Raw genomic sequence first — 57,671 nt, forward strand, 5'->3', positions numbered from 1 at the left:
GTTTTTCAAGAGGGCGTAATCCTGCGAATGAGCGAGCATACGTGAGAAAATTCCTTAATACCGAGGGAAGTAATGGGGCAGATAACGCAACAAAGTCTTCCTGCATTCGTTTAAGTATTTAGAACGGTTTGGGGGACGAAGAGACATGAATGTAAAACGGATGATAGTAGGAATTGCAATCCTAATTATACTTTTAAGTTCTTTCGCACTAACACCTTTTGGTAAAAACCTAAGAATCGATACTGCTGAAATGTTAATTCCAACCCGACTTCAAGATGAGACCTGGATTCTTGTGGGAAAAGATAAAAGAGATGAACTGATAAAAGAGTTTGAAGAGAAGTACGGTATGCCTTAAACACCCTCGGAGTACGATAGTGGAGGCCCCTATGCGGCCTGGTCCGACATAGGCATTTCGCATTAAGCTATTGGGACACGCTAGTGCAATAAGGCTATATATGATCGGCGGCCTTGTTGTGAAACCATTCGGCCTTGCGCAGAGCAGGTTGATGGCCTTCATCGATCCCAGGACGAAGGATTTGGGTGAAGCCAAGCAGGTACTGAAGAAATTGGTCGGCCGATAAAAGCTACGGGGGATGCGGATGCGAATGGGTGGCGTCGGCTTTGTTGCTAGACGGGCAGTAAAGTTCAATTTTTTACAGCAGCGTTCGTCAGCATTACTGGGAACCAAACGAACACCTATACTGACGATTTCACCTTTTGGCAGGGCAAGATCGTCCGTGTAGTGAGTGACCTGCAAGCGGCACTGGCCTGCCACCAGTCCATCCTTTTCAGCTCCATCCGGTCGTCACCTTTGGCATAGCCGCCATTGTTAGCGCGATTTTGGTGGGGGTTCGAGTGGATAAAAGGTCACTGCACGTTTTAGATGACTATACGACTGGACAAAGATCCTCTTATACTTTAGATGAAATCAGTCGAAGACGAAAAAACCTAATGAGGAGTACTCTAGATGAAGTATTATATACTCAGCAGATGGTTGCTTGTCTTCATAGTAATCGGAAGAATTATTGATGCTAACTTGAATTTTAAGTTTGAAACTATATATTTTGTATTAGTAATTTTGCAATTAATATTGCTTATTACTTACAAGGTATTAATGGATACAGTAACATTTAGAACTTCATTTAAATACCCCTATCCGCAGACTTTAACGGAAAGGGGTATTTTAGAAAGATGAAATTCGTTTGAAGCTTTTACGGGAGTTCCGGTAATGAAACAGTGGTCAAACAAACCAAACTTCCGGCCGGAGCATTGACCGAAACCGTACCTGTGTTACCGGAGTTTACATTTCCTGCGTTCGACAATTGGCCGCTGCCGTCGGCATTCCAAATGATCACATTAAAATTCGTGTTGGCCGGCAAATCTCCGATGCTGAACGACGCGGCGGCTTGATCGGTACTGAGCGCGAACAGGGTTAATTCGCTATTCGGGCCTTTATACGGAGTGATCAGTTTGGCCCCTGAAGTGCCGTTGTATCCGAGTACCTGCCAACCTACACTTGTTGCATTTCCAAAGAGCCATTCCATGTAATAAGCAGGGCGAAGGGGCCAACGATCCTGACCGGGTTCTGGGTTGAATACATATCCAATCAGCGAGTAATCCTGATAGCCCATATCGTACTGGGCTCTGTACATATCCCATTTCGAGAATCCACCAAAACCTAAGTTGGCGCCCAGCATATTGAACCACGCCTGTTCAAACGCGCTGATATTGGTTTCGCTAATTGGCGTATAGCTTCCATCGCTGTTTTTGTAATAACCGGCGAGTGTTTGCTTAAGAGCGCCACTCTGATAAGGATTTGGATCATTAATTTTACTGCCGTCGCCATATGTTTTGTAACCCCGAACGCCATACTCCGTAACAAACAGCGGTTTGCGCTTTTCTGGCGCAATGGTATTGTATATGGCTTTAATACCGGTCAACCGCGACTGCAATTTTGCAGTATCCCAGTAATCCCAGTAGATGTGCACAGACCATCCGTCTAGAAGGTCGCCCATATGATCGGCCATGTAGTTGAACCATGCTGCCTGGTTATCGGCAATCAAATCCCCGCCAACAAATTGGATTTGATCGCGAATACCCGCATCCGTCAAGAGTTGGTCGAGCGTGCGGTAATATCGCTCATTGACCGGAATATTCTGGGATATCCATGTGCCTGGGGTATTCGGCTCATTTTGAATCGTAATTTGCTTGATGACGGTTATGCCCTTATTTTTGATCAAATCAACCAAAGTGTTTGCAAAATTCTGCATACGGCTTTGAATATCCGCATCAAGCTGGGCCGGCGTATCCGGTATTGGCTTAGGTGCTGACTGCCATGTAATGTTAACATTAGCCCCGATTTTCTGAGCGAGTTGTACCGTATTATAAAAAGACTCCAATTGGCTGGAGTTACCTGGCAAGAAGTCCTCTTTTGTGATGAAAATTCGGCTCAAGCCAGGTCTTAGGGAAGCAACTTTACTTTCTAAATTATTGGCAACGTCCTCAGGCGGTACATTATTTGTGCCTTGCGTGTTGATCGCCGTATACAGATGCGCATTCATTTGCGAGCCATAGCCCTGGAAGTCGGACACTACTGTCTGATGAGCGTTTATAGCAAACTCAGTAACAGCAGTTTCGGCAGTCAGAACTTCAGTATTACCCGTTTGAGCGGTTTGGACAAGCACCTGAACAGAGATTTGCGTTTGCAGCGGTACGTCACCAAGATCAATGACAGCGCTGCCATTTGGTGAAGAAACGTCTTTACTGTTTTTCGTACTCTGCAGTTGCTCGTTAGTTCCGATCACTTTAACCTGAACTTGTTTAAGCTGATCAGGTGCGGCAATTTGCGCGACGGGGGGCAAAACCGTAAGATACAGTTTGGCGCTCGAATCCTGAGGCCCACGAAGAGCGTAAGCATCGAGTTCAAAAGATTGTCCATTTGACGCAGCGGGATGCTGCCCGCTCGTTTCTGCTCCAGCGAATCCCATCAGTGAGAAGGTCATTACCAGAGAAAGTATGATGGCCATTAACGATTTCTGTTTACCCAATAACTTCATTCATCGATCCTCCTATTTTTTACTAGTGCCAACCAAACATAACTTCCCATATTGGGCTATGCGGTGCTTTAACGCTCCACCTCCATTCATATCTAGAAATCGCTTTCAACATAAATGTATGGCCCAGCTGGCGAAAATAAAATGGCGAAAAGTAGCTATAATATGGCATTTATTATACTAAAATAATTGTTGAGGTAGTTTAAGACACATTTTTAGTAGGTCTTGATTTGAACGCTTATGGATAAAACAACATTTCCATAGCAATAATAGTGGGAAACGTGGATTTTTCTTGGTGTTAATATTCTATAATTCGATTATAATAGAACTATCGAAATGAGTATGGAACGAATTCGAATGATCGCCATACAAAAGCTCGTGATTCAAAGCATGATTCAACAATCTAGCGTGTTCAAGAAAGAAGGGATCGGCGTGGAGAAAGACAGATTATGGAGTCGGGATTTTGTAACGATAAGTTTAAGTCATTTTTTTATTTTTATGACCTTTTATATTTTAGTTGTGACCTTGCCGCAATTTGTACTCGATGAGCTGCATGGGAGTAAGCAAAGCATTGGACTTGTTATCACGCTTTTTGTCATTACTGCGGTCATTTCCAGACCTTTGACCGGAAAGTGGTTAGAAGAGACAAACAGACGAAACCTTTTAAATATTTCATTAATTATTTCTACATTATGTAGCTTGTCCTATACAATCATTGACAACTATTCGGTCCTACTCGTATTGCGGTTTATTCATGGTTTTGCTTTTGGGGTTGTGACTACATCCACTTCAGCCATTGTTCTGGACACGATCCCCGAACATCGGAAAGGAGAGGGAGTTGGGTATTTTAGTTTGTTTATGAGTCTTGCGATGGTCATAGGGCCTTTTGTAGGCTTATGGATAACGACACACATTAGCTATGGATTCATGTTTTCTGCGGTTGTTGTATTTTCGCTACTGTCCTTATTGTTCGGGATGCTTACAAGGTTCCCGAACTACGTGAACCGTTTAACATCAAAGGTAGTTGTCAAAGGGTTTCGACGTTACATGGAGACGGCGGCGATACCCATTTCGATAGCTGGTTTTTTTCTTGCGTTCTCTTATGGTGCCTTATCTACATTTATCTCCGTATACGCCAACACGCTTGGGCTGGAGCAGAGTGCAAGCTACTTTTTTGTCATTCTCGCCCTGATGATCCTCATAACTCGACCTTTTACCGGGCGATTGTTCGATCGAAAAGGAGAGCATGTCCTTGCTTATCCAGGAATGATCTTATTTATGTTCGGGATGATCTGGTTAAGCCAAGCCTATTCGGCTCCTGTCTTTCTTATTACGGCAGGAATAATTGGACTCGGATATGGGGCTATCTTTCCTAGCTTTATGACCATTGCGGTTAAAGCTTCCCCCAGTGATCGCAGAGGAGTCGCTATCAGTACATTTTTAGCGCTTTTTGACTCAGGGTATGGGATAGGCTCCTATTTACTCGGTATTTTTGCAGCAATGACAAGCTATCACATGATGTTCCTGGTCGGTGGACTTATCATGATAGTCACTCTTGTAATTTATTACTTCTTCCATCATCGGAGGCAGCCAATATAATATATCTCACTCATTTCCCCGCATGTTCTTGAAAAATATTACGCGTCATGCGAGATGCTGGTTATGGATTTTGTGCTAAAATTGATTACAAATACGCAACTTTGGAGGTTGAAGTTATGGCAAGTGAGTCGAATAAGAAGAGAGTTGACTCTGCTTCGAGAATCATCAAGGCATCAACGCAAACGATCTATAAGGCATTCGTGGACCCGCGGGCTTTGGTTTTGTGGCTGCCGCCGAAGGGGATGAAAGGCCATATTTTCGAGTTCGACGCTCGGGCCGGTGGAGCCTATCGCATATCCCTATCTTATATCGGAACGGACCATCCAGTAGAAGGCAAGACCTCGGAAGATACTGACGTCTCCAAAGGGAGATTCTTAGAGCTCACCCCGGGAGAGCGAATTGTATGGTCGGTAGAATTCGAGTCTGAGGATCCCGTTTACGCCGGAGAGATGATTATGACATGGACCTTAACAGCTGTTCCGGAAGGCACCAATGTTACGGTCGTTTGTGAGAACGTACCCGAAGGAATTCGGAAGGAAGATCATGATGTTGGATTGAGGTCGACTCTGGAGAATCTTGCCGAATACACCGAATAATAGGTCAATCGATTCGGCGCCCAAGCTTATGAAACGATAAATCGGCTTAACAGCTGGTTGAACTTGTCGCGTTCTTCGTAGAAGGCGCCATGGCCGCTGTACAGAAACGGCACAAGCTGCGAATTACTTATTTTCCGATGCAGCTCCTCGGCTTGCGCGAAAGGAATGACCTTGTCGTGTGTGCCGTGAACGATCAACGTCGGAACGCTTACTTGTTGCACGTCCGCATCCAGATTTTCGTCTCTCAGCATCACGATGACCGCCGCGGTGGACCAGCCCGCCGCCTCCATGCCCAGTTGGAAAAACCAGTCCGAGAACGGCTTCGTGATATATTGGAAGAAAAAGGTGTTCGTAATGCCCCTCATCATATTGGGCCGGTCGTTCAACGTCTCGGCAAGCAGCCGGTCGGCGGTCTCCTTCGTGAAGCCCCGGGGCGCCGCTGCGTCGATAAGGACGAGACGGGATAATCTGCTGTCCCTATAACGGGCCGCATATTTAATCGCGATCCCCCCGCCGGTGGAGTGCCCCGCCAGCGTGAAATGCTGCAAGCGAAGCGTATCGACGACGATGCGGATGTCCTCGGCCAACCGGTCGAACGTATAGCCATGAAACGGTTTATCCGAATTGCCGAAGCCTCTCCAGTCGATGCCTATGCAGCGGTAACCCATCGCGGGCAGCACGTTGAATTGATATTCGAATTGCTTATGACTGAGCGGCCATCCGTGCAAAAAAACGACGGTCTTGCCGCCACCCGGGTTTACGTCTTCCACGTATAACCTTACTCCAGGCTCAACAAGCACATAATATCCCATGGCGATTCCTCCAGTAATAGATGGGTATCGATTAAAAATCTTCTACCCCAAGATACTCGCCTAGAGGAATAATGGTGACTGCCTATTTATCGCCTTGACGGGGAACGGCGCTTTCTAATAAACAGGAACAACACCCAAATCAATGTAGTTGCATAACATGCGTACATAAGCCCATACTGATGGAGGTATGTATGTCATGTTTAAACCACATCCCGCTAATACTGCGATTGTAATAACAGACCCACAAAATGATTTTTTGAGTCCCGTGGGAAAAGGCTTTCATCTAACATTTTGGCTGGAGATTTACTGGAAATGAACAAAAAATGTTATTGGGATTAAGAATGTATCAAGTGGCAAATGCTTACACTCCACCGTCTGTAGGAGCTGATTTTGTTCAATCGTTCAAGCCTTACATTTTTGATAACAGAACAATTGTTTCAACTCCACATAAGGTTGCTAGTCCAGAAACTAATGATTTGGTATACCAGTTACGTCAACATAGAAAAGAAAAGACGATTCTTGCAGGGGTCCTTTCCAACATTTGTGTAGAGTCCCATATGCGGCATTTAATCGAAAATGGGTTTGAAACAGCCGTTGTTTACGATGCCACAGCAGCGACAAGTGAAAGGGATTTTCAAGCAGCCGTCACCAATTACCAAGCATTTGCCAGTGCTACTTGGACAACACAGGAAGCAATTTCACACTTATAAGATTTTCGGGTTTGTGCAGCAACGGAGGATCCCCTCCCTCCTATACGCCAGGGGAGAGGGGAAAGAAAATTGTGAGGAGGGGAGCTAGATGCTAAAATTTCGCGTTGTCAAAAATGTGCTCATCAAGTATGAATATATGGTTCTAATAAAAAAGGTCGATCAATTTGGAGTGAAATATTATTTACATGAAGAGGCCATACTTCCCTCGTTCAATGATCTCTCTTTAATTAGGGTATTCAATATTCTAGGAGACCAGGGTTGGGAACTGGCGGTTAAGGAAAATGATGATACCTACATACTTAAACGTCAGAGAAAAGAGGTTAAGTACGACTATTAACATTAGAGAATAAAGAGGATGGGGAAGAGAACAGGAACAGGCGCTGCGGCGACCTGTTCCTGTTCGTTGATTACCCTGGATTAGCTGTTACCCAGGCGGCCGGTTTCACGCTCGGCCTATTATGAGTTTCGCCCCACTCACACATGACTTCCAAAACCGGGATCAACGTCTTTCCATATTCGCTGAGCGCATATTCCACTTTAGGAGGGACCGATGGATAAATCGTTCGTGTCACCAATCTATCGTTCTCCAGCTCCCTAAGATGCTGCGCCAGCATCTTCTGGGTTACCTCGGGAATCAGCTTTTCCAATTCGCTGAACCTCTTCGAGGAGTCCAACAAATGCCATAGGATTAAAGGCTTCCATTTCCCGCCTACAACTTGAATCACCGTCTCGATAGGGCATTGCCTTTCCTCACCAGCCTCCGCGCGGACAAACATGATAGCCCTCCCTGTTCATGCTTACTTTTAAGTAAGTACCCTACATGAAAGTGGGTTCTTAACAAGATTTTAGAGCGATGCTAAGCTTGAGTCAATCCAAAGATAAAAACTTCGAGAGTCATTTTGTAGGAGGGAACGGACGATGAACATTATTGTTTTCGGAGCAACGGGAAATACGGGAAAAAGGGTGCTGGCGCAAGGGGTTAAGATGGGACACCAAATGACCGCATTTGTGCGAAATCCTGAAAAGCTTTATGAACAGCAAGACGAGCATACCGCACAGCAAGTGAACGTCATCGTGAGCGATATCTTGGACCCGGTAAGCGTCAGCGAAGCGCTCTCCCATCAAGACGCCGCGATTGTTGCAGCCGGTCATGCGGGTCAGGGAGAAGAGTTCGTTCGTATCGTCGATAACATTGTAAGCCAATGTGAAAACCACCCCAGTTTCTCTGGGCGGGTATGGTTAATGGGAGGCGCCGGCCTGCTGGATATTCCATATACCGATCTCATCGGCAACAATTTGCCCGGCTTCCCGCCCATGTATAAAAATCACAATCGGAATCTCGAGAGGCTGCAGCAGACTCAGCTCGATTGGTCCATTATGTGTCCAGGAACGATGATTGATTCGATAGAGCATCCGGCGCCGGTTCGTCTGCATGTGACAACGGAAACCTTGCCCGTGCCCATTCCGGAGACGATAAAGGAACTTTCCGAGGCCGAGATAGCCGGTCATTTGTTCAGTCGGTTACAAGAGCTGGATGTCGCTTATGAGGATGTGGCGAGTTGTATGTTGAACCATATCGAACTCTCAGGGCCGTTTAAATGGAAAAGGGTCGGTCTCGCCTACCGTAGCAATATTCCGGTGAGCTGAGGAGGAGAATAAGGATGAGTTTGTTTGGATTGCTGCTCGTTTTGCATATATTGGCGTCGATTGCCGTAATCGGTCCCGCTTTCGTGGTGCCCGTCATCCGTAGATCCGCCAGAACCGCCGGCCAGCTTCGCTTTGCTTTCGATATAACGACCAAGCTCGCCATACTGCCCAAAATTGGCGGAGCCGTACTTATTATTACCGGGGTTTGGCTCATGATCATAACCACGATGGGATTGTCCCAGATGTGGCTGAATTTAGCCATCCTGCTATCGCTGCTCATGATCGTTATAATAGGCGGATTGATCGAGCCGCGTATGAAAAAGATCATGCAGAACCTATCCGAAAGTCAAGACCAAGGAGATGAAGTTCCTGACGAGTTCGCACGAGCCATGAAAAAGATCGCGCCGCTCGAGTCGATGTCACAGCTGCTGATGATTGCAATAACCGTGCTTATGGTCGTTAAACCATTTTAAAGAAGTCCTCAGGCAGCCGCATTATGGGCTGCTTGTTCTACTAACCGGGATAGTGGCAACAGGATTTTTATTAAATGTCTAGAATACCTTTTTTAGGTGTTTTTGTGTAAAGTCCACTGGGAGGGGATCCAAAGAAAATGGCGGTCAAACTTACGGATAACCGAAAAGTTCTTAAATCGGTCTACCAACTTAAGCCGAACATCATTGTAATACATGAAATTCCTGACTTGAATTTCTTAGTGATTGAGAATGAAGGCAGAAGAGAAGACTTGGTTAAGGAAGAGCCCTCCCTTATTTGGATGTTTTCCCGGGTTCAGAATCAGTTAAGAAGTATGACTTCGAAACGGATGGAATATAATTTCCGGCATATGCCATTTGAAATGATTTGGCATGTTCAACAACCCGATGGGTTTTGGAAACGCACCGTTATGGTTCAGGTTCCGGAGCAAATTGACCAGCAACTCGTGAACGAAGCGGTTCACAGCGTGAGAACCAAGAATAAAGACAGGGATTTTTGTACGCCTGCATTCAAACGGATCACCCAAGGATTATGTGCGCACACTTTGCATCTTGGACATTATGACGAGATAACAAGTACAGAAAGCAACATCATAGACACTGTCGGTTCCCAAGGTTTTCGTTCCCGTGGTCGGACTCGCGAAATATATATGAATCCGCCGAACTGGAATCCTGTTGAAAATTGGCAAACGATCGTTCGGGTTCCTATTGAACGGATTTAAGCTCTCACAGGATACGAATAATTGGCATAATCAGAATAAAAAAAAAGGATGGCGAAATTGCCATCCTTTTATTGCTCAAACCAGCTCCATTTTCAATCGCTTAAGCCAGTTGCTGCTGTTCCCTGGCCTGCGGGTCAACCAATTCCCCTCTATTACACAGTCGCACAAAGGCGGAGACGCATTCGGGATCAAAGTGGGTGCCGCTGCCCTCGACAATCAGCTGCAACGCGCGATCTTGCGACCAGGGTTCGCGATATGATCTTCGCGAAGTCAACGCATCGTATACGTCGGCGATGGCAAGGATTCTAGCGAGCAGTGAAATCTCTTTGCCTTTCAGCTTGTCCGGATACCCGGTCCCGTCCCATTTTTCGTGATGGTGCCGGATGACGGACAGTTCTTCGGTCATGAAGCCAATATATTTGCACATTTCGTAGCCTATCTCAGGATGCTGCTCGATCACGATTCTCTCGTCCGCAGTTAACTTACCCGGTTTATTCAGGATCTCACTAGGAACTTGGATTTTCCCAACATCGTGAATGAGACCGCCCCGAGCTAGGGCTTGCAATAGTTCGGAATCCAGATTCATGGCCTGGGCCAGCTGCAGTCCGTACATGGCTACCCGGTAATTGTGACCTGCTGTATAAGCATCCTTGGTTTCCGTGGCGACAATCAGATTTTGCATGCTTCTGGAGATGCTAATGCGAGGTTGACCCCAAGATGGATGCCTATTGACCTGATGAAAGGTTTGAAATACGGATATATTCGACTGATACTGGGCTATGATCCCGTACAACAGCATCAGGGCCGACACCGCGAGGATGACATGATACAGCCACCAGGCCAATGTCCACATCATAGTTGTGATCATGACACACTCTGTGATGGATAGGAGAATGGAACCGAATACGATAGCCGCATGCAAGGGAAATTTGACTAACTTAAATTGATGAAAATATTTCTTGGCCCCCCAAAGATACAGGAAGACGGTGAGAAAAGCCATCACATAGTTTAGCGGTATTAAATCGATAGGTATCAATTCGGAAATGCTGGGATCCATAAGAGCCGCGATATTCATCAGAATGATAAAGGTTAGCCAACCGACGACAACACTCCTGCGATGCTTCGACACATAGCGGATAAAGGAGTGGTCCGATGGAAGGGTCGATAGGAAAATCCAGACGGCGCACGTTGTCATCGCGACTTGTGAGGCCACACCTGCCAAATGGTATTGATCGGCAATAATGAACCCAGGGGTCGAAAGCGCGTGAATCAGAAAAAATCCGGTGAGAGATAAGATCGCTAACGCTAGCATAAGCACATTCATATCCCGGAGTCGAATCCCCGTCCAGCCAACGGCAATGGCACTGATGGCCAGCGCCAAGAGGGTTGGAGTAATAACGTAAAAGTGGAAACGAGGGAGACCCCACATGGTAAGGTTTCCAGGGAACGTTAGTAAATACGCATACGCAAGAAGAAGAATGACAGTGATGATAGAAATGGTTATGACTAAAGAGCGCGTTGTACGTGGCATCATCATTCCAACTTTCGATGCAAGCTAATATTTTACTAATAGGCTTATGCTCAAATTATACACGAACGTTGTTAAATCCTGCTAGTAACTCGTTCGGTAACTTGAACTAAAAATCGCCCTCCCACCAGTGTATGAAGCCGAAGGGGAGGGCGATTTTTGCTAGTAATCGTTATTTCAACGCCTTAACCCAGGTGATCAACGCGTCGGCGTATTCCTCCACCAGATGCTTGCCTTTCTGAGCGAGCACTTCGTTCTGGAAGGCATCCAACTGCCCGTGTGTCAGCTTGGTTATAAGTGAATTCTGAACGCCTTCCGCACCCGGCCCTGTGACCCATTGACGAATCAGGTTAATCAGGCTCATCTGGGTAGCACTCACCGTATACTCGGCCGTCACGGTGGATACGTGCCCGGCTGCGTCTTCCGCCTGCGCCGTTACCGTATGCGTGCCCGGAGTCAGCTTATAAGCAGGGGTATCAACGAGAGGGGACGCGCATGAACTGTAGGTGACGCCCGACACAGTATCGGAAGCCGTACACGTAATCATTACGTTCTGATCCACCGTATACGTACTCGCCCCGGCGATCTGGATAACCGGCAGCGTCTTATCGACATTGAGGGTGAGTGATTGGACGGCTTCCTCGTTCCCGGCCTTATCGACACTCATGTATTCCATAACGTTGGCTCCTTCTTGCGATACCGCAACCGGCTGCGAGTACGGGGTCCAAGCACTCCCATTAAGTCGGTATTGGGTTGAGGCGGCGCCCGACAAGTTGTCTTCCACCGATAGGGTCACCATGCCATCCGAGACGTACCAGCCGTTCTTGCCTGTCGCCGGACTCACTGCCGCTTGTGTGACCGGCGGCGTCCGATCGACTACAAGGGTCAACTTCTGGGAGACGGCAGAAATTCCGTTAGCCAGTACCGCCGTGGCCCAAACTTCAGCGGAGCCTTCGCCGACCGCGTTAACTAGACCTTTCGCATCGACTGTGGCCACAGCAGGATTGCTAGTGAAATATTGAATGGCGGCGCCGGTCAGATTTCGAGTGGTCCGGCCTTTCTCCAACTGCGCGGCCAAGGTCAGCTTGATCGAACCGCCCGGTTTTAAAGCGGGATTAGAAGCCGTGCTCAGCAGTAATTGATTGGTAAATCCCGCCTGCAGAGACGGGTCCGAATATTGGATCAGATGAGTTCCGCGGATGAAGTAGAAGTTGCCGAAGTCGTCCTGCGCCAAGCCTGTCCGTGCGTCATTGTCCAGAATCGACATTTGCTTGGTGACGGCATCCAGTTTGAAAAAGGCGCTGTCCGTATTGTACAGTCCATAGACATTGCCGTCCGTTCCGATCGTCATCACGACGTTCCGCCACTCGGCTTGCCCTTTGTAGAGAAACTTAGGATCCGAATATACGACTTGCCGTGTTTCCGTATCAAAGATGAACAGCGTGCCGTTGGCAAAGCCCCATAAATTGCCGTCCGGTCCGGTGATCAGGGAGGTGATAGCGGTTGCCCCCGGTACCGGCACAACTTCAAACGACTTCTGTCCGGATTTCATCTCGAAGCCGAACAATTTAGCCTCTTTGGCGACGGGAACGCTTCCAAGTCCTCCGAAAATCGTAGTACCGCCGTATAACGTTCCGTTTTTATAGGCAAGGGAAACGACCGATTGATTCGGCACGATACTTTTATAAACCGCCGTCTGCTTGGTACTAACGTCATACAGCGCCATAGCGCCTTCCACGCTTCCGTAAGACGCGATCGTACCCATGGCGACTTTGTTTTCCTTCTGAAGTCCGAGTACGGCATAGGGCCGGTTTTGTCCACTCGATTCCAATTCGTTAACTGAGCTTCCTGCGATTGTGACTGGATCGTATTCGAACAATTCCGCTCTCGGGTAGACGCCGGCGTACACCTTGTCGTTCAGCACCCCAAACCCTTCCACTTGTCCGAGTCCCGGAGTTTTGACGACTGCCCCGTTCACGGGGTTGTAGGACGTAATGCCGCCGCCGGACAAAAAGCCCCCCATTTGGATCCGGCCGTCGGGCGCGTTCACGATCGCATTGATGTTCCGGTCTGTAAACGGCAACCCCATGTCATAAGTGATCGCCGCTTTGTTAAGCGGAATGCTGTATTTGAACATGCGGCCCGATGTTCCAGCCAAACCGACCAGCGTCCATCCGGGCCAGGCCGGATCGTTCAATTCGACGAACTCCATGGAGACCGGGGTCAGCGTGACTCTCGAGCTTCCAAGGTCCAGCAATTTCTTTTCCACATTCGTACCGAGGTCGTATTCATAGATTGTATTCAAGTAGGCGTAGTAGATTTTGTTTCCCGCCGGTGATTTCAGCGAGATGCCTCTCGAGAGCCAAGGCAGCTCCCTAATGACCTGGTTAGTCGCCGTATCGTAAACGACCATCGTTTGTTTTTTACCGATAAACAGTTTTCCATCGATATACCGCAGTTCCGTGATGAACGGATCTATCAATTCGTCCGGGGACATCAGTTCCTTCTTTGCCATCGTGGCAAGGTCGATTTCCACCAAATGCGCGTGGGATCCGATTCCTGCGTACAACTTATTTTGGTCCGGGTTATACGCTAGCGCGCGAACATAATTTTCTCCGGGAACGACGACCCCGAGATCTTTCGTTTCATTGGTCGCCGGATCGTATTCGAATACTTTTCCGTTCTGATAAGTGCCCCCGTATATTTTGCCGTCCTTTCCCTCCACCAGGCTGTAGCCGTACGTTTCGCCCGGAATTTTTCCGATATTGGTCAACGTCTCGGTCGAGGGATCGAATTTGTAGGAGTACCCATAGGCATAGGTCCCAATGTAAACGTTTCCGTTTTTGTCCGTTACTAAACTCCAAGAGCCTGCGGCTTCGTCCAGCGGAAGCTGGCGAATGACCTTGCCGGAGTCAATGTTATAAGTGGCGAAAATAGCCGGTGCACCGGCAACGACGGTGTATAAGACATTGGAGCCTTTTTCCTTGCCAAACGATGAAGTCATAACCAAGATGCTGCCCGGGAACATTGTACCGAGGTCCTTGACGTTCGCGTTGCCAGCATCCGCCGATGCATGACGGTTCAACCCTAGTAAGCTTGCAAACAAACTCAGTGTCAGAACCAGTGAAACTAGGCGTACTCTCATCATTTGCACTCCTTTTAATTGAATTTAATTACCAATTAATTGGTAACCCGTTTAAGTATAAGAAAATGTATTCGTTTCGGATGGCCAGATTCTTAAAAAATATAGACAATATTTCCAAAACCATCTCAAGGTGGTCGAGAAGCTGCAGATGCTTTTGGGGCTATTATCGGCCGTGTACCTAAAACAACTTCGAATTATTTCATACAAATAAAGGGAAATCTATTCCGTAAGCGTATATTATTAAGTGATCGTGGGTGATGTTGTCGGCTTCTATATAGGCAAAAAAGGAGATGCAGGCTTTGAGCAAAAAGATAGATTATAAAAAAGATTTTAAGCAACTCTATGTGCCAAAAACGGTGCCGGAAATTGTGGTAGTTCCGAGGATGCCATTTTTTATGGTCAGTGGATCTGGGGACCCGAATGGCGAGGAATTCGCCAAAGCAACAGAAGCTTTGTACAGCTTGAGTTATGCGGTGCGAATGTCCTACAAAAGTGAAGATGTACCCGTTGAATATTATGAATATACGGTTTTTCCACTTGAGGGCGAATGGGACTTGCTTGATCGGTCAAAACCCGCGACAGACAAAAACAATTTTAAGTATACGATCATGATCCGCCAGCCTGATTTTTTGACGCAAGAAATGTTCGAGCGATTTTTGGAACAGACGAAAAGGAAAAAACAAAACCCGTACCTGGAGAAAGTTCGATTCGAGCATGTGGAAGATGGATGGAGCTGTCAAATGATGCATATTGGTAGCTTTGACGAGGAGCCGGAAAGTTTCGCCCGAATGGAAGCCTTTTGTACGGAACATGGATTCAATCGTTCAAGCAAAATTCACCGGGAAATCTATTTGTCCGATCCCCGTAAGACTGAACCCTCAAAGATGAAAACGGTGTTAAGGTTCCCTGTAAACAAACCCTGATATTCGGATATTAGAATTCGAATATAGGATCGGAGGGATGATCCATGAAAATAGGAACGGCTCGAGCGGCAGCAACGGAGTGGGTCATGCAGTTTATTAGTCAGGAAGCCTGGTTCATGGGGGCGTATTTCAGCGGCTCGACGGTTGGTCAGCCGGATGACATGATGATGGCAGTGGGCTCCGACATTGATGTTGTTGTTGTTACCACTGAAGCAAACCCACCTCTAAAACTGGGGAAGTTCATCTACCGAGATGCGCTGATCGAAATATCCTTCTTGTCGTGGAACCAGATCGCCTCTGCCGAGGAGGTTCTGACATCGTATCACCTAGCCGGCAGCTTCCGCGTGGACACCATCATTGCAGATCCTACCGGACAGCTGCGCGGCGTGCAGCAGAAGGTGTCGCGTCATTTTGCCGAGAGGGAATGGGTGCGGCGCCGCTGTAACAACGCTAGGCAGAAGATAGAGCTTGGGTTACGGAACATCGATTGGACAGCACCATGGCATGACCAGATTATGGCATGGTTGTTCATGACCGGAGTCACCACACATGTCCTTCTCGTCGCCACTCTTCGCAACCCTACCGTGCGGCTTCGCTACCTGGCTGTGTACAACGTACTTCAGGAGTTCGGGCGAACCGACATCTATCCGGAATTGTTGAGGCTGCTAGGCTGCGAGCATTGGACCCCGCAGCGCACCAGCCATCATCTGAGCGCGCTTGCCCGTACTTTCGACGTCGCTGCGGCGCACGCCAAGACCCCATTCTTCTTCAGCAGTGACATCACCGCCGCTTCACGACCGATTGCGATTGACGGTAGCCGTAACCTTATCCGCGACGGATATCACCGCGAAGCCGTGTTCTGGATCGGGGCGACCTTCGCCCGGTGCCACAAAATACTCTCCACAGACGCCCCAAAACTGCAAGTTGAGCTAGCTCCGGCGTTTGAGGAATTTCTAATCGACCTCGGCATCACCTCGCCTGACACCCTTGTCCGACGTGCCGAGGAGGTTCTGCAGTTTCTACCGCGGCTCTGGGACGAGGCGGAATCGATGATGCTGGCCAATTGCGAGATTTTGTAAGGAGTGGAACCGGTTGAAGAAGTTTATTTTGGGTTTGGCCTTCGGTATTGCTTTAAGTGCTACGACAGCAGTTTACGCAACAGACGCCATTCAAGCTGTTAGGCAAGTTTTTATTAATGGCAATAGGCTTAATACAAATGTTCAAATTACTGAAGATGGAACTACAATGATTTCGGCGAGGACGCTAGCTGAAACACTTGGGGCGAAAGTGAATTGGAACGGGCAAACAAATACGGTCGAAATCACTAATCCATATCCTTATTTTGTAGCCTCACTTCTTCACGGAAAGTACAGCTTTTCATATGAAATTATTGGCGAAACCAAAACCACGAACCCAAAAGCGACTGTGATCTATTCTGAGGGGTATAAAGATATTCCAGAGAACACGGATTTTCAAAAGCTTTTCTTATTACTGCTTGTTGACCAACTAGATCAAAACATGAATTCCAACCGGATTGAATTTTGGTCCAATAAGGAGAACGCTATTACTTATGTATCGGGGAATTATGAAAATGATGGAATAGAAGGTTGGTCAGGTATGAACTCACGTTTTGGTTTGTTAGTCAGGGATGGTGAACAAGTCTCTCTCTCACATATTCTAAGTATACATGAACGCGACATAATCTCTTTTGGCAAATATAAAGGTCAATAGACCAAGTGAAAGATTCGCCTCAACTCCCTCGGCACGATTGCAAATCGTTACACGACGGCAGCCGGACAGATGATCGGCTGCCTTGCTTCCAATTATTACACTCTAAAGCGAGGAACTGACTATGACGAAGCGTTCGGAAGTTGAGCATTGGAACGAGGTATTTTTCGAACAGAAGCTCGGCAAGCCACAAGGGGATTTTTGGCTGGAAAAATATGAGCCGAGGCTGGTATCGGCTCAAGATGGACCGGTTATTGATCTTGGCTGCGGTTCTGGCTGCGACTCTTTGTTTTTAACGGAAAGAGGTTATCGGGTCATCGCCTGCGACTTCTCCTCAAATGCGTTGGCGATTATACACAAAAATATTCCGGGCGCAGAAACAATGCAGTTCGATATGACGGGCGGATTGCCGTTTCCGGATAGCAGCGCGAGGGCGATTGTCGCGGACTTGTCACTGCATTATTTTCACTGGGACAATACTGTTTCTATCGTTGGCGAAATCGCGAGAGTTGTTGGCACTGGTGGTTTGCTGCTAGCCCGATTGAATTCCACACGTGATGTTCATTACGGTGCCGGGCAGGGAATCGAATTGGAACACCATTATTATGAGCGGGAGGGGCAACGGAAACGATTTTTTGACAAAGCAGACTTGGAGCGGTTATTTGACGGATGGGCGATCGACGTGTTGACGGAAACAGACATGCACCGCTATGGGAAGCCGAAAATTTGCTGGGAGCTGGCGGCAAGTGTTCGCTGGTAGCACACATTAGTGATACCAGAGAAGCATTATAGAGATATTTTCGATATCCCTGAAGACGAATTGGTGTTTGAGGGATGTTCCAATATTTTAGATCGTTCCGCACAAAGAAACCCGGACCTCTTTGAAAAAAGAAGTCCGGGTTTTTCGCGTTGACATTGCCGCTTTTACTGCAAATACAGTCTGCCTTCGGAAGGCGTCATTCCTTTGAGTTCCTTGTAAACCCGTGAGAATGTCCGGAAGTTGTCAAATCCGACCTCCAGCGCGATTTCGGATATGCTGAGATTCGTCGTCTGGAGATAGCAGGAAGCCCTCCCGATTCGAAGCTCATGCAAATATTCGATAAACGATTTGCCGACGATACTTTTGAACACGTGGCTTAAATACGAAGAGTTCCAGTCGAGCTGCTCGGACACCGACGATAGCGTCAGCGGCTCGTTGTAATGGAGATGCATGTGCTTAAGCACTTCAAAAATATCCCGTTTCCGGTCTTGCAAAAGCAGGATGTCCGGTTCCCGGCTTTTCTGGCAGGTGCGGATATAAAAGACTAGCGCTTCCAACAGCTTGGAACGAATCATCGTATTTTTGCCGTCATTAGAAGAGTGGTATTCCATAAACAAGTCTTCCATTATTCTCGTCAGATGCCGAGATTGTTGTTCCGTCAGCTGCCCGAAAGAAGGGAGCTCTTTCCCTGCCGTCAGCAGCCTCGTACCGAGCCATTTGTCCGGAGGCGAGGAAAATAGAATGCTCAGGTCAAACATGCAGCAATACTTCGTGACCGTATGACCGGGCTCGATCAAGATTTCGTGCATATGATGGGGCATCAGCAAGGAAACCGTTCCCCGGTGCAGAGGGTGGGGCCTGCCGTTCAGGATTTCTTGCGCCGTACCGTCGATTACAAAGGAAAGCTCCGCAAAGTTGTGATGATGGAGCGGATACTTCCGCGACAGCTTGTTCAGCAAAATATAAAAGGGCAGATCGTCCTTGCCGAACATATTGTACGTCAGAATGTCCTGATACTGAGGAAAAACAGACATCGCGCATCACCCGTTTCATTCAGAAATAATAGCCTATTCCTTAAAAAAACGAACATGCAACAAATAATTTGGAACACAAGCGGAGCCGCATTCTTTTATTGTAAAAGAAGGCTGACCGCACCATAGAAGGCACAGACCAAACAGCTACAACAATTATAAGGTAAAGAGAGAATTTTTTTCAATGAAAAGAAAACGCTTTAATATCACTGCCGGCATTATCGGCCGCAATGGCAAATGTTGTGATTATGAGATGATATCAGGAAAAGAGGGGTGGATTTGTTATGCAGTCACGAGTTGCGGCGCTGAATAATCCTCCTTCCCTGCTCTACTCGCTGAAAAGCAGAGTGATTGTTATTCTCCTCCTAAACACAATTATTCCCGTTCTTCTGATCGGCTGTCTTTCCTATTATTCGTTAATCTCTATCTTTGACAACAAAATTCATAACAGCATCCAAAAAAGCTTGCAGCAAGTGAGTTTTGCGCTTGAAAACGAATTAAACGTGTTAAATCAAGCAGCCATGCAGCTCTCGTTCGAACAAGGCATCGGGAAACAGTTCGACCGCTATTTATCATCAACCGATATGTATGAGAAATCGCAAATCGAGCGGGACATACAAAATTACATCGATTTAATGATATATACGAATCCGAATGTCGGGCTTACCTATTATTACTTTTCCGATACGGGAAAAACCGCATTTAAAGAAGTGGGCATCAGAGCGGAGTTTAATCCGGAACAGCTGCGCCAATTAACATCTTTCAGCAGAATTAACTACCATGTCCCTCACCGAACAATGAACCCTTCTTCCGATGCGCTTGTACTGTCGGTTGATAAAAAAATATTACTGCCCGGATATGACAATCTGCATGTTTACGTTGAAACAAATCTTTCCATGCTGAACAATATCATCAGCAGCAATAATACCGGCATGAATGAAAATCATCTGATGATCGACGACGAGGACCGCATTGTATACAGCGAGAACGAGCGTGCATTCCCGATCGGCTCAACCTTTTTGCAAACGCATTCAGGCAAAATGGCCAACAATAATCACTATGTTTTTGTACAAAATACGAAACAGGATTGGAAAGCGGCAATCGTCATTCTTGAAGCCTCCTATGAAATGGAGAAGAATGCATGGGTCATGCGATATGCCGTAATGATCGTTCTTTCGGTAGGGGCTGCTCTTTTCTTGGCATGGCTGCTGTGGAAATCGCTTTACCGGCCGCTTTCGGGCATCAACAAAGAAATTCGTTCTTTGCAAAACAGCGATTTTCATTCGCCGCTTCATTACCCTCATATTGCCGAGTTCGATTTTTTGCTGGACAGGTTTCAGCAAATGAGAGAGCGAATATGGGAGTTGATTGTAGAGGCGGAAGAGAATGAGAAGAAAAAGGCGAAGCTGGAGGTTGAAAAGCTGCTGTTTCAGATTAACCCGCATTTTATCCATAATACGCTCGATACCATTCGCTGGGAGGCGAGACTGCACGGTCACAAAGAATTGGACCGCATGATCTCGATGCTCAATAAAGTGCTCTATTACAACATGGGCAAGGGGGGCACTGCAACCATCCGGCAGGAAATAGAGATTCTGAAGGACTATGTGACGCTGCAGCAAATCCGTTACGATTTTGAATTTGATGTCAGGATCGAGGCGGATGACAAGCTGCTGGAAGTGGCCATTCCCCGCTTTCTCCTGCAGCCGCTCGTTGAGAACGCGTTGTATCACGGGCTCAACGACAACGGAAGGATACAAGTAAAAGCGGCTTACGATGACAGCAGGCGGTTCATCCGCATCGAAGTCAGCGACAATGGAGCGGGAATGGAAGAGGAGGATCTCCGACGGCTTGTGACCGGTGAATCCGCAGAGAGACGCAAAAGCGGTATGGGCATCGGTATCCGGTATGTCAGCCGGATGATCGACATGCAGTACGGCGGGAGGGCGAAGCTGGAGGTGCACAGTACGGTCGGCAAGGGAACGAGTATGGTGCTGTATGTTCCGATCGAGGAGGACATTTGAGATGTTGAAAGTGCTTATCGTAGACGATGACAAATTAGTGCGCAAAGGACTTATCGCCACAATGCCGTGGTCGGATTTCGGCATGTGCGTTATCGGGGAAGCGAGCAACGGCCAGAGAGCCTATGAGTTTATCGAGCAGCATGAAGTCGATCTGCTCATTACCGACCTGGCGATGCCGGTTATGTCGGGCATCGATCTGATGCGCAAGCTGGCTCACTCGTACCCCCATATTTGGATGGTCGTCTTAACGTTTCATCAGGAATTCGAGACGGTGCAAGAAGCGTTAAGGATCGGGGCTATCGATTACGTTGCCAAAGTCCAACTGGAGCAAGAAGAGGCGGAGGAGGTTCTGGGCAGAATCTCCCGCCGCATTATCCAGGAGCGGGAGCGCGATCAGCAAAAGAGGTTCAACGATCCATTCAATGAAAAAACCGGTAATCCCTCGGCCGGCGGCTTGTCGAACGGCACCCATTCTCCGGTGTCGGATCCTGACTTGTCGGCCGTTCGGGCCAGCTGGTCTTCCCTCCTGTGGATTGTCAATGAACCGGTTTTTCACGATTATGTGGCGGAGCTGCGGCGGATGAGGCTTCCCGCGCCGATGCTGGCAAGTTTGTTTCAGGAGGCGGTATGGGAGTGGTCACGCATCGTCCCCGAGCATTTGGTTGAACCGAACGCGCCTTTATATACATTGGAATCGTGGGCGGACTGGGAGCAATGGTTGAGGACGGCTCGCAAACAGCTGCGAGGAGCGTTGTTGAAATCCTACTCCGGAGAAGTGACACAGTGCATTCTGAAGGCCGTTTCGTTTATCAACAGAAATCTATGCGATGAGCTGAGGGTTGCCGATGCGGCGAGAGAGGCCGCAATGAGCAGGAGTTATTTCAGCCTTTGCTTCAAAGACATTATCGGCAAATCGTTTCACGACTACGTGCGGGATGCAAGAATTGCCAACGCCCGGATGATGCTGAAACAAACGGCGAATCCGATCTATTGGGTAGCGCAGAAATGCGGCTATCCGAATGAAAAGTATTTCACCCGGGTCTTTCGCGAACAGATCGGCATGCTGCCCAGCGAATACCGAATGGTGGAAGATTGAGTGCAAAATTATCCGAAAAAGAACAAAATTGTCTTCCAATTCTGTCCCGACCGCCAACAAGTCAGGATAAATTTGGGCTTCTTGAAGACCATAGTGACCTCTCAATGAGGTTCTTTTTTATTACAATGGATTCCGTAAGGGATAAGCGGGTCACTTTTGTATGCGGATTCAAAAAAGAAAACCAGGAGGTCGAAAAGGAATGAGGAAAGGGCAACAATGGGGGCGGCTTGCATTAGCGGCTCCGCTGCTGGTTGCTGTTGCGGCATCAGGATGCTCGAAGGGCGGCGGAAGCGGGTCGGGGGTCTCGACGTCTACCGCAACGGCAACGGCAACCGCAACAGCTGCGGCTGAAAAAAAGGAAAATAAAATCGACGTATCGTTTTATTACTCCGATGCTGGGCTTGGGCATCCGAACGGCGTCGATCCGAGCGACAACTTCTTAGTCAATATTATCGAAAAGAAGGCCAATGTGGATTTGAAGGTGGAAGTGCCGCAGTACGCCGATTTTGCTACGAAATACAACTTAATGCTGTCTTCCGGCAAACTGCCAGATCTCGTCTATACCACGGTGTTCGACACAACCATGCAGGCGGCAAGGGACGGGGCGTTTATCGATTTGAAAAAATATTACGACAAGTCGCCAGCCGTACAAAAAGTGATATCGCCGGAGATGATGGAAGCGGCCAAAGATCCGAAGACCGGGAAATATTTCCGCATCCCGCTGCCGATGGATAAAACGCCGCAAGGCGCGGGGGTTATCGCTCGATACGATTTGCTGCAGAAGTACAATGGCGGCAAGTGGCCGGAATCCGTGGACGAATGGCTCGACGTCATGCGGAAGCAGAAAAAGGAAAATCCGAACGCAATTCCGATGGCCAACCGGGCTTCTGGAGATAACGTATTCGGCTTCGGCGGATTGGTTGTTTTTAACTGGTACGGAGCGAATCCGTACGGCTTCCGGGTCACGGGCGGCAAAATCGTGCCGAATGTCGTGCTCCCAGAGTATCGCGCCGCCGTCGATGTCATGCGTACCATGTACAAGGAAGGCCTGCTCGATCCGGAATTCGCCACGTCCGATGGAGCAAAGTTTAGTCAAAGAGTTAACAACAACGAGGTTCTTGTTTACTACAACGCGGCAGACCAGATTGCTCCCTCCAAGGCGAATAAGGACATTGGAAGAGAGGTGCTGTTTGCGCCTGAGCTGAAAAAGTACCCACAGGAGCTGGCAGATCCGAAATACACGTATACCGGGTTGGCTGCCCCTGCCCATCCTACTTTCGGCATGTACATTTCATCGCAGGCGAAAGATCCCGACCGGGTGTGGAGGGTGATTGAAGCGTTCGCTTCACCGGAGCTGCGGGAAGCCATTTTCTGGGGGCAAGAAGGCGACACGTATACCGTAAAGGATGGAAAGCGGATTCCCAATGCCGAGAAGCTTGCCGACCCGAACAGAAGATGGGTGAAAAATTTGGCGCTTCTGTTCGGCTACACGGACGGTCAAGAGGTGACGCGGGCGACCCAGGACCTGCAGATCGCGGATCCCGCTTACATTCAACGATTTTACGACAGTCAGAAGCCGTTGGCCCAGCGGGCGGAGAAAGCAGGGTACACGACGTTCACCGGTTATGTGGAGCCGGACGATGCCTTGAAAAAAACGTCGGAAATCAAGCAGGAAATCAATCGCTTCACGACAGCGGCGATCATCGGAAAAATCTCGATGGAGGAATTCGATCGTGAAGTCAAAGAATGGGAGCGCAAATACCGCAGTCTCAAATACGATCCGCTGCAAAAATACATGGACGCCAACAAAGAAAGCTTGAGAAAAGAAGGCTTCAAGATGGTGGATTGGTAAAAGAGGTGAACGAACTTGACGACCCAAACGGCGGCCCCGGAATCCATGATTCCGGCGGCCGCGCTCAAGAAAAGCAAGCGAAAAGCGAAGCTGATCAAAAATGTGTATTTGTACATTTTGCTTGCGCCGACGCTGCTTACTTATTTGATTTTCAAATACATCCCGATGTACGGCATTTCGATCGCTTTTCAGGATTACTCGATTTTTAAAGGGCCGTTTCGCAGCGATTGGGTCGGCTTCAAGCACTTCGCCTATTTTTTGCAGGACGAGAAGTTTTGGCAGGTAATGAGGAATACGCTCCTGCTTAATTTTTACGAAATCGTTTTCGCATTCACTGCACCGATCGTGTTCGCACTGCTGGCCAATGAACTATACAGCCGAGTATTCAAACGCGTGATGCAAACGATTTCCTATTTGCCCCATTTTTTATCGTGGGTGGTCGTTTCCGGTATTTTCTATCAGGTGTTGTCCCCGGAGAACGGACTCGTCAATGTGTTTTTAGGCTGGTTCGGGATCGATCCGATCTATTTTATGACCGAGGAAAGCATATTTCGGGGTATTTTGGTTGGTGCCGAAATATGGAAAGGAGTCGGGTGGTCGGCGATTTTATATTTCGCCACCATCGCCAGCATTGACTCGCACCTGTATGAGGCCGCTTGGATCGATGGGGCCGGCCGATTCCGGCAAGCTTTCGTGATCACGATACCTCATATGATGCCGCTCATCACGCTGCTGTTCCTGCTGAGGCTGGCGAGCATCTTCGGCATCGATTTCGACCGGATTTTCTTGCTGCAAAACCCGCTCGTTTACGAAGTGTCCGATGTGATCAGCACGTACGTGTACCGGGTCGGTCTGCAGCAGGCCCAATACAGCCTGACGGCCGCGATCGGATTTGTGCAAAGCGTCATCGGCTTCGTCCTGCTTCTCACATCGAACTATATTTCCAAAAAAATAGCCGGTTACGGTTTATACTGAGGGAGGCCGAGATGCAACGTTACAATACGCCGTCGCGAACAGCATTCAACATTTTTAACTATACGTTGTTCGTCCTTTTCGGCCTCTCGATTCTCGCGCCTTTCCTCAACGCCATCGCCATCTCGCTTAGCAGCGCAGATGCGGTAATCGGGGGCCAGGTGCGGTTATGGCCGGTCGGATTTCAGCTTGATGCCTACCACAAATTGGTTAACAATACGACATTTATGCGCTCGGCAGTCAATACGGTTTTTTTGACTGTCGTGAATACGATTCTCGATATCGTCGTTTCGCTTGCGGCAGCTTATGCACTCTCGCATAAAGATTTGATCGGCAAGCGGACCGTGTTCGTCTTCCTCCTTATTACGATGTACTTCGGCGGCGGCTTGATTCCTACTTATTTGCTCGTTACCGGAATGGGGCTGCAAAACTCGTACTGGGCGCTCATCCTGCCGGGCATCGCAAACACGTTTTATATTATCGTATATAAAAATACGATCGATCAGCTGCCCCGGGAGCTGTTGGACGCCGCAGAGGTCGATGGGGCGAATGAATTTGCCATGCTGTTCCGAATCATCGTGCCGATGGTCCTCCCGATGTCGATGGCATTCACGATATTCAGCGCCGTCGCCCACTGGAATATGTGGTTCGGGGTGGCATTGTACATCCGGGATAAAGATCTGTGGACACTTCAATACCAGCTGCGTGAAATTTTGATTAACGCACAGTTGGTCAACAATGAAACGGGTATGGAAATGGCACGCGGCGAAATACCGATTACGCCGGAAAATTTGAAGATGGCGGCGGTAATGATTACCGTCCTTCCGATCATCGTCATTTATCCGTTTGTGCAAAAGTACTTTATCAAAGGGCAGTTCGTCGGTGCTGTAAAGGGGTAATGCTGATGGGTCCGGAAGAACAATTTGTGATGCCCGATACGACCGTTTACCGTTTCGGAAACGTTTCGACCGGTCGGGACGTAACACTCATCGGCGACCCGGAAGCGGCGCCCGCGGTGACGACAGAGACATACGGAGTGAGGATTCATTCAACACTGACGGACGCTTCTCGTACGTTCGAGTTCGAAGTGCCGATAGCGGGATGGTTCGCGATCAAGCTGGGAGGCATGACGGCCGCCGATGGCGGTACCGCCGACATCCGGATAGACGGAACCCATTACGGCCAGTACAGCTTCTACAGCATCAACGGCCAATATCCGAGATCGGACCTGTTTATCCGGCAGCTTGAATTGGCAGCGGGCAACCATACCATTGTGTTGACAGTTAGAGCGAAAGGAAACGCGTACGGTACCGGAGAGGGCACGGCAATGTATCCAGTACGGCTGGTACTAATCGATCTCGAGGCCGTTACAAGCAGCAAGACGCGCAGAACATACATAACGGATGCCAAGATGGCAGCGGCCCGGCAAAACGTGCAGCAATACGATTGGGCGGCGGCACTCTGCAATGAGGTGCTGATGATAGCGGATCAATACGTGGCGCTCGGTTATGAGAGGCTCTGGCATTTTATTCCGTCACAATACGTTCCGCGCAGTTATAATGTCAACCAATTGAAGGGCAATTTAAGCCCGGTCTCCGGCGATCTGAAGCAGTATGGCAACTATCCGTGGAAGGCGGATCCGCTGAACGAGCCGTGGAAGATCGTTGATCCGGCCCAGCGGCTATAAATTCCCTACGAACGATTTCGGCGCGTATTACCGGAGCGGACTGAATGAACACGGCAACTTCTACCCGGCATTGGCTGACCGTGGTCTGCTTGTCAATACACTCTATCCGGAGAAAGGTCCGACATGGGGCGTAGATGACGGGTACGGCTGGTTCGATCCGGAAACGGATACGATCTATACGTTTATCGCCTACTACGCCCATTGGTTCTCTTGGAGCGGCAGTAGCGCCTCGCTCTCACACGTTCAAGGGGCTCTTAGTTACTTGCAGAACGCTTACATCTATACCGGTGACGATAAGTATGCGAATGCCGGCGCGATCATTCTGGATCGTGTCGCCGACGTATATCCTGCCATGGATACGGCGGAGTTCGACAAGGCCACCTACGTTAACTCCCACGGAGGCTCCGGCGACGGGAAAGCGCTCGGTTCCATATGGGAAACGGGACTGGTGAAAGTGTTAATCAGCGCTTACGATGCGTTCTTTACAGCGTTCGACGATCCGGAAGTGGTCGGCTTTCTGCAATTGAAGGGGCGGCAATTCGACCTTCCACTTAAAAATAATGGCACAGAGATCCGCCGCAACATAGAAGACGGCATTTTACGCCAGGTTCAGCCGGGGGTTTTGTGGCACCAAATCGCCGGCAATAACGGTTTTCACCAAAGCGCTCTGGCGATGGCGGCCGTCGTGCATGACACGATGCCGGAAACGATGCAATGGCTTGATTTCACCTTTAAATACGGTGAGAATATCAGTCGCATTCCGCGGCAAATAACGGGCGGGAATGTTTCGTTCACTATGGTCAACGATGTGGACCGGGACGGTCATGGCAACGAAGCTGCTCCGGCGTATAACCGGCTATGGCTGAGCACCTACTTGATTTTGGCGGAAATGTTAAGAGGATACGACAAATACCCGGCAGCGGATCTTTATGAGAACGTGAAGTTCCGTAAAATGTTCCAAGCGATGTACCCGCTGATTATGCTTGGCAAATATACGCCTTCCATCGGGGACAGTGGAGCAACGGGAATGCCGGCAATTATGGCCGGCAAGCACCAGTCGATCCTGGCGTTCGAACGTTTTGGCGATCCCTTTTATGCTCAATTGGCTTACATGCTGAACGGAGACACGACAGAGGGCATCCATTCTGACGTTTTTACACTCGATCCGAACAAAGTGGCCCGTGATATTGAGGCGGTCATGCAACAGTATGGTCTGCTTGATCTGAAAAGCGTCAATTTGACCGGTTACGGCTTCGCCGGTCTGCGCGACGGCGAGATTGACGAAGCATCCGACAAGAGACGGGCATTGTGGCTCTATTATGGCTACAACGACCGCCATGGGCATCGCGATAAGTTGAACCTTGGCCTTTACGGCTTCGGTCTCGATCTTGCTCCGGACTTGGGATATCCGGAATCTGCGAACGCGTTCGACGCAAACCGGTACGAATGGCAGCTGAATACGATCAGTCATAATACGGTGATGGTCGATAGGACTATGCAATCGGTGCAGTGGGACGGCACGCCGAAGCATTACGACGACTGCTCCTTAGTCAAGCTGATCGATGTTGAAGCGCCGGAGGTTTACCCGCAAACGAGGCTATACAAACGCACTTCCGCTATGGTACGCGTTGACGCTGCAAATTCGTACGTGATCGATTTTTTCCGTGTCAAAGGAGGGAACGAGCACCACTTCAGCTTCCATGCGGCCGAAGGACCCGTTATCACAGAAGGGTTGAATTTGACCGCTCAGCCGACGGGCACATATGCGGGACCGGAAGTCGAGTTCGGGAAACGCCCGGCAAACGATAGCGTACACGCCAGCGGTTATACCGGCCCCGGCTTTCACTGGCTCAAAAACGTCGAACGTGACAATGCTCCTTCCGCAATATTTAGCGTAGATTATGCGGTTGTGGACACATGGGACGTCCACCCTGTTGACCCGGACGTTCATTTGCGTCTCACGATGATCGGCGCTGTGGACGATGTAGCGCTGGCGGATGGGGTACCGCCGCAAAACATTGCGCGGAATCCGAAAAGCCTAAAATATGTCATCGTTCATCGTTGCGGGGAAAACTTGAATAGCATCTTTACGTCTATCATCGAGCCTTATAAGAACCGGCCTTTCATCCGAAGTATCGAAGCGGCGGAGGTAACCGCGGCTAATCGGATGGCTGAGCCGGGCTTGAACGATGTGCGTGCGGTTAAAGTCCGGCTTCATAACGGTCGAACCGATTACATTTTCTCCTCTCTGTACCCGGACGCGGCTTATATCATCGACGGTAAAATCCGATTCGAAGGGGCATTCGGCCTCTATTCTGAAAAAGATGGCAAGCCCTTATTTACCTATATCAACGATGGCGCTTATATCGGCAATATCGGCTCATCGAGTGCTAGCGCTGGCGTCAGCCGCCTACAAGGCACCGTCGTGGATTTCACGAAAGAGCTGTCGCTGCATAATTCGCTTACCGTGGAGCTTGACTTGCAGGGACTGAATTCGGACAGCTTGATCGGCGCATCCATTTACGTTCAGAACGACGGTAAGCGCAACGCCGCTTACATGATCAAGGGCGCTGCCGCTATCGGGGAGAAAGTATATGAACTTGATCTTGGCGACATAACACTGATTCGAGCCTATGCCGATTCGAACGATTCGCGTAAAGGATACATTTATGATGTGGCCGCAGGCAGCGCCTTCACAATTCCTCTGGCCAGAGAGCAGCAATGGCAATCCTAGGTAAAGGAGGTGAGCTTAAAGAAAAGAGAGTCCGCTTTCACGGAATTGTAGAACGTGCTGTAAACGCTTTCGGCAAGGCCCTCAAGCCTCGGGGGCCACCCTGAAAGGATGGAGCGAGAACCGAAATAGAGGCAATTTTATTAATCAGAGGAGGTGGATGTCAATCATGTTCATCAGCAGAATGATCAAGATAGGGCTGATTGTCTCGGCATGCTCCGCAATCGCCATCTTTATGCTGGTAGCCGCTGCGACTCCTGCTATGGCTTCGAACAATCCGTGGTACGATAAGTTCATTTCCTGGGAGTCGGTAAACGCGACCAAGATCGACGACATCAAGACGAATCCGTACTCCGAGAACCTGGGCTGGTGGGAAGGCTACGTGCTCAAGAGCTATATGAATATGTATGATTTGACGCACGATACGAGCTGGCTCGATAAGATCGTCGACCATACGGATTCGGTTATCTCCACCGCGACCGACATCGACGGCGACGGGTACCTCGGCTGGGGCACCGGCGCTTATGCAGGCGTGCAGCTGGTCACGAACGGCGGCTTCGAGACGGCGGCTTCCGGCGACCAGCTGCTGCCGGCCGGCTGGACAAGATTTCAGTCCACTAGTGCGACTGCTTATCGGGGAAGCGGAAGCGCCGCTTACTCAGGCACGTACGGGATCGCCTTGAAGACAAACCCGTCCGCCGGCTGGCAGAAAATGACTCAGACGCTGCCGACTTATGTGCCGAATGCTCCGTATACGTTCATTTTCGCCGGAAGGACGAACGGATCGGCGGCCAAAGGCAAAGCGATCGTGTACAACGCGACGACCGGTACCGTTCTGGCAAGCGCCGTCGTGGACAACACGACGTTCCAAGTGTTCACGCTCCGGTTCAAGGCCCCGTCCGTCGCCGGGCAGACGCTGCAGGTGCATTTTCAGCATAATGATTATACGGTTGCCGACGGTTGGGCGTACTTCGATGCAGCAAGTGTCGCCCCTTATTACCCGTATATGGTTCACGAGAGCAATCTGATGGTGCCCGTCGCCCAGTTCATCCGCACCGTCAAGCAGACGCCGTCTCTGCAAGCGGCTTACCTAAGCAAAGCGAATACGTACCAGAGCTTCATCGAGAACGAGATCGTGCCGAAGTGGGAGAGCAGCAGCTTTATCGGCAATACGTGGGTGAACGTCGGCACGACGGAAGGCTATTACAAGGAGCCGCCGAACTTCGATTCGCTGCCGGGCAACGTCAACCCGCTCCCGTACAACATGATGCTCTCGATGAGCGACCTGCTGCTGACGATGTACGATGTGAACGCGAACGCCTCTTATCTGGACAAGTCGAAGCGGATGAACACGTACTGGAAGAACAACCTCTTCCTGCAAAACAGCAATTCCGCTTACAATTGGTACTATGCCGAATGGCCGTCGCCAGGTATTGAGGATACGTCCCACGGTGACTTGGACGTCGTCTCCGCGCTCGGCATGTTCAATCACGGACTTGTCTTTGGCGGAACCGATATGGACAAGTTTACGAGCACGTTCGTCGACGTTATGTGGAACGGCTCCACGTCGTCGTCGCTCGTCGACGACAAGGTGGACGGTTTGTCGGGGAACTACGGCGATACGAAAATGATCTTCGGCTTTGTCAATCTTGCCCAATTCAACAACAACGCCTGGGTGGCCGCCGCTCGGCAATATAACGGCTATAATATGGGATCGTCGTCCGTTCACGCCGTAGAGGCGTTGACGTTGACGGAAATTATGAAGTGGGACCCGGTCAAGCTCGTCAACCAGGGATTCGAGCTCGATTCCAGTGCGGACAGCACTCTTCCGTCACGGTGGACGCGCGTCGGATCGACATCCGCGACGGCGTATCAGGACTCGGCGAACAAGTCGACCGGCGCATACGGTATGACACTCGTATCGAACGGGTCGACTCCCCAAACGGTGTATCAGCGGTGGGAAGAGGAAGTCGCTTCCGCGACGTACGTCGTCACATTCGACGGCAAGACGGACGGCTCGGGCGCCGGCGGCAAAGTATGGGTGTACGACGAGACGACCGGCACGACGCTAGGCAGCGTGACGTTCACCAGTACCTCGTGGCAGCCGTACACGTTCACCTTCACCGCTCCGAGTGTAACGAACCACGTCCTCAAGGTATACCTGGGACATAATAACATTGCTGTCAACGGCAAAACGTACTTCGACAACGTCGTCGTCAAACGTCAGGGAGACGCGTGGTAAAACCGATGCCAATACGCTGGACGGGAGTCGAAATTAGATCCCGTCCAACTTTTAGTTCCTTCACAGTTCCGATCATCGAACCTTTCACGAAAAGTTTCTTCAGAAATTGGTAGACGCACAGGGTCGACAATGTCGCAAACAAGATACTCCAAATGAAAGGCCATCATCTACATTAACAAAGATCTGTATCCACTTCATGTCGTGCTGCGGAACCTGCTCATAACCGGCAATGTGCAGAGTGAGGTCGGTATGGCCGGAGGTGCAATCGACATCTCTATTCCCGCTATTCCGGAGCAGTTAAAAGTGGGGGTCATTATGGTGGCGACCTTGCCGAACCTATGCGTCTACCTGTTTCTTCAATAATATTTTGTGAAAGGCTCCAAGATCGGATCGTTAAAAAGAATAAGCACTTTCAAAACACTGACGGACTAAGGAAAGGGGGTGAGGGGAATTTAAAACGTTGCGTGATTTCAACTAATCTCTAAGATCTAAGACGGGAGGATGAGAAGTATGAGTCTATTTTTTAAACGCCCGCTTTCGACGACATTATGCTTGCTGCTGATTTTTTCCTTATTTTCGACAGCTGCTTTGGAAACTGCTAGTGCGGATCCGGAAGAACCGTTCGTTATGCCGGATACTACGGTGTATCGTTTCGGAGCCACTTCAGGCCATTCCGTTTCTCTTATCGGCGATCCGATCTCGGCACCGGTTGTAACGGCTGAACCCACGGGGGTTAAAATCCAGTCCACCTTAATTGCCGCATCCAGAACGTTCGAATTTGCCGTGGACAATGCCGGCACTTACCGAATTCTGCTCGGCGGGATGACAGCAAAGCATGGCGGTACCGCTGATGTTTCCATTGATGGATCTGTCTACGGCCAGTATAGCTTTTACAGCATGAACGGGCAGTACCCGAGGCCAGACCTTTTTATCCACCAGTTGCCGCTTGCGGCGGGGCGTCATACAGTAACGCTTACCGTCAAAGCGAAAGGAAACGCGAACGGTAATGGGACGGGAACCGTGATGTATCCGTCGCGTCTTGTTCTTACCGATCTTGGCTCCATCACGAACAGCAAGACACGCAGAACGTACTATACGGAGCAGAAGGTCCAGGCAGCACGCCAGAACGTTGAGCTGTACGACTGGGCAGCCGCTCAGCGAGACGCGGCAATGGAGAAAGCGAATGCATATGCAGCGCGCAGCTTTGAGGAACTGTGGAATTCCGTGCCGACCCAATACGTTCCGCGTTCCTACAACGTAAATCAGCTGAAGGGAAACTTCAGTCCGGTATCCGGCGATTTGAAGACCTATGGGAATTACCCGTGGAGGGCTGACCCGCTCAATGAACCTTGGAAAATTATAGATCCCGCAAGCGGCTATAAGTTTCCGACGAACGATTTCGCGGCGTATTATAAAAGCGGGTTGGACGAGCACGGCAATTTTATTCCGGCACTGGCCGACCGGAGCCTCCTTGTCAATACGCTTTACCCCGAAAAGGGCCCGACTTGGGGTGTGGACGACGGGTACGGCTGGGTCGATCCGGCAACAAACACCCGTTACACGTTTGTAGCTTACTTTGCGCATTGGTTTGCTTGGACCAACGGGTCAGGCGGAATAGCAAACGTTCAAGGTGCCCTGGACCAGCTGCAAAAAGCTTACGTGTTTACCGGGGATGAGAAGTACGCGAAGGCCGGGGCGGTTATTTTGGACCGCGTAGCCGACGTTTATCCCGCCTTGGACACCGCCGAATTTAGCAGTAGTGTTTATGTGAACTCACATGGCGGAACCGGAGACGGAAAAGCCGTGGGCTCCATCTGGGAAACCGGTTTGGTGAAAACATTCATTAGCGCTTACGATGCTTTTTTTACGGCGTTTGACGATCCGGAGGTCATCGAATTCCTTAAAGCCAAGGGGCAGCAGTATAGCTTACCGCTGAAAAACAGCAGTGCGGAAATCCGCCGCAATATCGAGGATGGTATTTTGCGCCAAGTTCAGCCGGGGATGTACTGGGATCAGATTCGCGGCAATAACGGATTCCATCAAAGCGCGCTCGCGATGGCGGCCGTTGTTCACGATACGATGCCGGAAACAAAGCAATGGCTGGATTATACTTTCCAATCCGGTGGATTTATCGGCACCATCCCACGACGGGTGACGGGCGGAAATGTCCTCTTCAGCATGGTCAACGATGTGGACCGGGATGGACACGGAAACGAATCGGCGCCAGGCTATAACCGTCAATGGCTGGGTACGTTTCTGCAGGTGGCCGACACCCTCCAGGGCTACGATAAATATCCGGTGGCCGACCTTTATCAGAATGTGAAATTCCGTAAAATGTTTCAGGCGATGTATCCGCTGATTATGATCGGAAAATATACGCCTTCCATCGGAGACAGCGGTGCGACGGGGAATAGAGGCATCTTCGCCGATAAAGCGCAGTCGATTAAAGCGTTCGAGCAGTTCGGCGATCCAATCTACGCCCAGCTCGCTTATATGCTGAACGGAAACAAGACGGACGACATCCATTCTGACGTTTATACGTCCGATCCCCATAAAATTGCACGCGATATCCAAGCGGTCATTCAGCAATACGGTCCGCTCGAGCTGGGCAGTACTCATTTAACCGGATACGGCTTTGCAGGCCTGCGCGACGGCAAGGTTGCGGAAGAAGCGGACAATCGACGGGGGATGTGGCTTTATTATGGCCGGAACGGCGGACACGGGCATAAAGATAAGCTGAACCTCGGTCTCTATGGCTTCGGTCTGGATCTTGCACCCGATCTGGGGTATCCCGAAAGCGCAAACGCCGTCGATCCGCACCGGCAAGAATGGATGCTGAATACGATCAGCCACAATACGGTGATGGTCGATAAGCAAAAACAAAAGGTCCAATGGGACGGAACGCCGACGCATTACGATGATAGTTCCCTGGTGAAGCTGATCGACGTAGAGGCGCCAGGCGTATACCCGCAAACGCAACTTTATAAACGAACGTCAGCCATGATTCATGTGGATGAAGCGAATTCGTATGTCGTGGATTTCTTTAGGGTAAAAGGCGGAAGCGATCACCACTTCAGCTTCCATGCGGCAGAAGGCCCGGTTACGACGGAGGGTCTCAGTCTGACGCCTCAGCCGACTGGCACTTATGCAGGTGCCGACGTGGAATTCGGACAGCGCCCGGCAAACGACAGTGTGGCCGGCTCCGGCTATACCGGGCCTGGCTTCCATTGGCTGAAAAATGTGGAACGCGATTCGGCGCCTTCCGCAACGTTCAGCGTCGACTACGATATTGTCGATACATGGGACGTTCATCCGGTAGATCCCGACGTTCACGTTCGTTTGACGATGCTGGGCGATGTTGAGGACGTAGCGCTCGCCGACGGGGTGCCGCCGCGAAACAATCCGGGCAATCCGGATCTGATCAAGTATGTCGTGGCTCACCGGAGCGGGGAGAACCTGAACAGCAGCTTTACGTCCGTAATCGAGCCGTACAAAGACAACCGCTTTATAACGGGCATCGAAGAAGCAGCGGTCGCAGCAGCCGAGGGAACCGTAACTTCGAGCGTTTACGATGTGAAAGCGGTCAAGGTTTCGCTTGCCGACGGGCGCATCGACTATGTTATCAGCTCCTTGAATTCGGATTCTGCCTATATTGTGGACGGCAAAATCCGGTTCCAAGGCTCGTTCGGGGTTTATTCCGAGAAAGACGGGCAGCCGGTATTCACTTACATCAACGACGGGGCGTATATCGGAAAAATCGGCTCGCCTCACGAAAGTGCGGGTCTCGCGAGACTACAGGGCACAATCGTCGATTTTACAAAAGAATTATCGCTTCAAAACAAGCTCACGGTACAGATGAACATGCACGGCACGGACCCAGGCAGCTTGATCGGCACGTCGATTTATGTGCAGAACGACGGTCAACGCAATGCCACGTATCTCATTAAGGCTGTTAAGGCACTGGGGAATGACCGGTACGAGCTGGATCTGGGCGACATTACGCTCATCCGATCGTACGCGGACCCTAATGATTTGTTCAAAGGCTTTGTGTATGATGTCGCGGAAGGCAGCTCGTTCGTGATCCCGCTCGACAGGCAGCAATTGTGGCTTTCCGAGGTGACAATTGCCGTTCCGAAGACGGAGCTGGATAAGAACGAAACGGTGCAGCTTGATGTTCAAGGCTATTACGCGGATGGAACCCGGGTTGACTTGGCGGGGTATAACTTCAAGTACGACATCGACGCCGAAAGCGTTGCGAACGTAAACGGCAAAAACTTGCTAAAAGCGCACAATGCCGGCTCGACCGTAGTATCCACAAACGTGGAAGTGAATGGGGTTCATCGTTCGGGAAGCGTACAAATTACCGTGAAATAAGACAGCCGGAAAACCGCGAGGCGCAGACCTTCTGCATCTCGCGGTTTTTTTTGGTAAGGTCTAGCTAAGACCTTTAATATGAACGGGGAGGCGTAAACGACAGACTTTTCTAGCAGAAAGCCTATAAATGTCTCCGCGTTTGTACTGTTGACTAGACATATCCGCACCCCACCTTTCGCAATCTTTGTTCGAGGAGAGTCGGGCCGGTTAAGGCGCCCCACGCCTACTGACCCAATTGAGAGAGCTGCATACTGGTTCTATCTCCTCCGGCAGCGGATTATTCCGACAAACGGTGCGCCGAGTGGATTCCGGTACGGTAAGGTGAAGAACAGCGCAGTCGATTACCAGAACGCAGTGGCCCGGCTTGAAACCTTTGAACGAAGGATGTCGAGCGTGCTGCTGGAAAAGAGAAGCACTATTTTGGTGGGAAATGTCTTGTTAATAGAGGTGGAATGCCCGGGGATACGGGGCGTAATGTCCGGGGGAACGGAATGAGGTCCGTTTAAAAGGACTTATTGGGCTTGTACCGACTATTTTACTTCACAAGAGGATATTTGCAATATAAAAAGAATAGAAGATATACAACATTGGGAACAGGGTCTAGATTACATTACGATGTTAGTGGAACGTTATCTTAGAGAAGGAGAGTATGCAAACATCCTCAAAGTGGTTCTGCAATCGAAATTGGATTTGTAGATGGGGCTATTGATATTCTGTTTCGTACTTAAATATCTGGAATTAGTCTTTAAGCATTACTCATGTGAGGAGGTTCGTTATGGAGAAAGAAAACAGAGCTAAATTGTTGGGGATCGATGGTGTCTATATCCCTGTAACAAACAGAAAGAAGTCCGAAGAATGGTATGTTGAGCACCTTGGAATGGAACGTGGTGGAGATTATTTACTTGCCGGCAGGCAGGAAATATTTCTTCGTGAGCGGTTAGATGAGCAGGTATTATCATTTCAAACAAACCAGTGGTTTGAAAATGGTGACAGCTATGTGATGCCTTTTGTTTGTTTTCGTACATCCGATATTGATGCGTTGTACGAGCATTTACGTACGTTAGGAGTTAGTATTGGCGATTTGATTGTACATAGTTGGTTTAAAGAATTTGATTTCTGTGATCCAGACGGAAATAAAATCAAGATATGGCAAGGGTCAAAAGATTAACGTAACAACAATGGCAGGAAAGGTTGCTGGCACATTAGATGATGTGTTCATCGACCATGTTACGTTTACGTCACAAGGGAAAAGCTTCACATCCGAATCTGTGAAATGGTTTAGTATTTTTTTGCTTCGAAAGTAGGTACTTGAAAAATAGGCAAATGATTAAACTCTCATCCAATCGATTCTATGAACTCTACCATATAGTATTTAACTGACAGACCATGCTTTGTTACAACTCTCTCAAAAACTAGATGAAAATGGAATATTATCGGATACTTAAGTACGAAGTCCCGCTTTCATCTCAGCCAACATTATAGATTCACTCTGTAGAGTTTCGAGGAATATTTTCTTCAAGTATTGAAACAGCAAGTTGAACAGACAGGCGTGATATCTTAACGACACCCTCCTTGGCAAGCTCGCTCATCACGCCACTGACCGCTTCGCGGCTAGCACCGATCATATTGGCAATCTCTTGATGGGAAAGCGACAGATCAATCAACGCATATCCGTCTTGAATGACGCCGAATTTGGCGCTCAGTGTGGAAAGGAGATGGAGCACGCGTTTTCTAAGACCATGAAGCGCAAGCTGTTCCAATTGATCCTCCCGCTCCTTTAACCGGTCACTGAGTGCTTTAAGAAATTTGAGCGCAAGCTGAGGCCGATTGATCATCAGCCGTTCGAACTGAGGCTCGGACATCGTGCAAAGAAGCGACGATTCCATCGTTTCAATATAAACCTTCCTGGTTCCGAACGAGAATGAATTTAACTCACCGAATATATTTCCTCTTGTGAGAATGCCAAGCGTGAATTGTTTTCCGCTGTCGTTCAGTTTATAGAGTCTAAGCTTGCCCTCCTTGACAAAATAGAGTCCCTCGCGCGCGGACTCCGGGGTTTGGACCAATGTGTTTTTTGTGATCCAATTGAAATGATGGATGGTATCTAGCTGATCAATCTCTCTCATTTCTTCTCGTGTCATTTCTTCAAAAATACTTATTTGCGATAAATACCAAAGCTTGTTCATCGGATATATCGGTCCTCCTAAATAATTTTGGCAAGTCATTGGGCGTTCGTTGCAATAACATTATTGCAACGAACGGACCTTTTTTAAGGCTTCGGACGGTTCCATCCGCGTTCTATGGTTTAAATCTGAAGCACCGGCTATGACGGTTCCTTTTTTATCGATAATATATGTGGCTGTGACAGGAAGCTCAAATGTATGGTCACCGTTATATTGATGTAGCTCAATTCCAGATTTTTTCTGAATGGCTTGCATAAAGTCAGGCAGCTTGTATTTAAGATTGTAGTTTTCCGCAGTTTTGTTGTTCGCATCGCTAAGGACGAAGTAGCTCAGTTCATGTTTTTCTTTCATGGAAAGTGTATGATCAGGTGTTTGCGGGCTAATGGCAATCAATTGAGCACCGACAGCTTTAATCTCATTCATGATGCGCTCATAGGCCTTCAATTGCAAATTGCAGTACGGACACCATTCACCCCGATAGAAAACGATAATGACGGGGCCCTTGGCAAGTTCTTCAGATAATGTGACGGATTTGCCCGTAGCATCTTCCAGGGTAAAATCGGGAGCCTTATCTCCGATATTCAGTCCTTTGCCTGCACCTTGATCTCGAAGGTCCTGAAGCAATCTGGTAAATGTCGCCGCGGCATCTGGCGACATATTACGGTTTTGAGCCTGGAGTGCATCAAATTCTTTTTTTAAGCTTCTTTCCCATTTAGAAACACTGTCCTGGACCATAAGCGAAATCGATTTTTGAATTGGCGGAAATTGAAATCCTAAAGCTGCTGCTCTGGCATTCAATATCTTCCAAGTATAAGGAAACATGGCGTAGGGGGATAAAGTTTGTTCTTCATGACGGCCTACATGAAACAGCGGGGTCGTATTCAAGCAGTTCCCTATCTCATAACAGAGTTCTTGGATGCTTAAGTAACCGCTATTCGCCGCATTGATTGGTCCGACAAAATCGGATTTGGCTCCGATAAAATTAAGAAATTCGGCCGCATCCCACGCTGTCACATAAGTAATAGGGTGCTCGACTTCCAACACGCCGATAGATTTATGTTCAGCAACATGCTTCACATAGTAATCAAAACGGCCTGTATAATCGTCGGTTCCCGATACGACCATGGCTACGCGAACCGCAACGACGGGAAATGTCGCATTCCGGAAGAAATAGGCTTCAGCCTGACGTTTTCCTTCGGCATAAGCATATTTCTCAACTTCTGAATCATAGACGTGTTGTTCCGGCGTGAAATCGTCTTCGGTGATTTCGGTATCTTTACTATTATAAACCGCCATACTTGAGGTTAATACATACCGCTTAACGCGGTTTCCAAGCGCTTCCAGGGCAATTTTGGCATCTTGAGGATTAAAGCAGATTTGATCGTAAACGACATCATAATAACAATTGCCGAATGCTTCCATCATGGCATCCTGATTCGTCCGGTCCACCTTTATTCGGGTCACGGCGTCGCGAAAATCATCCGGTGTCTGACCTCTTGTTGCAATGGTCACATCGTGACCATCCCCGAGTAATAAATGGACTAACCGGCGACCGAAAAACGCTGTTCCTCCTAAAACGAGTATCTTCATCCATATTCTCCTTTCACGTTTGTATTCTTACTTTATTAATTGAGCGAATTTACTCCTGCCATCCAGGACAAAATAAAATGGACTGATAACTCTATGGTACCTGGCGGTTTAGTTTACAGAGTAACATGCCGGTCGAATCGTTGTCTGTAATCTACTTTACATTGTTCTTCCGCATTTCGTATTTCAAGATATGATGGAGAACTGTAATCTACATTACAGAACTCCAATTTTTCTAGAATTATAATCAAGCCATCATTCGATATTGGAGGTTTCAGAACGATGAGCAACCAAAATGTAACCGAACACGATACGTGAAGCCTACAACAAAACGGCTTGAAGAGGTCAATGCGTGGGCGGAGCGAGCGTCTGAAGCGGATTAATGAGGCAGACAAAGGCGACTGTTCTACATGTGGCGACTATGCATCTTTATTAAATATAAGTTAAGAAGGAGAGAATATATCGTGACAATGACCAAGGAAGAAATTTTGGAAGCTCATCGTTTTCGGCATGCAACCAAAGAATTCGATCCTAGTAAAACCATCCCCGAGGACGACTTTGAATTTATTTTGGAAACGGGCCGGCTCTCGCCCAGTTCGTTTAGCTCTGAGCCGTGGAGATTTGTTGTTGTTCAAAACGAACAGCTTCGGAACAAAATAAAAAACATTTCGTATGGAGCGGCCAGCAAACTGCCGGAGGCCAGCCATTTCGTCATTATTCTGGTCCGGACCCCGCTGGATATGAGATATGACTCCGCCTACCTGAAGGAGCAGCAGTCCAAAGCCGTTCCGAAGGAACACCTGACAAGGCATCTTGAAATCTTTGAAGAGTTCCAGAGACATGATTTCAAGCTCCTGGATCATGAACGCTTTCTTACTGATTGGGCCATCAAGCAGACGTATATACCGCTTGCGAACATGATGACGTCTGCGGCGCAAATCGGCATAGATTCATGTCCGATCGAAGGCTTTGACATTGAGAAAATGAATCAGCTGTTGGACGAGGAAGGGCTGCTGGAGGACGGACACTTTACCATCTCGGTCATGATTGCCTTCGGTTATCGCAAAAAAGAGCCGAAACCGAAAATACGCCTTCCGTTTGATGATGTTGTGAAGTGGGTCAAATAAATTTTTGTACCATCTGTCGTCGTAAGACGCCGAGCTTTGGCGGGACTAATAGTCTGCGGACCGACGTGCTGTGCAGGCGAAGACTATACATGGAGGTGTCCAAATGAAAGCGATTGTGGTGACAGATAAGGCCGCAGGAACGGCCGGGATGACGCTGGCGGAGCGGCCGGAACCGAAGGCGGCGGCGAACGATGTCGTCGTTCAGGTTCATGCGTCGGGATTCACCCCAGGCGAGCTGACGTGGCCTGGAACCTGGACCGATCGCCTCGGCCGCGACCGCACACCGTCGATCCCCGGCCACGAGGTGGCTGGAGTGGTCAGCGCCCTCGGCTATGGCACGAGGGGGCTGTCGGTAGGACAGCGGGTGTTCGGGCTCGCGGACTGGACGCGCGACGGCACCCTCGCGGAGTACGTGGCCGTCGAGGCACGCAACCTCGCGCCGCTGCCGGGCGATATCGACTTCACGGTGGGAGCGAGCCTACCGATCTCGGGTCTGACCGCGTGGCAGGGACTATTCGTGCACGGCCGCTTCCAGGCGGGGCAGAGCGTCCTCGTGCACGGCTCGGCCGGTGGAGTCGGCTCGATGGTGACGCAGCTCGCCCGCGAGGCGGGAGCCTACGTCATCGGCACCGGACGTGCCGCCGATCGTCAGACGGCGCTCGGCTTCGGCGCCCAGGAGTTCGTCGACCTCGACAACGACTTGCTGGAAGACGTCGGCGGCGTTGATCTGGTTTTCGACGTGATCGGTGGCGACATCGGGCAGAGGTCCGTGGGTCTGGTTCGCGCCGGTGGAATGCTGGTCACCATCGCCGGCCCGCCCGAGGCACAGCCGGCCGAGGGCTTGGCGGTTGATTTCGTCGTCGAGGCCGATCGCGCGCAACTGGGTGAGATCGTCCAGCGGATCCGGGATGGTCGGCTGCGGACGAACATCGGCAACTTGGCGGCCCTCGACGATGCTGTCGCGGCCTTCAACCCTAATGAGCGGATCAAGGGAAAGACGATCATCTGCGTTCGTCCGTAAGGGCGCCGGGACAGTGACCGGGCCTCGTGGATCATCGTCAGCCGCGAGGCCCGGTCATTTCCGGCTTCGGACATGGGAACTAAATGGCAATTTACGACATATGTCCTTAAAGTACATGCAAAGACCACCGGAAATCCGGTGGTCTTTGCATGTCAATGTGTAGAGTTTCGAGGAATATTTTCTTCAAGTATTGTAAGAGCAAGTTGAACAGACATGCGTGATGTCTTAACGACGCCCTCCTTGGCAAGCTTGCTCATCACGCCACTGACCGCTTCCTGGCTAGCACCGAGCATACTGGCAATCTCTTGATGCGAAAGAGGCAGAACGATCAGCGCATATCCGTCATGAAAAATATTCAAGAGATGCTGCAGCACAGGAGGATCCATCCCCGCGATGCGGGACAGATCGATGAAGATCGTTTCGATATTGGCCGCCCGACATGGGTAAAGACGACAATCTTGCCGCCGTTGATGTAAAAATGAGGAAACACATTTGTATGATAGATATCCAACAATAGTAATACTAAATAGACTCCCGGATGCTCTTAGGAAGGCTTTTAACAACCAAATCGTAAGAGTGGTCAATCATTGCAAAGATATCCGATTCTGGCAAAGAACTCTCGAGAATAATCGTATTCCAGTGCTGTTTGTTCATATGATACCCCGGTCGAACGTCCTCATGCTGCTCTCTCAAGTTTTCCGCAATCACCGGGTCGCATTTTAGGTTCAAGTACCCTTTTTCCTCATAAAAAAGAGCGAATATTTTACCTGCAATTTTTATCGCGAACGGATCTTGATCGGGTCCCAAGGGATAATCCTTAATCGCTCCTTTTTTGTTTAGACAGTATTCGATGAAATAATTTTTCAAACCGGCTCATCTCCTTCATAAATGAAATCGTATAGTCTACGCTGAATATTTCTCGAAACTCTCTACGATTCGGGTTCAACTAGGGAAAAGGGAAAATTTAAACACATATGGACGAATTGACGTTCATGATTTACATAAAATGGGATATCCATGTTGTTAAACAAAGAGACTGTCATTGAGACAGCCTCAAGGTTAAGTTTATTTAAAAACTTTTATACGTTCTTGTACCGGAGTAAATTTCTTTTCACCTGCTGCGGCAGACGGTTTACCGAACGGCATTTGGGCAATCAGTTTCCAGCTTTCCGGCAACTTCCATTCTGCTTTTACCCGTTCATCAATCAATGGATTATAATGCTGTAGGTTTACACCAAGCCCTTCAGCCTCCAGCGCCATCCAGATCACCAATTGGTGCATTCCATTTGTTTGCTGTGACCAAATGGGGAAGTGTTCTTGGTAAGATGGATATTGTTTCATAAAACTATCAATAATGGACTGATCTTCAAAGAAAAGCACTGTACCGTATCCGTTCCGAAATCCGTTCATTTTTTCCTGAGTAGAAGAAAATCGTTCGGCAGGAACGTCTGCTTTGAGAACTTCGGTCGTAATATCCCATAACTTGTTATGTTGTTCACCCAAGAGCAAAACAATGCGGGTAGTTTGATTGTTAAACGCCGATGGTGTATGTTTAACGGTTTCCTCGATTATTTCTTGGATACTTTGATCCGAAATTGGTGATTCTTTGCTAATTCCATAAATGGAGCGCCGTTCGCGTAGTGCAGTGAATAAATCTTTCTCCAAGGTTTCCATGATACCTCTCCTTACCATATTTTTTAATTTCCAATGTTCCAAGTTCCTACGTCCACGGGATTTATTATAACCATTACAAACAAAAAGTTATGTGAAGTAAATTACATACTTGAATCGATTTTAGTGTGTAAGGGAATTTTAGTTCTAATTTAATTTGGGAACAGGTGCGATTTAAGACAATACGTCACATTTTTTTCGCCGTCAAGGGCTGCACAACAGCGCCGGATCATCGAGCTATTGGCAACTCACGCTACGAAAATTTGCGGACATTTTCAGACTTGCGGTGTCGCAGCATCTCAAGGTGCTGCTCGAGGCGAACCGAAGTTTAAAAAGTTGGACATTTTGCTCCAGACCGCAAAAAAGAAACCTACCAGCCGGTAGGCTTTTTACGTTATATTTCAATTCCTTGTAATGCTATCTACTTCGCTGAAACTACCTCTATAGAGATCTTAACCCATTGTCTATGGCAGGCTGCCTGATTTATTGCAGATTAACATGCCGGTCGAATCGTTGTCTGTAATTTCCTTTATATTGTTCTTCCGTATTTCGGATTTCAAAATATGATGGAGCACTGTAATCTACATTACAGAATTCCTATTTATTTTAGAATTATAATCAAGCTATCATTCGATATTGGAGGTTTCAGAACGATGAGCAACCAAAACTTAACCGAACAGCTGGAAGCGGCCACACAGCAGTTTAAGGCCAATTCTCCGATTGAAGCACAGATCAAGCTCAGTCAAATGATCGAGGATCTTCAGAAATCGGGGATCGCTTCCGGGAAGCAACCAGGCGAGAAGGCGGCGGACTTTAAATTAACAAACGCACTAGGCCGGGATATCATTTTATTTGAAGAGCTCGCGAAAGGGCCGGTTGTGCTGGTCTTCTATCGCGGCGGATGGTGTCCTTTTTGCAATATGCAATTAAAGGCTTACCAGCAGATATTGCCGGAAATCCAGGCGATAGGAGCGCAGCTTATAGCGATTAGCCCGCAAAAACCAGATCATTCGTTATCCCTTCAGGAAAAGGAAGGATTGGGATTTCAAGTCCTTAGCGATCGAAACGGTTTGGTAACGGCCAAGTACAATCTGCTCTTCGATGTTCCGCCAGGAGTAAGGAAAGTCATGGAAGGTATCGGACTCGATCTTGCGGAGTACAACAATACCTCCAAATGGATTTTGCCGGTTCCGGCTGCATTCATGATTGACGAGAGCGCCATTATTCGCTCCTCCTATGTCAATCCGAATTTCATGCAGCGTCAAAGCCCGGAGGAAATTTTGCGAGAGCTAAGAAAGCTGTAACGATTTTTGCATCATACATTTGTGAGCATATCCATATATGCTGGTGATACGGGAGAAGGTTATATGGCTGGGTTCAGCGACGGAGCTGGCGCACGAGCAGGGCTGTATTCCCTGCTCGTGCGTTTTCATAGCCCACAAAGGCCGCAGACGTCCGGCGTCTCCGGATATCGTGCAACCGGACATTCTCATGGTTCACCGCAGCCGGTTGGCTATCGTGTCTACTGCAGCATGTGTTTTTTTCGAATGGAACCAATAATCCACAATAGTAAAGGAATGCCGACGAGATTTATAGGAAATATCACATCAAGCCAAAACTTTGCGTAATTCATGACTTCGTTCGTGTTTCGCGGCAGCAGTGAAATGACAAAAACAATAGGCGCTATGAACCATACGGTGTGTTTCCATTTTTTGATGTGAAAAAATTGCGCAGTACCATAACTGGTAATAAAGAAATAAAGGGATGCTTTAATAAAAATGCCGATGATCCAAACCAAGACATTCAGCACATCAACGTTTTGGATAAATTCCATTACAGAAATATACGTTACAACAGAGTACATAGGATAAATAAATTTAGCCGGCAAATTCGGCCCTAAGACCATAATGATCATCAATGTCATGGCCAAAACGGCGAATGAAGCGGCTGCAACCCCGGCTAAGGAAGAGACTAGAGCTCGCTCGGGTTTGGTCATAAAAGCGATTAACATGACCACCATAAAGGATTCGGCTAGGAAGGAGGCAGGAGATAAACCTCCTTTAACAATGGGCAACAATCCCGAGTTGGAGTAAACCGGCAGTATTCTAAGCCAGTTCCAATCCTTCACGCTTAATATAAAGACGAGAATAGCGCTTAAAACGCTAATAGGACCGATGATTTCGCTGCAACGGCTGATACTTCTAAGACCTCCGGAATAGGTGACATATACGATAGCGCCTAACATAATGAGAATAACAATCCATAACGGCGTCGAACTGAATAAAGCAGCGAAAACAAAATCCGCATATTCCCTTAAAATGATTCCGGTCACGGAGACCCACATCAAAAAGTAAGGAACCAGTATGATTTTTCCCAGCCATTTTCCGAGAATCGACTGACTGTATTGAATAAAGGTTTGCTCCGGGTAAAGGAGGCTTAATCTGACTGCGACAAATGTAGTGAATAAGCAGATCAGGGTTGCGACGATGATTGAAATCCATGCATCTTGTTTGGCAACAAAAGCGTCGGACGAGAGGCTATAAATGGCGGTCATCCCAAATTCCATCGTGAAAATCAGCCAAAACAGCTGATATCCGGAAATTTTCATTTTTTAATATCACCTTCCTTAAATTGGAGCGGCGGCCCGACCAAGCCGACACTTTTTAAATCTACTTTTACATGGACCGTGACTTTTATGTCCTTAAATATCGTATCCCACTGTCCTTTTATTTTGTTCCATTCTCTTGGATGCTGACGATTCAGCGTTTCATTGAAACCAAGTACATCGGCACCATATTGTTTTTGAACTTTAGTGACCATTTCAAGAACATGCTCGCTCGTTTTCTTATTGATCGTGTTCTGTACAAGTTTCAAATTTTTCTGCTGTCTTAGATCCAAATTCGTATTGTTTTCTGAAACATGTCCCACTCCGCTTAGTTCGATCTCCATCTTCACCTTATTTTCCGAGGATATACTGCTTTTTAACTTTCTCCCAAAATTTGTAACGATGACGCCGACGCTCCCGCCTGCATCGGGAATATTTTCCTCTACGTCCAAGTAAGATATTTCTTTGAGAATCCACTGTCGATAAGCGCCTTCTACAAAATTTAAATAACCGGCTAATTGATAATCGTTGTTAAAAATAGCGTGACCATAAAATCGGAACGTTCTTTGCGAAGAGTCTCCCTGTACGATATCTACTACAGGCAAAGTCGGGCAACTTCCTTCGGTACTGGAGGCCATCATAAAATCGAGATAGGATGTGCCTGAAGTACCTCCAACCGCTTTATGTATTTTGATTGATGCGACGGCAGGAATTTTCTCCAGAGGGTAGGGCACTTGCAAAGCTTCCAAGCCTGTATTTCCCTTGACCACCCACATGTCCATTCGAATTCGATTGCCCGGGTCCCGGGAAAACGCATCCAGCACATCTTTGATTCCGTGTTTAGCCAGATCTTCTCCAATGTAAATATTGCGCCGGTGACTGCGGGTTATGATTCGGGAAAGCTGTTGTCGCGCTTTTTGAATGGATTCGAGAAGACTTTTACCGCTGCCCGTTCCAATAAAATAAGGCTTTTCACCGCCGGTTCCTCCTTTCGAGCTTTGTTCAACTCGGGAGGGAATAAAGAATTGAGCGCCAGTTAAATACGTCCCATCCTTATTAAGATCAGCCGATGCGGCAAGATCGAAGACTCTGTCCGAAAGTTCTTTACGATCCCAACAACCTGTCGTTAAAGCGATACAGAGTATCAGAAATAGGAAAGCTGTCGGGCGGTGTTTCATTATGCTTCGTCTCCTTGGATGTCGCCTGGTTTTTGTCCTTTGGGGAATCGCAAATGATTTTGGGTAGAACCGGATAACGGGATGGTATGCATCTTCCATCTTGGAGCGCGAATCAATACATCCTTTAATTCCGTTCTTGATAAGGGAGCTATCGGACTTAAATAAGGGACTCCGAATGACTCCAGATTCGTCAGGTGAATGAGAAGGAATAAAGAAGCCATCGTTATTCCGTATAACCCGAACATCCCTGAAAAAAGGAGCATCGGAAAACGGAGCATTCGAAATCCCACTCCCATGCTGTATCTGGGGGTGATGAGAGATGCAATTCCTGTCAGGGAAACGACAATGACCATCGGAGCCGATACGATCCCTGCCTGAACGGCTGCTTGGCCGATAACGAGAGCCCCGACGATACTGACTGCCGAACCGGTTGGCCTCGGCAGTCGTATGCCGGCCTCGCGTAAACCCTCGAATAAAAATTCCATCATAAATGCTTCAATGACCGCCGGAAAGGGAACCCCTTCACGAGCAGATGTGATGCTGAACAAAAAATTAGTGGGTAACAATTGTGGATGAAACGTCGTGATTGCAACATAAAGAGAAGGCAAGAATAGCGAAGTGATAATCAATAGCATTCGTAACCAACGGATGAGGGTAGTGTATAAAAACCGCTCGTAATAATCATCAGCGGACTGAAATGCGTTCCATAAGGAGCAGGGGACGATCAGTGTAAAAGGTGTGCCATCGATGAAAATCGCTACTTTTCTTTCCGCAAGGCATGAGGCGACAATATCCGGGCGTTCGGTATTCTGCACTTGCGGGAATAATGTGAACGGGTGATCTTCTATGAACTCCTCAATAAAATTCCCGCCAAGCACGGTATCGATTTGAATTCGACTGATTCGTTTTCGAACTTCTTCAACGATCGAATCTTTTGCGAGGCCTTCAATGTAGGCGATGACAATAGTCGTTTGGGAAAGATTGCCGACGGTCATGGACTCCATTTTAAGTTTCGTGCTCTTAATTTTCCTGCGAACCAGGCTTGTATTCACATTAATGTTTTCCGTAAAACCTTCTCTTGGTCCCCGAATCGTCGTCTCATTGGCGGGCTCTTCAACGGCTCGCTGTTCGAAGCCTTTCAATTCGGCAATAACGGCATGGCTTAATCCATCCGATAGGATAACGACATTGGCGGATAAAATACTTTGTACCATGTCACCTATTATCTCCACAGTTTTTGTTTTTGCGATGGAGACCAGCTGTTGTTCCAACATCAAATCAACAGCATTTAACTCCCCCAATCCGGGACGGGGAGTTTCTAACATCCAAGGTTTTAGCAATAGGTTATCCAATGCCTTGGTATCCACCAAACCATCCAAATAAACCAATAGAGCATTGATTTGTCCGGAAATTTGGATACGCCGAAAGACGATATCATAACAACTTTTAAACATATTTCTGAGAATCAGTTCATTCTTTTCTAAAGATTTGCTTATCGGATCATGGAGTGCTTCAGTAGGCAGGTTACCGTTAGAACTTGTATTTTGTGTAGTAGACATGGCATACCTCAGTCATTTAACGGATGTTTGGAACGGCGACTATGTATGTCGTAATCGCTAAGTTACATTTTTTCCTGATCGCTGGGATTTTAGCCGTCCCCGGTTACCGTTCGCTGATCGAAAGGGGAGCCGACACCGTATGTCGAAGTATTGGAGGTATTGAGAAGAGAGCATCAGGCGAAAGGGAATGGCATTATTACAAGTTGTTAATTCGTGCCGGCCGTAGATACATGCTTTTCTACAATCCTGAAAATAACTCATAGCGCGTATCCCGAAAAAAGACAATACGAAACTAGGCGCAGCTTGTACAGTTTTAAAAAAAGCTGCGTCTTCTTTGTTTAGTAGGAATGATCAGGAAGCTTCGGATGTGGCGAATTATGTTGAAGTATAAAATACAAATACAAATAAGAGGGGGAAGCTCCTTGAACGGGATAGCGAATTAATGAATCCCAAGAATAAGGCTGACACCTTTACTGTTTGCACTTCATGTATGGGGGCTATAACGGCGCGGCTTGACTGTGGGAGGGGAGTAGCGTTTTGAAATGGAAGGTATCCTTTGGCATCGTTCTGGTTGTCATACTGATCGCGGTAAATTGGTTCTACCAGAACCGCAGCGAAGCGGTGTACGAACGAATCATACACCAAGACGGATATACATTGTCACTTGTGAAAGAGGGCATCGCAACAGAATTCTTCTTGAAGCCGGAATGGATTCCGGAACGGGTCGGCGAAGAGAAGCGGTTGAATCTTGTGATCGAGGAGAAGTTCGACACGGAGATTGTGTTGGAAAAGGTCGCGAAGCGAGAGAAGGATTTCTATATTCAACTAAATACCGTTCCGCATCCGAATCGAACCTCAGGACAGTTGCTATCAACCTCTCTCATTGAGAACGGTTCCTTTACGAGCACAGGGAGTTTCAACAAATGGCAGGTTACCGACGTTGCTGGGGACGACCTGCTCGGGGGGAGTTTTGGCACGGGCGAGGGGCCAGGGAATTTATCCGTAATTTCCGTTGGAGATACGGACCGCGAGAAGTTTTCGCTAGGCGCTAATGTACGTTACTCGGGTTACTACTTGTATGGATATCAAAAACTGCCGAGGGAGTATGCGTCGTTCTGGTTGCCGATCCTCTTTACCGTGCTGCTGGTTGTCGTGCTCTCGGTGTTCTACCGCAAGCGCTCGGAACCGGAGAACGGACTGGTGTGGAAGCTTGTCGGCTATTTGCTACTTGGCGGGTTTACTTTTTCGTTGAACGACACCAGACTGCCGCTGGGCTTTGTCGTATATTGGCTGTTCTTCCGAAAGCCGAAGCCAAATCGCAGTATAAAGCATAAGGCGGCACTGTTGGGTCTACTGTTGTACGTTTCGCAGCTGATAACGCCTGGGATTGCGGACGTTCTGGATTCGAAACCCAGGGATATGGTCATTCACAATGTAGCGATTGAGCAGCTCGGGCTCGATGGAGTATGGAAGATGGTTGCGGCCCGTGGGCCAGTAAGTAGCCAAGCTAAGCTCCAGAGCTACGAGGCGGTGGTTTCGAGTGACGGTGAGGTGAAGAAACTTGCGTTCCACTTAGTAGATCGGCACGAGAGGGGTCGCTATATCCATACGGAAGCCGTTTACGATGTTTCGGGGCAGTCCGTCGAGCTGCGGTCCAGTTCGACGGACGAGTGGCTACAGTACCCACGGCAGATCATGGCGGAAGATTTCTTTGATAGGGTACAAAGCTTACATTTAATGGACTTGAAGCCTTCGGGCGGCGATCATCCGCTTGTTAAGCTGGAGTTACTGCATGACGGAACACAGGTGAATTATGGGGTTAAGGACGCGGATACCTTCGGCGTGGACGAGGAAGGTGTTTACAAGATCCGGGATGAGCAACTGCCGATTCAAGCAAATTTAATAATTGCATGCGGGGTGCCGCAATCCACTGATCCCGTCTTCAACTGCGAGGACCCGACGAATTATTTGTTTGATATCGTGGGAGGGACGATGAGATAATGTTGGGGCCACGGTGCAGTCATCCTGGCATTTAGCCCAAGGTTGTTTAAAGTTGATACGATGAAAGAACAAATTCAAGCGTATTTGTGTGCATTCCGCAGTTACTCGGGGTATCATTCCTTTGAACAACGCCGGGAAGTCATGGAGCGCGGGCGGATCGAATATCCGCTTGAGGTGTATGATACTTTCTGCCGCGTCGCCGACCAATCCGGGGTTAGCAGGCTTAACATTGCCGAAGCCGGCATGTAAATTCATGGAGTTACAGGTTCTTTACTGAAAAAACGATCATCGATTGAACTCCCTCGGTACGATAGTTGTATACCAGGTACAGTCTCGTTCGTGATGTGCCCGGGAAGGTAGTAGCCTACACTCGTTCGTTTCCGTTGTCACAAAGCAGAGCCTTACGTTGTTATATGTGCAAAACGTAAAGGAGCTGAGGAAAAGATGAACGATTTGACATGTATCATCATCGGAGGCGGCCATGTAGGGCTTGGGGCGCTCAAAGCAATAAAGGAAGAGACCCGGGACATGTCGAACGGACGGCGGATTCGGTTTGTTCTGATCGACAAGCAGTCCGGTCATATGCGCAAAATGCTGTTATTCCGGCCGGCCGTAGGCCAAGAAGACATTATGATTCCCTGGACGCATTATTCGTTTTCAGAAGGAGTCGAATTCGTCCAAGGTACGGTTACGTCAATCGATAGTAAGGGAAAACACATTCAATATGAGGATTCGCAAGGAAATCATGCCCGCATGCAGTATGACCTTTTGGTCGTGGCGGTCGGCAGCATGGTTAGGCGACCGGATCCCGATCAGGGCGGCATCGCTTTGACCGATCTGCAAACCGCGGCGGACATCCGGGAGCGCTGGCGCGCCAACCTGAGTAAAGCTGTCGGCCAGACGAACTCTGTGGAACGAAAGCGACTAATGACGGTAGCAGTGGCGGGTGCCGGCATCAGCGGCGTTGAGACATCCGCTGAGCTGGCCATTGAGATGCAGAAGGAAGCATCTTCACTAGGGCTGAACCCTTCCGATATCTCTGTGTATTTGCTGAGTGGACAGGAACGATTGTTCCTGGAAGGGCCCGATAGAGTTGGAAGAAAATTGGAACAAATACTCAGCGAATGCGGCGTAACCGTGCTTTACAACCGTAAGGTGATGCAGGAGGAAGCAGGACTGGTGACGCTCAGCAATGGCGATCGTCTGCCTGTTGGCCTATGTGTTTGGACAATTGGCCTGATACCGAATCCGGCCCTTCGGACAATGGGCTTGCCCCTTACACCTGGTGGTCAAGTGCTGGTTGATGAATGCTATCGTGTCAAAGGAGCATCGGGCGTATACAGCATCGGCGACTGTGCGAGAGTCGTCGATCCGAGAAACGGCAAGGCGGATCTGATGAGGTGCGGGGAAGGTGGGTTACAGGCCGATCGACTGGGGAAAATCATGATGGCCGATCTGGAGGGTCGTTCTGCGCCGGTACACAAATCCCCCAGCTCGATATTGGATTTCTTCTGCATCGGCTTAGGGGAAAATCGGGGATTGGTGTGGGGACGCAAATGGGGACTTAATATGATCATAACGGGAAAGCTAGCGTGGAAAATTAGGCAACTGGCATGGGATGCAGGTAGTAAGCTTCGATAAAAAAGAAACCAACTGACAGCCAGAGAGGTGAGATGGCGAATGGAGGAACTGTACGATCAATATAAAGCGCTTCTGTTCACACTGGCTTACCAGTTGACAGGCTCTGCGGCAGACGCGGAAGATGCGGTGCAGGACGTGTTTGTTAAAGCGTGCGACGTACATCCCGAGCGTTTGGAGGAGCCGAAGGCGTATTTGTGCAAAATGGTAACCAATCACTGCCTCAATCTGCAGAAATCGGCGCGGAAGAAGAGGGAAATGTACGTCGGTCCGTGGCTCCCCGAACCGATTCTAACGCCGGAGGCAGATACGCTCGAGTCGACGGTCGTCCGCCGTGATCTGCTGTCCTACGCCATGCTCGTTCTTTTGGAGAGGTTGACGCCGACAGAGAGGACGGTGTTCGTCCTGCGTGAGGCGTTTGGCTTCGATTATCCCGACATCGCCGAATTGCTTGGCAAGCAGGAGGCGAATTGCCGCAAGCTGATGAGCCGGGCAAGAAGCATGATGGGAATATCCGAGGAGGAGTCGGTCGCGGCCGAAGGGGTCGAATTGGAATGGGTGAGCCGGTTCCTCACCTCCCTTGAGCAAGGTAACGTCGATGCTGTGTTGTGCCTGCTGACCGAAGACGTCATGTTTGTCGCCGACGGAGGCGGGAAAGCAATTGCGTTCAAGCATCCGGTACAAACGCGAGATCAAGTTGCCCGAGTTCTGCTCGACGGGTTCAAACGTATAGCGGCCTATCAGGGAAAGCTTTACTTCGACACTGCCTCTCTGAACGGTGAGACCAGTCTTGTAATCCGTTCGGGCAGCGAAACTCTGGCCGCTATATTAATACAACTCCAAGGTGGAAAGCTTGCCAGAATGTATGCCGTACGAAACCCGGATAAGCTTGCCTGGGTTTAGGAGTAGACTCATTTTCCATACTGATACGGCAAAGATCAAAAGCTTTTCAACATCAGAGAAGAAGTGTCGGATGAACATTATCTCCATTAAAGGCCGCAAATTGCGGCTTTTTGTGTTATGAGTTAGGACATATGTGATATACAGAAGGGGAAAAATTTCCTGTTTCATATAGACATCGCAATTAAATTAGATTAACATCTAATTACATGACGATCTAATTAAGTGAGGAAACGTATGATTCAGTCTGAACAAAACCGTAACCTGACCACCGTTGGCATTCTGGGAGTGATGCATGATGAACAGACGCGCAATCGGTACGGGCTGACGCTGACCCTGATCGGGGAGTTAATCCATGAATTTGCGCCGGATGTTATTTGCGGAGAAGTGCTCCCCTCCAGCTGGGATTTGATAACAAGAGGCCTTGCCGAGGAAGGCTATTGGAGAATTGCGGAATCAGAGCATCTTTCATATTGGGCCGAACCCGCAAGCGAATATTGGCGCTTGATCTTTCCCCTCTGTCGAGAGAAGGACATCCTGTTTGTGCCCATTGACTGGTTGGAGCTGGATGTGTGGTGGGACTTTGACCCTTTCCATGGCTTCACGGAGCCTGACAGATTGCTACTTGAAGCAGAGAGAGCCTCATGGCACGAAAAGCAGTTAGAGACTTATCGGTTGGGCCCGATTCCGTTCAACTCATCCGCGTATGACGAATTGGCTAGAGCGAAGCATAAGTGGCTGCAGCAGGTGAACCCGGACTCTTACAATTTCCGGTGGATCATCCGGCATCTGATCATGATTCAACGCGTGAAAAAAGCCATTAAGCAGAATCCGGGCAAGCGGATCCTTGTCATAGCAGGGGCAGATCATAACTACAGCTTCAACGACGGATTAAGGACTGAGCCGATTGAACTCATTTATCCATTGCGATGATGCGAAATCCAGCGATCGAGGTGGGCTGGCACGAAAATGGGCATAGATTGTGTTAAGGATCGTCGGCGCGCCTGGCGCATCCGCAGCGGCGAGAAAATGGAGGTATTAGCACAATGACGACAGGCTGCCGGCATAACGGCGGCCTGTTCAACGTGCAGGATAGTTTGGCTAAATCCGATTATGACGATTCTGACTTGGATTTATTTGCTGTATACTTAGAAAAAATATTGAACCGCGTTTGAGTACGAATCAACAATCCGCTTACTGGATGTAGAAAGTGCTAGTGAGTGCGATAAAAGATGGGGATCAGAGTAGATATAAGCAAAGCTGATGTTAAAGAATGCAAATATTAAAGTATCGGCTTGGCATAACGGGAAGCTAGTGGGTTTCCTGAGAGCATTCACAGACTTTTGCTTTGATTGTTACATTAACGATATTGCTGTTGACCCTGAGTACCGGGGAAGAGGAATTGGCAGAGGACTAGTAGAGTATTTAAAACCACCGTTAGAAAAGGATACATTGATCTTCCTTATATCCGTCCCTGAATCTAAAAGTCTTTATAGAAAAATCGGATTTAATAATTTTAAGGATATCGAAGATACATGGCGCCAAGGGAATAAATAACCCATTCCATCTTAAACGGCAAAGCGCCAATAATGACACCAAGGACAAGGCCGCCGAAATAATACGCGATAATAAATAAAAAATGTATTAGTGAGGGTTCTGATGACTATTGAACCGTATATTTCTTTTGGGGATGAAAAAGAAAGTGCCTACATTAGAAAACGTTTGATTGAGTTTAATGCGGAGCATGTTCCTGGAAATTTAAGCTCGCGTTATGAAGAAATAAATCTAACCATAAAAAATGACAGTGGTAAGGTTATTGGAGGATTGCTGTCTACCCTCTGTTGGAATTGGATTGAAGTAGAAATACTGTGGATTGAGGAGTCACTTAGAGGACAAGGATACGGTTCACACCTCTTAAACAAAATCGAGCGCATTGCAAAAGAAAAAGGCTGTACGTTTATCAAGCTAAATACCTTCAGCTTCCAAGCTCCAGAATTTTATCGGAAGAATGGTTATGATGAAGTCGCAGTGTTTAAAGAAGCCCCGACCGGAAGTAACCATTATTACTTCAAGAAATCATTATTCTAGGAGTGTGCTATCGTGAAGCGAATACCAAGGGTAATTTCAATTGCTGCAGTTTCCGGCGGAGGAAAGACTGCGACAACACTCGAGTTGTGTAATCAATTAAATAAAACGAAAGCTCTATATTTTGATGACTATGAATTCGAGCAAAGTCCAGACGACATTTGTGATTGGGTTGAAAGAGGAGCTGATTGTAATGAATGGAATATTAAACCCATGATAAATGACGTTGAACTACTCTTCACTGACCAATCGATCCATTATATTGTGCTTGATTATCCATTTGCTTATCTACACAGGGGAATGCGAGATTATATAGATTTAGCCATCTATATTGATACCCCGTTGGACATTGCTATGGCTAGGCGTATCCTAAGAGATCACGGAAATGGTCCAATTGAAGACATACGTAATGATTTAACAAACTATTTACTCAGGGCAAGAGGGGCATATATGAACATGGAAATGACAGTTAAACCAAGTTCAGACATTGTCATAGAAGGTACTCTACCTACTGGTATCATCGTAGAACGAATATTAGAGATTGTGAAAAACAGATTCCCCAGCTAGACAGGACACGCTAGTTGAGGATCCTGCTGAAACGATTATTATTTACCGATAAAACGGCCGCCCCAGTTATGTATCGTTTTATATGGCGGGTTGTACGTGTCGTCTTTGTTGACCGCTTTTTCGACGCCGTCACAGACTTCATCGAATCGAACCGCTTCAGCCACGGCGATAACGAGCCGCGCTAAACCGTCCAGCACATTTTGATTAGGCAAACCGCCGCCAAAGCCGTTTACCGCAGCTAAAGCTTGTTGGAGAGTGTGATCGCTAATGTTCGGTAAGTTGTTATTGTAGCCGAAACTTCCGTAAGATCCGTCTTGGCCGAGAAGAACGCCGACCGGCGTTCCGGGAACCGCAGGTACGATGTTGAATTGATACGTATTTTGAGGATTTTGGAATGCTACGATGTACAAAGAAGCGTTCGGCACCGGATAGTGGGAGTTCGGTTGAAAAGCCAAATTCATAAACAAATTGACGGTGGTACCTGGGAGTTTATCGTGACTGACGGTAATGGTGGCGATATTGTTTATCGATCCGTTTTGGCGAATAAGGGAGCGAATTTTTTGAATATCTGAGCTGTAGGATCCACCTTTTTTGAAACGTACATCCGGCATAATTTGCCCTCCTAAGTCAAATGATTGGGTTTTGCAAAGAGTGTAAAAATGCTTCTCCTCCTTTTAAGATGGGTTTATCAAGAAACATACACTACCGTATGAAACACTCTGATGAAATATGTCGGGTATCAGAGCAGCGAAAATAACATCGCCGGCCTGTCAAATCGATTCAACGAGAACGATATATTACCGCGGCCAACTTAACGTTTTAGGGAGATGACCTATGAACAGTGTGAACGGAATGGATAGTTCAATCCTTGCGAAAGAGGCGCTTGCACAATACGATATAAACGTGGTATCCGTATCGCCTGTAGCTCAAAGCGGTGCGGCGGTTTTCAAAATTGAAGATAATCGGGGGGTGCTGTACAGCTTACGCGTTCACGTACCTAAAAGCAGTACGCTTGAAAAGATATGGACGCGCCGAGATGTGCTGGATTCGGAGTTGGTATGGCTGGCTGCGCTTTGCCGGGATACAAGTCTTACGCTCCCAAGGCCCCAACGCAACCGGCAAGGATTGTATGTCACGCAAGTGGACGAAATGAACTGCACGCTGCTTACTTGGGTTCCAGGCGAGCAAAAACCGTACTTTACCAACGAACAACAATTGAAATCCACGGCTGAAATGACGGCAGCCCTGCACCGTCAAGCGAGTAAGTGGCTGCCTCCTGCATCTTTTGTCCGGCCGACGTATGATAGTGCACGCGTCCGACTTGCTCTGGACATGCTCAATGAGCGGGTGCGGGAGCAAGTATTAGATGCTCATGATGTTCAGATCCTTAATGCCGCTGGGGAAAAAGCGATTTCCTTGCTCGACACACTCCCTAAAACAAATATGACTTGGGGCTTATTGCACAATGATTTATTTCCAGGCAATATCGTGTATGTGGAGGGGGTCGCAAATCCCATAGATTTTGGCGCGTGTGGATACGGCTTTTTTCTCAATGACTTGGCTTGCACATTTTTTTTTATTCATCCTCATGCCAGACAGCAATATATCGATTGGTATGGAAAGCATTTTCCGCTACCGGATGATTATGTGGTTCAATTAGAGGGATTCTTTATAGCTTCACGGTTAGGATCCATGATTCACTTTCTCGGTCTGCCTGACTCAAACGACTGGCTACCGACGGATGTGGAAAAGTCGGCATCACGCGAGTTTGGCAGATATGCAGAAGGGGAAAGCTTTTTATTCACGGGTACACCATTTTGGGAATG

At 48.4% G+C, this 57,671-nt stretch carries 49 protein-coding genes (1 of these 49 running past the window's edge); 34 read left to right on the forward strand and 15 right to left on the reverse strand.

The window, feature by feature from the left end; translation table 11 throughout:
• Window positions 1-145: 145 nt before the first annotated feature.
• The gene (locus ACI5FR_RS19415; RefSeq protein WP_405457298.1) at window positions 146-355 is read left to right on the forward strand and encodes a hypothetical protein; all 210 of its coding nucleotides are present in this window, start codon (window positions 146-148) and stop codon (window positions 353-355) included.
• Between the two features lie 856 nt (window positions 356-1,211).
• Here ACI5FR_RS19415 and ACI5FR_RS19420 read toward each other — a convergent pair.
• Window positions 1,212-3,056, reverse strand: a complete 1,845-nt coding sequence (locus tag ACI5FR_RS19420; protein ID WP_405457300.1) for a glycoside hydrolase — start codon at window positions 3,054-3,056, stop codon at window positions 1,212-1,214.
• A gap of 354 nt (window positions 3,057-3,410) precedes the next feature.
• Between ACI5FR_RS19420 and ACI5FR_RS19425 the strand changes: the two genes are divergently transcribed.
• Both ACI5FR_RS19425 and ACI5FR_RS19430 read left to right on the forward strand, forming a co-directional pair.
• On the forward strand, window positions 3,411-4,652 hold the full coding sequence (locus tag ACI5FR_RS19425; protein WP_405457302.1) for an MFS transporter: 1,242 nt from the start codon (window positions 3,411-3,413) through the stop codon (window positions 4,650-4,652).
• 116 nt (window positions 4,653-4,768) lie between these two features.
• Window positions 4,769-5,248: an SRPBCC family protein gene (locus ACI5FR_RS19430; RefSeq protein ID WP_405457303.1), complete on the forward strand. Its 480-nt coding sequence runs from the start codon at window positions 4,769-4,771 to the stop codon at window positions 5,246-5,248.
• Between the two features lie 26 nt (window positions 5,249-5,274).
• Here the strand turns inward: ACI5FR_RS19430 and ACI5FR_RS19435 are convergent, their stop codons facing one another.
• The gene (locus tag ACI5FR_RS19435; protein WP_405457305.1) at window positions 5,275-6,060 is read right to left on the reverse strand and encodes an alpha/beta fold hydrolase; all 786 of its coding nucleotides are present in this window, start codon (window positions 6,058-6,060) and stop codon (window positions 5,275-5,277) included.
• 341 nt (window positions 6,061-6,401) lie between these two features.
• On the opposite strand from ACI5FR_RS19435, the gene ACI5FR_RS19440 reads away from it, so the two are divergent.
• Together ACI5FR_RS19440 and ACI5FR_RS19445 are read left to right on the forward strand one after the other, a co-directional pair.
• A complete protein-coding gene (locus ACI5FR_RS19440; protein WP_405457307.1) occupies window positions 6,402-6,770 on the forward strand; it encodes an isochorismatase family protein in 369 nt (122 codons plus the stop codon).
• An 88-nt stretch (window positions 6,771-6,858) separates the two neighbouring features.
• Window positions 6,859-7,107: a hypothetical protein gene (locus ACI5FR_RS19445; RefSeq protein ID WP_405457309.1), complete on the forward strand. Its 249-nt coding sequence runs from the start codon at window positions 6,859-6,861 to the stop codon at window positions 7,105-7,107.
• Between the two features lie 70 nt (window positions 7,108-7,177).
• On the opposite strand, the gene ACI5FR_RS19450 is transcribed toward ACI5FR_RS19445, so the two are convergent.
• Entirely contained in the window at window positions 7,178-7,546 is a 369-nt protein-coding gene (locus ACI5FR_RS19450) for a winged helix-turn-helix transcriptional regulator (protein WP_405457311.1), read from the reverse strand.
• A gap of 142 nt (window positions 7,547-7,688) precedes the next feature.
• On the opposite strand from ACI5FR_RS19450, the gene ACI5FR_RS19455 reads away from it, so the two are divergent.
• The 3 genes from ACI5FR_RS19455 (at window position 7,689) to ACI5FR_RS19465 (ending at window position 9,630) form a co-directional block, all read left to right on the forward strand.
• Window positions 7,689-8,417, forward strand: a complete 729-nt coding sequence (locus ACI5FR_RS19455) for an NAD(P)-dependent oxidoreductase (RefSeq protein WP_405457313.1) — start codon at window positions 7,689-7,691, stop codon at window positions 8,415-8,417.
• A gap of 14 nt (window positions 8,418-8,431) precedes the next feature.
• Complete coding sequence (locus ACI5FR_RS19460) at window positions 8,432-8,890, forward strand: DUF2269 family protein (protein WP_405457316.1); 459 nt, start codon at window positions 8,432-8,434, stop codon at window positions 8,888-8,890.
• A gap of 137 nt (window positions 8,891-9,027) precedes the next feature.
• Window positions 9,028-9,630 carry a GyrI-like domain-containing protein gene (locus ACI5FR_RS19465; RefSeq protein WP_405457318.1) on the forward strand — a complete coding sequence of 201 codons (603 nt, stop codon included), beginning with the start codon at window positions 9,028-9,030 and terminating at the stop codon, window positions 9,628-9,630.
• 100 nt (window positions 9,631-9,730) lie between these two features.
• On the opposite strand, the gene ACI5FR_RS19470 is transcribed toward ACI5FR_RS19465, so the two are convergent.
• Window positions 9,731-11,161: an HD-GYP domain-containing protein gene (locus ACI5FR_RS19470; RefSeq protein WP_405457320.1), complete on the reverse strand. Its 1,431-nt coding sequence runs from the start codon at window positions 11,159-11,161 to the stop codon at window positions 9,731-9,733.
• Between the two features lie 169 nt (window positions 11,162-11,330).
• The gene (locus tag ACI5FR_RS19475; RefSeq protein ID WP_405457322.1) at window positions 11,331-14,303 is read right to left on the reverse strand and encodes an OmpL47-type beta-barrel domain-containing protein; all 2,973 of its coding nucleotides are present in this window, start codon (window positions 14,301-14,303) and stop codon (window positions 11,331-11,333) included.
• A 299-nt stretch (window positions 14,304-14,602) separates the two neighbouring features.
• Between ACI5FR_RS19475 and ACI5FR_RS19480 the strand changes: the two genes are divergently transcribed.
• The 4 genes from ACI5FR_RS19480 (at window position 14,603) to ACI5FR_RS19495 (ending at window position 17,714) form a co-directional block, all read left to right on the forward strand.
• On the forward strand, window positions 14,603-15,226 hold the full coding sequence (locus ACI5FR_RS19480; protein WP_405457324.1) for a GyrI-like domain-containing protein: 624 nt from the start codon (window positions 14,603-14,605) through the stop codon (window positions 15,224-15,226).
• 44 nt (window positions 15,227-15,270) lie between these two features.
• A complete protein-coding gene (locus tag ACI5FR_RS19485) occupies window positions 15,271-16,305 on the forward strand; it encodes a hypothetical protein (protein ID WP_405457326.1) in 1,035 nt (344 codons plus the stop codon).
• Window positions 16,306-16,318: 13 nt separating this feature from the next.
• Entirely contained in the window at window positions 16,319-16,957 is a 639-nt protein-coding gene (locus tag ACI5FR_RS19490) for a stalk domain-containing protein (RefSeq protein ID WP_405457328.1), read from the forward strand.
• A gap of 121 nt (window positions 16,958-17,078) precedes the next feature.
• On the forward strand, window positions 17,079-17,714 hold the full coding sequence (locus ACI5FR_RS19495) for a class I SAM-dependent methyltransferase (protein WP_405457331.1): 636 nt from the start codon (window positions 17,079-17,081) through the stop codon (window positions 17,712-17,714).
• A gap of 164 nt (window positions 17,715-17,878) precedes the next feature.
• Here the strand turns inward: ACI5FR_RS19495 and ACI5FR_RS19500 are convergent, their stop codons facing one another.
• Window positions 17,879-18,748 carry an AraC family transcriptional regulator gene (locus tag ACI5FR_RS19500; RefSeq protein WP_405457333.1) on the reverse strand — a complete coding sequence of 290 codons (870 nt, stop codon included), beginning with the start codon at window positions 18,746-18,748 and terminating at the stop codon, window positions 17,879-17,881.
• A 281-nt stretch (window positions 18,749-19,029) separates the two neighbouring features.
• Here ACI5FR_RS19500 and ACI5FR_RS19505 point away from each other — a divergent pair, with 281 nt between their 5' ends.
• From ACI5FR_RS19505 to ACI5FR_RS19550, 10 genes are all read left to right on the forward strand, one after another.
• The gene (locus ACI5FR_RS19505; protein ID WP_405457334.1) at window positions 19,030-20,769 is read left to right on the forward strand and encodes a sensor histidine kinase; all 1,740 of its coding nucleotides are present in this window, start codon (window positions 19,030-19,032) and stop codon (window positions 20,767-20,769) included.
• A 1-nt stretch (window position 20,770) separates the two neighbouring features.
• Entirely contained in the window at window positions 20,771-21,865 is a 1,095-nt protein-coding gene (locus ACI5FR_RS19510) for a response regulator transcription factor (protein ID WP_405457337.1), read from the forward strand.
• Window positions 21,866-22,064: 199 nt separating this feature from the next.
• Window positions 22,065-23,717, forward strand: coding sequence for an extracellular solute-binding protein (locus ACI5FR_RS19515; RefSeq protein WP_405457339.1), 1,653 nt, complete (start codon window positions 22,065-22,067; stop codon window positions 23,715-23,717).
• 15 nt (window positions 23,718-23,732) lie between these two features.
• Window positions 23,733-24,692, forward strand: coding sequence for an ABC transporter permease (locus ACI5FR_RS19520; protein WP_405457341.1), 960 nt, complete (start codon window positions 23,733-23,735; stop codon window positions 24,690-24,692).
• An 11-nt stretch (window positions 24,693-24,703) separates the two neighbouring features.
• Window positions 24,704-25,588, forward strand: a complete 885-nt coding sequence (locus ACI5FR_RS19525; RefSeq protein ID WP_405457343.1) for a carbohydrate ABC transporter permease — start codon at window positions 24,704-24,706, stop codon at window positions 25,586-25,588.
• Window positions 25,589-25,593: 5 nt separating this feature from the next.
• Window positions 25,594-26,376, forward strand: coding sequence for a hypothetical protein (locus ACI5FR_RS19530; RefSeq protein ID WP_405457344.1), 783 nt, complete (start codon window positions 25,594-25,596; stop codon window positions 26,374-26,376).
• Window positions 26,354-29,110, forward strand: coding sequence for a heparinase II/III domain-containing protein (locus ACI5FR_RS19535; protein WP_405457346.1), 2,757 nt, complete (start codon window positions 26,354-26,356; stop codon window positions 29,108-29,110). The genes ACI5FR_RS19530 and ACI5FR_RS19535 overlap by 23 nt, the downstream gene beginning before the upstream one ends.
• Before the next feature lie 166 nt (window positions 29,111-29,276).
• Window positions 29,277-31,349 carry a hypothetical protein gene (locus ACI5FR_RS19540; protein ID WP_405457349.1) on the forward strand — a complete coding sequence of 691 codons (2,073 nt, stop codon included), beginning with the start codon at window positions 29,277-29,279 and terminating at the stop codon, window positions 31,347-31,349.
• 627 nt (window positions 31,350-31,976) lie between these two features.
• Complete coding sequence (locus ACI5FR_RS19545) at window positions 31,977-35,723, forward strand: heparinase II/III domain-containing protein (protein WP_405457351.1); 3,747 nt, start codon at window positions 31,977-31,979, stop codon at window positions 35,721-35,723.
• A gap of 775 nt (window positions 35,724-36,498) precedes the next feature.
• Window positions 36,499-36,891, forward strand: coding sequence for a VOC family protein (locus tag ACI5FR_RS19550; RefSeq protein ID WP_405457352.1), 393 nt, complete (start codon window positions 36,499-36,501; stop codon window positions 36,889-36,891).
• A gap of 316 nt (window positions 36,892-37,207) precedes the next feature.
• Here the strand turns inward: ACI5FR_RS19550 and ACI5FR_RS19555 are convergent, their stop codons facing one another.
• Both ACI5FR_RS19555 and ACI5FR_RS19560 read right to left on the reverse strand, forming a co-directional pair.
• On the reverse strand, window positions 37,208-37,909 hold the full coding sequence (locus tag ACI5FR_RS19555; protein WP_405457353.1) for a Crp/Fnr family transcriptional regulator: 702 nt from the start codon (window positions 37,907-37,909) through the stop codon (window positions 37,208-37,210).
• Window positions 37,910-37,969: 60 nt separating this feature from the next.
• Window positions 37,970-39,496: a redoxin domain-containing protein gene (locus ACI5FR_RS19560; protein ID WP_405457355.1), complete on the reverse strand. Its 1,527-nt coding sequence runs from the start codon at window positions 39,494-39,496 to the stop codon at window positions 37,970-37,972.
• A 467-nt stretch (window positions 39,497-39,963) separates the two neighbouring features.
• Here ACI5FR_RS19560 and ACI5FR_RS19565 point away from each other — a divergent pair, with 467 nt between their 5' ends.
• Both ACI5FR_RS19565 and ACI5FR_RS19570 read left to right on the forward strand, forming a co-directional pair.
• A complete protein-coding gene (locus ACI5FR_RS19565) occupies window positions 39,964-40,620 on the forward strand; it encodes an NAD(P)H-dependent oxidoreductase (protein WP_405457545.1) in 657 nt (218 codons plus the stop codon).
• Window positions 40,621-40,723: 103 nt separating this feature from the next.
• The gene (locus tag ACI5FR_RS19570; protein ID WP_405457358.1) at window positions 40,724-41,641 is read left to right on the forward strand and encodes an NADP-dependent oxidoreductase; all 918 of its coding nucleotides are present in this window, start codon (window positions 40,724-40,726) and stop codon (window positions 41,639-41,641) included.
• Window positions 41,642-41,793: 152 nt separating this feature from the next.
• Here the strand turns inward: ACI5FR_RS19570 and ACI5FR_RS19575 are convergent, their stop codons facing one another.
• From ACI5FR_RS19575 to ACI5FR_RS19585, 3 genes are all read right to left on the reverse strand, one after another.
• Window positions 41,794-42,015: a helix-turn-helix domain-containing protein gene (locus tag ACI5FR_RS19575; RefSeq protein WP_405457360.1), complete on the reverse strand. Its 222-nt coding sequence runs from the start codon at window positions 42,013-42,015 to the stop codon at window positions 41,794-41,796.
• Between the two features lie 148 nt (window positions 42,016-42,163).
• A complete protein-coding gene (locus ACI5FR_RS19580; RefSeq protein ID WP_405457362.1) occupies window positions 42,164-42,508 on the reverse strand; it encodes an MmcQ/YjbR family DNA-binding protein in 345 nt (114 codons plus the stop codon).
• 198 nt (window positions 42,509-42,706) lie between these two features.
• Window positions 42,707-43,306: a nitroreductase family protein gene (locus ACI5FR_RS19585; RefSeq protein ID WP_405457548.1), complete on the reverse strand. Its 600-nt coding sequence runs from the start codon at window positions 43,304-43,306 to the stop codon at window positions 42,707-42,709.
• 659 nt (window positions 43,307-43,965) lie between these two features.
• Here ACI5FR_RS19585 and ACI5FR_RS19590 point away from each other — a divergent pair.
• Entirely contained in the window at window positions 43,966-44,616 is a 651-nt protein-coding gene (locus ACI5FR_RS19590) for a peroxiredoxin-like family protein (RefSeq protein ID WP_405457364.1), read from the forward strand.
• A 218-nt stretch (window positions 44,617-44,834) separates the two neighbouring features.
• On the opposite strand, the gene ACI5FR_RS19595 is transcribed toward ACI5FR_RS19590, so the two are convergent.
• Genes ACI5FR_RS19595 through ACI5FR_RS19605 form a run of 3 tightly spaced genes read right to left on the reverse strand, consistent with a single transcriptional unit; the run spans window position 44,835 to window position 48,654 of the window.
• A complete protein-coding gene (locus ACI5FR_RS19595; RefSeq protein ID WP_405457366.1) occupies window positions 44,835-45,920 on the reverse strand; it encodes a GerAB/ArcD/ProY family transporter in 1,086 nt (361 codons plus the stop codon).
• Entirely contained in the window at window positions 45,917-47,095 is a 1,179-nt protein-coding gene (locus ACI5FR_RS19600; RefSeq protein ID WP_405457368.1) for a Ger(x)C family spore germination protein, read from the reverse strand. Before ACI5FR_RS19600 ends, ACI5FR_RS19595 begins: the two co-directional genes overlap by 4 nt.
• Entirely contained in the window at window positions 47,095-48,654 is a 1,560-nt protein-coding gene (locus ACI5FR_RS19605; RefSeq protein ID WP_405457370.1) for a spore germination protein, read from the reverse strand. The genes ACI5FR_RS19600 and ACI5FR_RS19605 overlap by 1 nt, the downstream gene beginning before the upstream one ends.
• Before the next feature lie 537 nt (window positions 48,655-49,191).
• Here ACI5FR_RS19605 and ACI5FR_RS19610 point away from each other — a divergent pair.
• The 8 genes from ACI5FR_RS19610 (at window position 49,192) to ACI5FR_RS19645 (ending at window position 55,845) form a co-directional block, all read left to right on the forward strand.
• Window positions 49,192-50,655 carry a hypothetical protein gene (locus tag ACI5FR_RS19610; protein ID WP_405457372.1) on the forward strand — a complete coding sequence of 488 codons (1,464 nt, stop codon included), beginning with the start codon at window positions 49,192-49,194 and terminating at the stop codon, window positions 50,653-50,655.
• A gap of 60 nt (window positions 50,656-50,715) precedes the next feature.
• A complete protein-coding gene (locus ACI5FR_RS19615; RefSeq protein WP_405457374.1) occupies window positions 50,716-50,904 on the forward strand; it encodes a hypothetical protein in 189 nt (62 codons plus the stop codon).
• Between the two features lie 195 nt (window positions 50,905-51,099).
• Entirely contained in the window at window positions 51,100-52,296 is a 1,197-nt protein-coding gene (locus tag ACI5FR_RS19620) for an NAD(P)/FAD-dependent oxidoreductase (RefSeq protein ID WP_405457376.1), read from the forward strand.
• Between the two features lie 39 nt (window positions 52,297-52,335).
• Window positions 52,336-53,196: an RNA polymerase sigma factor SigJ gene (gene sigJ, locus ACI5FR_RS19625; RefSeq protein ID WP_405457378.1), complete on the forward strand. Its 861-nt coding sequence runs from the start codon at window positions 52,336-52,338 to the stop codon at window positions 53,194-53,196.
• A 234-nt stretch (window positions 53,197-53,430) separates the two neighbouring features.
• Window positions 53,431-54,126: a hypothetical protein gene (locus tag ACI5FR_RS19630; RefSeq protein WP_405457379.1), complete on the forward strand. Its 696-nt coding sequence runs from the start codon at window positions 53,431-53,433 to the stop codon at window positions 54,124-54,126.
• A 330-nt stretch (window positions 54,127-54,456) separates the two neighbouring features.
• Complete coding sequence (locus ACI5FR_RS19635) at window positions 54,457-54,750, forward strand: GNAT family N-acetyltransferase (RefSeq protein ID WP_405457381.1); 294 nt, start codon at window positions 54,457-54,459, stop codon at window positions 54,748-54,750.
• Window positions 54,751-54,852: 102 nt separating this feature from the next.
• Entirely contained in the window at window positions 54,853-55,281 is a 429-nt protein-coding gene (locus ACI5FR_RS19640; protein WP_405457382.1) for a GNAT family N-acetyltransferase, read from the forward strand.
• A 12-nt stretch (window positions 55,282-55,293) separates the two neighbouring features.
• A complete protein-coding gene (locus ACI5FR_RS19645; protein WP_405457384.1) occupies window positions 55,294-55,845 on the forward strand; it encodes a nucleoside/nucleotide kinase family protein in 552 nt (183 codons plus the stop codon).
• Between the two features lie 38 nt (window positions 55,846-55,883).
• Here ACI5FR_RS19645 and ACI5FR_RS19650 read toward each other — a convergent pair whose 3' ends face one another.
• Window positions 55,884-56,456 carry a ribosome-inactivating family protein gene (locus ACI5FR_RS19650; RefSeq protein WP_405457385.1) on the reverse strand — a complete coding sequence of 191 codons (573 nt, stop codon included), beginning with the start codon at window positions 56,454-56,456 and terminating at the stop codon, window positions 55,884-55,886.
• A gap of 223 nt (window positions 56,457-56,679) precedes the next feature.
• Here ACI5FR_RS19650 and ACI5FR_RS19655 point away from each other — a divergent pair, with 223 nt between their 5' ends.
• Window positions 56,680-57,671: the 5' portion of a phosphotransferase enzyme family protein gene (locus ACI5FR_RS19655; protein ID WP_405457387.1), read on the forward strand. The gene runs 1 nt beyond the window's last position; only the first 992 of its 993 coding nucleotides appear in the window; it begins with the start codon at window positions 56,680-56,682; its stop codon straddles the right edge of the window (only 2 of its three bases are visible, at window positions 57,670-57,671).

Origin of the sequence: Paenibacillus sp. HJGM_3, assembly GCF_045062745.1 — a bacterium.
Lineage (GTDB): Bacteria > Bacillota > Bacilli > Paenibacillales > NBRC-103111 > Paenibacillus_AA.

What these genes read in the sequence shown, in the direction of transcription:
- ACI5FR_RS19545 (WP_405457351.1), top strand. Translation starts at nt 31,977, where the DNA reads ATGCCGGATACTACGGTGTATCGTTTCGGAGCCACTTCAGGCCATTCC.
- ACI5FR_RS19445 (WP_405457309.1), top strand. Translation starts at nt 6,859, where the DNA reads ATGCTAAAATTTCGCGTTGTCAAAAATGTGCTCATCAAGTATGAATAT.
- ACI5FR_RS19620 (WP_405457376.1), top strand. Translation starts at nt 51,100, where the DNA reads ATGAACGATTTGACATGTATCATCATCGGAGGCGGCCATGTAGGGCTT.
- ACI5FR_RS19460 (WP_405457316.1), top strand. Translation starts at nt 8,432, where the DNA reads ATGAGTTTGTTTGGATTGCTGCTCGTTTTGCATATATTGGCGTCGATT.
- ACI5FR_RS19615 (WP_405457374.1), top strand. Translation starts at nt 50,716, where the DNA reads ATGAAAGAACAAATTCAAGCGTATTTGTGTGCATTCCGCAGTTACTCG.
- ACI5FR_RS19455 (WP_405457313.1), top strand. Translation starts at nt 7,689, where the DNA reads ATGAACATTATTGTTTTCGGAGCAACGGGAAATACGGGAAAAAGGGTG.
- ACI5FR_RS19495 (WP_405457331.1), top strand. Translation starts at nt 17,079, where the DNA reads ATGACGAAGCGTTCGGAAGTTGAGCATTGGAACGAGGTATTTTTCGAA.
- ACI5FR_RS19415 (WP_405457298.1), top strand. Translation starts at nt 146, where the DNA reads ATGAATGTAAAACGGATGATAGTAGGAATTGCAATCCTAATTATACTT.
- ACI5FR_RS19530 (WP_405457344.1), top strand. Translation starts at nt 25,594, where the DNA reads ATGGGTCCGGAAGAACAATTTGTGATGCCCGATACGACCGTTTACCGT.
- ACI5FR_RS19590 (WP_405457364.1), top strand. Translation starts at nt 43,966, where the DNA reads ATGAGCAACCAAAACTTAACCGAACAGCTGGAAGCGGCCACACAGCAG.
- ACI5FR_RS19515 (WP_405457339.1), top strand. Translation starts at nt 22,065, where the DNA reads ATGAGGAAAGGGCAACAATGGGGGCGGCTTGCATTAGCGGCTCCGCTG.
- ACI5FR_RS19570 (WP_405457358.1), top strand. Translation starts at nt 40,724, where the DNA reads ATGAAAGCGATTGTGGTGACAGATAAGGCCGCAGGAACGGCCGGGATG.
- ACI5FR_RS19510 (WP_405457337.1), top strand. Translation starts at nt 20,771, where the DNA reads ATGTTGAAAGTGCTTATCGTAGACGATGACAAATTAGTGCGCAAAGGA.
- ACI5FR_RS19425 (WP_405457302.1), top strand. Translation starts at nt 3,411, where the DNA reads ATGATCGCCATACAAAAGCTCGTGATTCAAAGCATGATTCAACAATCT.
- ACI5FR_RS19435 (WP_405457305.1), bottom strand. Translation starts at nt 6,060, where the DNA reads ATGGGATATTATGTGCTTGTTGAGCCTGGAGTAAGGTTATACGTGGAA.
- ACI5FR_RS19550 (WP_405457352.1), top strand. Translation starts at nt 36,499, where the DNA reads ATGGAGAAAGAAAACAGAGCTAAATTGTTGGGGATCGATGGTGTCTAT.
- ACI5FR_RS19605 (WP_405457370.1), bottom strand. Translation starts at nt 48,654, where the DNA reads ATGTCTACTACACAAAATACAAGTTCTAACGGTAACCTGCCTACTGAA.
- ACI5FR_RS19565 (WP_405457545.1), top strand. Translation starts at nt 39,964, where the DNA reads ATGACCAAGGAAGAAATTTTGGAAGCTCATCGTTTTCGGCATGCAACC.
- ACI5FR_RS19560 (WP_405457355.1), bottom strand. Translation starts at nt 39,496, where the DNA reads ATGAAGATACTCGTTTTAGGAGGAACAGCGTTTTTCGGTCGCCGGTTA.
- sigJ (WP_405457378.1), top strand. Translation starts at nt 52,336, where the DNA reads ATGGAGGAACTGTACGATCAATATAAAGCGCTTCTGTTCACACTGGCT.
- ACI5FR_RS19500 (WP_405457333.1), bottom strand. Translation starts at nt 18,748, where the DNA reads ATGTCTGTTTTTCCTCAGTATCAGGACATTCTGACGTACAATATGTTC.
- ACI5FR_RS19525 (WP_405457343.1), top strand. Translation starts at nt 24,704, where the DNA reads ATGCAACGTTACAATACGCCGTCGCGAACAGCATTCAACATTTTTAAC.
- ACI5FR_RS19465 (WP_405457318.1), top strand. Translation starts at nt 9,028, where the DNA reads ATGGCGGTCAAACTTACGGATAACCGAAAAGTTCTTAAATCGGTCTAC.
- ACI5FR_RS19485 (WP_405457326.1), top strand. Translation starts at nt 15,271, where the DNA reads ATGAAAATAGGAACGGCTCGAGCGGCAGCAACGGAGTGGGTCATGCAG.
- ACI5FR_RS19650 (WP_405457385.1), bottom strand. Translation starts at nt 56,456, where the DNA reads ATGCCGGATGTACGTTTCAAAAAAGGTGGATCCTACAGCTCAGATATT.
- ACI5FR_RS19505 (WP_405457334.1), top strand. Translation starts at nt 19,030, where the DNA reads ATGCAGTCACGAGTTGCGGCGCTGAATAATCCTCCTTCCCTGCTCTAC.
- ACI5FR_RS19420 (WP_405457300.1), bottom strand. Translation starts at nt 3,056, where the DNA reads ATGAAGTTATTGGGTAAACAGAAATCGTTAATGGCCATCATACTTTCT.
- ACI5FR_RS19440 (WP_405457307.1), top strand. Translation starts at nt 6,402, where the DNA reads ATGTATCAAGTGGCAAATGCTTACACTCCACCGTCTGTAGGAGCTGAT.
- ACI5FR_RS19540 (WP_405457349.1), top strand. Translation starts at nt 29,277, where the DNA reads ATGTTCATCAGCAGAATGATCAAGATAGGGCTGATTGTCTCGGCATGC.
- ACI5FR_RS19475 (WP_405457322.1), bottom strand. Translation starts at nt 14,303, where the DNA reads ATGAGAGTACGCCTAGTTTCACTGGTTCTGACACTGAGTTTGTTTGCA.
- ACI5FR_RS19640 (WP_405457382.1), top strand. Translation starts at nt 54,853, where the DNA reads ATGACTATTGAACCGTATATTTCTTTTGGGGATGAAAAAGAAAGTGCC.
- ACI5FR_RS19470 (WP_405457320.1), bottom strand. Translation starts at nt 11,161, where the DNA reads ATGCCACGTACAACGCGCTCTTTAGTCATAACCATTTCTATCATCACT.
- ACI5FR_RS19430 (WP_405457303.1), top strand. Translation starts at nt 4,769, where the DNA reads ATGGCAAGTGAGTCGAATAAGAAGAGAGTTGACTCTGCTTCGAGAATC.
- ACI5FR_RS19595 (WP_405457366.1), bottom strand. Translation starts at nt 45,920, where the DNA reads ATGAAAATTTCCGGATATCAGCTGTTTTGGCTGATTTTCACGATGGAA.
- ACI5FR_RS19600 (WP_405457368.1), bottom strand. Translation starts at nt 47,095, where the DNA reads ATGAAACACCGCCCGACAGCTTTCCTATTTCTGATACTCTGTATCGCT.
- ACI5FR_RS19555 (WP_405457353.1), bottom strand. Translation starts at nt 37,909, where the DNA reads ATGAACAAGCTTTGGTATTTATCGCAAATAAGTATTTTTGAAGAAATG.
- ACI5FR_RS19630 (WP_405457379.1), top strand. Translation starts at nt 53,431, where the DNA reads ATGATTCAGTCTGAACAAAACCGTAACCTGACCACCGTTGGCATTCTG.
- ACI5FR_RS19635 (WP_405457381.1), top strand. Translation starts at nt 54,457, where the DNA reads ATGTTAAAGAATGCAAATATTAAAGTATCGGCTTGGCATAACGGGAAG.
- ACI5FR_RS19450 (WP_405457311.1), bottom strand. Translation starts at nt 7,546, where the DNA reads ATGTTTGTCCGCGCGGAGGCTGGTGAGGAAAGGCAATGCCCTATCGAG.